Annotated in this window: 56 protein-coding genes and 1 other RNA gene (2 of these 57 running past the window's edge); 32 read left to right on the forward strand and 25 right to left on the reverse strand. The window is 62.6% G+C overall.

The annotated features are described in order from the left end of the window. Positions 1-127: the start of a protein-disulfide reductase DsbD domain-containing protein gene (locus AC1RLZ_RS07535; protein WP_493188135.1), read on the reverse strand. Its footprint begins 701 nt before the window's first position; the window shows 127 of its 828 coding nt (coding positions 1-127); its start codon is at positions 125-127; the stop codon falls past the left edge of the window. 152 nt (positions 128-279) lie between these two features. On the opposite strand from AC1RLZ_RS07535, the gene AC1RLZ_RS07540 reads away from it, so the two are divergent. After that, the gene (locus tag AC1RLZ_RS07540) at positions 280-918 is read left to right on the forward strand and encodes a YqgE/AlgH family protein (RefSeq protein ID WP_371424333.1); all 639 of its coding nucleotides are present in this window, start codon (positions 280-282) and stop codon (positions 916-918) included. A 131-nt stretch (positions 919-1,049) separates the two neighbouring features. On the opposite strand, the gene AC1RLZ_RS07545 is transcribed toward AC1RLZ_RS07540, so the two are convergent. Next, positions 1,050-3,926, reverse strand: a complete 2,877-nt coding sequence (locus tag AC1RLZ_RS07545; protein ID WP_371424332.1) for an EAL domain-containing protein — start codon at positions 3,924-3,926, stop codon at positions 1,050-1,052. A 123-nt stretch (positions 3,927-4,049) separates the two neighbouring features. Further along, complete coding sequence (locus tag AC1RLZ_RS07550) at positions 4,050-5,045, reverse strand: NAD(P)H-quinone oxidoreductase (protein WP_493188136.1); 996 nt, start codon at positions 5,043-5,045, stop codon at positions 4,050-4,052. A gap of 108 nt (positions 5,046-5,153) precedes the next feature. Between AC1RLZ_RS07550 and AC1RLZ_RS07555 the strand changes: the two genes are divergently transcribed. From AC1RLZ_RS07555 to AC1RLZ_RS07565, 3 genes are all read left to right on the forward strand, one after another. After that, positions 5,154-5,348 (forward strand): DUF1192 domain-containing protein, encoded by a 195-nt coding sequence (locus tag AC1RLZ_RS07555; protein ID WP_493188137.1) that lies wholly within the window; start codon positions 5,154-5,156, stop codon positions 5,346-5,348. Between the two features lie 570 nt (positions 5,349-5,918). After that, positions 5,919-6,431, forward strand: a complete 513-nt coding sequence (gene rcdA / locus AC1RLZ_RS07560; protein WP_371424329.1) for a protease adaptor protein RcdA — start codon at positions 5,919-5,921, stop codon at positions 6,429-6,431. Positions 6,432-6,517: 86 nt separating this feature from the next. Next, a complete protein-coding gene (locus AC1RLZ_RS07565) occupies positions 6,518-7,603 on the forward strand; it encodes an acyltransferase family protein (protein ID WP_493188139.1) in 1,086 nt (361 codons plus the stop codon). Positions 7,604-7,834: 231 nt separating this feature from the next. Here AC1RLZ_RS07565 and rpmE read toward each other — a convergent pair whose 3' ends face one another. After that, positions 7,835-8,065, reverse strand: a complete 231-nt coding sequence (gene rpmE, locus AC1RLZ_RS07570) for a 50S ribosomal protein L31 (protein ID WP_089265403.1) — start codon at positions 8,063-8,065, stop codon at positions 7,835-7,837. Positions 8,066-8,277: 212 nt separating this feature from the next. On the opposite strand from rpmE, the gene AC1RLZ_RS07575 reads away from it, so the two are divergent. Then, positions 8,278-10,140 carry an ABC transporter ATP-binding protein/permease gene (locus tag AC1RLZ_RS07575; RefSeq protein WP_493188141.1) on the forward strand — a complete coding sequence of 621 codons (1,863 nt, stop codon included), beginning with the start codon at positions 8,278-8,280 and terminating at the stop codon, positions 10,138-10,140. Positions 10,141-10,159: 19 nt separating this feature from the next. On the opposite strand, the gene AC1RLZ_RS07580 is transcribed toward AC1RLZ_RS07575, so the two are convergent. From AC1RLZ_RS07580 to AC1RLZ_RS07590, 3 genes are read right to left on the reverse strand one after another with little or no spacing between them, the layout of a single operon-like run. Next, positions 10,160-10,609 (reverse strand): GNAT family N-acetyltransferase, encoded by a 450-nt coding sequence (locus AC1RLZ_RS07580; protein ID WP_493188142.1) that lies wholly within the window; start codon positions 10,607-10,609, stop codon positions 10,160-10,162. Positions 10,610-10,613: 4 nt separating this feature from the next. After that, positions 10,614-11,645, reverse strand: a complete 1,032-nt coding sequence (locus AC1RLZ_RS07585; protein WP_493188143.1) for a peptidoglycan -binding protein — start codon at positions 11,643-11,645, stop codon at positions 10,614-10,616. 3 nt (positions 11,646-11,648) lie between these two features. Continuing rightward, a complete protein-coding gene (locus AC1RLZ_RS07590; protein ID WP_493188144.1) occupies positions 11,649-12,659 on the reverse strand; it encodes a flagellar motor protein MotA in 1,011 nt (336 codons plus the stop codon). Between the two features lie 345 nt (positions 12,660-13,004). Between AC1RLZ_RS07590 and AC1RLZ_RS07595 the strand changes: the two genes are divergently transcribed. The 3 genes from AC1RLZ_RS07595 to AC1RLZ_RS07605 all read left to right on the forward strand — a co-directional run bounded on the left by AC1RLZ_RS07595 (position 13,005) and on the right by AC1RLZ_RS07605 (position 18,168). After that, positions 13,005-13,295 carry an SAM-dependent methyltransferase gene (locus AC1RLZ_RS07595; protein ID WP_493188145.1) on the forward strand — a complete coding sequence of 97 codons (291 nt, stop codon included), beginning with the start codon at positions 13,005-13,007 and terminating at the stop codon, positions 13,293-13,295. 489 nt (positions 13,296-13,784) lie between these two features. Next, positions 13,785-14,999, forward strand: a complete 1,215-nt coding sequence (locus AC1RLZ_RS07600) for an efflux RND transporter periplasmic adaptor subunit (RefSeq protein ID WP_493188146.1) — start codon at positions 13,785-13,787, stop codon at positions 14,997-14,999. A 10-nt stretch (positions 15,000-15,009) separates the two neighbouring features. Continuing rightward, entirely contained in the window at positions 15,010-18,168 is a 3,159-nt protein-coding gene (locus tag AC1RLZ_RS07605) for a multidrug efflux RND transporter permease subunit (RefSeq protein WP_493188147.1), read from the forward strand. Between the two features lie 66 nt (positions 18,169-18,234). Here the strand turns inward: AC1RLZ_RS07605 and AC1RLZ_RS07610 are convergent, their stop codons facing one another. From AC1RLZ_RS07610 to tkt, 9 genes are all read right to left on the reverse strand, one after another. Beyond that, positions 18,235-19,026, reverse strand: a complete 792-nt coding sequence (locus AC1RLZ_RS07610; RefSeq protein ID WP_371424320.1) for an inositol monophosphatase family protein — start codon at positions 19,024-19,026, stop codon at positions 18,235-18,237. A 102-nt stretch (positions 19,027-19,128) separates the two neighbouring features. Next, positions 19,129-20,199, reverse strand: coding sequence for a tetratricopeptide repeat protein (locus tag AC1RLZ_RS07615; RefSeq protein WP_493188148.1), 1,071 nt, complete (start codon positions 20,197-20,199; stop codon positions 19,129-19,131). 7 nt (positions 20,200-20,206) lie between these two features. Further along, positions 20,207-20,890: a thiamine phosphate synthase gene (locus tag AC1RLZ_RS07620; RefSeq protein ID WP_493188149.1), complete on the reverse strand. Its 684-nt coding sequence runs from the start codon at positions 20,888-20,890 to the stop codon at positions 20,207-20,209. 2 nt (positions 20,891-20,892) lie between these two features. Further along, positions 20,893-21,918, reverse strand: coding sequence for a class I fructose-bisphosphate aldolase (locus AC1RLZ_RS07625; protein ID WP_371424317.1), 1,026 nt, complete (start codon positions 21,916-21,918; stop codon positions 20,893-20,895). A 167-nt stretch (positions 21,919-22,085) separates the two neighbouring features. Then, on the reverse strand, positions 22,086-23,153 hold the full coding sequence (gene fba / locus AC1RLZ_RS07630; protein WP_371424316.1) for a class II fructose-bisphosphate aldolase: 1,068 nt from the start codon (positions 23,151-23,153) through the stop codon (positions 22,086-22,088). 163 nt (positions 23,154-23,316) lie between these two features. Continuing rightward, positions 23,317-23,664: a hypothetical protein gene (locus AC1RLZ_RS07635; RefSeq protein WP_493188150.1), complete on the reverse strand. Its 348-nt coding sequence runs from the start codon at positions 23,662-23,664 to the stop codon at positions 23,317-23,319. Further along, positions 23,616-24,809: a phosphoglycerate kinase gene (locus AC1RLZ_RS07640; protein WP_493188151.1), complete on the reverse strand. Its 1,194-nt coding sequence runs from the start codon at positions 24,807-24,809 to the stop codon at positions 23,616-23,618. The genes AC1RLZ_RS07635 and AC1RLZ_RS07640 overlap by 49 nt, the downstream gene beginning before the upstream one ends. Positions 24,810-24,961: 152 nt before the next feature. Further along, positions 24,962-25,972 (reverse strand): type I glyceraldehyde-3-phosphate dehydrogenase, encoded by a 1,011-nt coding sequence (gene gap, locus AC1RLZ_RS07645; RefSeq protein WP_371424313.1) that lies wholly within the window; start codon positions 25,970-25,972, stop codon positions 24,962-24,964. A gap of 129 nt (positions 25,973-26,101) precedes the next feature. Then, positions 26,102-28,087 carry a transketolase gene (gene tkt / locus AC1RLZ_RS07650; RefSeq protein WP_493188152.1) on the reverse strand — a complete coding sequence of 662 codons (1,986 nt, stop codon included), beginning with the start codon at positions 28,085-28,087 and terminating at the stop codon, positions 26,102-26,104. A 308-nt stretch (positions 28,088-28,395) separates the two neighbouring features. Here tkt and AC1RLZ_RS07655 point away from each other — a divergent pair, with 308 nt between their 5' ends. From AC1RLZ_RS07655 to AC1RLZ_RS07675, 5 genes are all read left to right on the forward strand, one after another. After that, positions 28,396-28,725 (forward strand): DUF4164 domain-containing protein, encoded by a 330-nt coding sequence (locus AC1RLZ_RS07655; protein WP_371424311.1) that lies wholly within the window; start codon positions 28,396-28,398, stop codon positions 28,723-28,725. Positions 28,726-28,731: 6 nt separating this feature from the next. Next, the gene (locus AC1RLZ_RS07660) at positions 28,732-29,115 is read left to right on the forward strand and encodes a cell division protein ZapA (RefSeq protein WP_115030146.1); all 384 of its coding nucleotides are present in this window, start codon (positions 28,732-28,734) and stop codon (positions 29,113-29,115) included. A 61-nt stretch (positions 29,116-29,176) separates the two neighbouring features. Further along, positions 29,177-29,336, forward strand: a non-coding RNA gene (ssrS, locus tag AC1RLZ_RS07665) — 6S RNA. 127 nt (positions 29,337-29,463) lie between these two features. Next, positions 29,464-30,051, forward strand: a complete 588-nt coding sequence (locus AC1RLZ_RS07670) for a 5-formyltetrahydrofolate cyclo-ligase (protein ID WP_493188153.1) — start codon at positions 29,464-29,466, stop codon at positions 30,049-30,051. Position 30,052: 1 nt separating this feature from the next. Further along, positions 30,053-30,877, forward strand: coding sequence for a TIGR00282 family metallophosphoesterase (locus tag AC1RLZ_RS07675; protein ID WP_493188154.1), 825 nt, complete (start codon positions 30,053-30,055; stop codon positions 30,875-30,877). A gap of 6 nt (positions 30,878-30,883) precedes the next feature. On the opposite strand, the gene AC1RLZ_RS07680 is transcribed toward AC1RLZ_RS07675, so the two are convergent. From AC1RLZ_RS07680 to AC1RLZ_RS07700, 5 genes are all read right to left on the reverse strand, one after another. Next, a complete protein-coding gene (locus tag AC1RLZ_RS07680; protein WP_493188155.1) occupies positions 30,884-32,230 on the reverse strand; it encodes a c-type cytochrome in 1,347 nt (448 codons plus the stop codon). After that, positions 32,227-34,404, reverse strand: a complete 2,178-nt coding sequence (locus tag AC1RLZ_RS07685) for a xanthine dehydrogenase family protein molybdopterin-binding subunit (RefSeq protein ID WP_493188156.1) — start codon at positions 34,402-34,404, stop codon at positions 32,227-32,229. Before AC1RLZ_RS07685 ends, AC1RLZ_RS07680 begins: the two co-directional genes overlap by 4 nt. A 9-nt stretch (positions 34,405-34,413) precedes the next feature. After that, positions 34,414-34,878, reverse strand: a complete 465-nt coding sequence (locus AC1RLZ_RS07690) for a (2Fe-2S)-binding protein (protein ID WP_493188157.1) — start codon at positions 34,876-34,878, stop codon at positions 34,414-34,416. Positions 34,879-35,192: 314 nt separating this feature from the next. Further along, a complete protein-coding gene (ppk2, locus tag AC1RLZ_RS07695) occupies positions 35,193-36,119 on the reverse strand; it encodes a polyphosphate kinase 2 (protein WP_493188158.1) in 927 nt (308 codons plus the stop codon). Positions 36,120-36,736: 617 nt separating this feature from the next. Continuing rightward, a complete protein-coding gene (locus AC1RLZ_RS07700; protein WP_493188159.1) occupies positions 36,737-38,488 on the reverse strand; it encodes a methyl-accepting chemotaxis protein in 1,752 nt (583 codons plus the stop codon). Between the two features lie 188 nt (positions 38,489-38,676). Between AC1RLZ_RS07700 and AC1RLZ_RS07705 the strand changes: the two genes are divergently transcribed. From AC1RLZ_RS07705 to AC1RLZ_RS07740, 8 genes are all read left to right on the forward strand, one after another. Then, the gene (locus tag AC1RLZ_RS07705; RefSeq protein WP_371424304.1) at positions 38,677-39,423 is read left to right on the forward strand and encodes a YebC/PmpR family DNA-binding transcriptional regulator; all 747 of its coding nucleotides are present in this window, start codon (positions 38,677-38,679) and stop codon (positions 39,421-39,423) included. Between the two features lie 85 nt (positions 39,424-39,508). After that, complete coding sequence (gene ruvC, locus AC1RLZ_RS07710) at positions 39,509-40,036, forward strand: crossover junction endodeoxyribonuclease RuvC (protein ID WP_371424303.1); 528 nt, start codon at positions 39,509-39,511, stop codon at positions 40,034-40,036. Next, positions 40,033-40,650: a Holliday junction branch migration protein RuvA gene (gene ruvA, locus AC1RLZ_RS07715; RefSeq protein ID WP_493188160.1), complete on the forward strand. Its 618-nt coding sequence runs from the start codon at positions 40,033-40,035 to the stop codon at positions 40,648-40,650. The genes ruvC and ruvA overlap by 4 nt, the downstream gene beginning before the upstream one ends. Then, positions 40,647-41,147, forward strand: coding sequence for a hypothetical protein (locus AC1RLZ_RS07720; protein ID WP_493188161.1), 501 nt, complete (start codon positions 40,647-40,649; stop codon positions 41,145-41,147). The genes ruvA and AC1RLZ_RS07720 overlap by 4 nt, the downstream gene beginning before the upstream one ends. After that, complete coding sequence (gene ruvB / locus AC1RLZ_RS07725; RefSeq protein ID WP_493188162.1) at positions 41,144-42,193, forward strand: Holliday junction branch migration DNA helicase RuvB; 1,050 nt, start codon at positions 41,144-41,146, stop codon at positions 42,191-42,193. Before AC1RLZ_RS07720 ends, ruvB begins: the two co-directional genes overlap by 4 nt. Positions 42,194-42,199: 6 nt before the next feature. Continuing rightward, positions 42,200-42,610 (forward strand): NUDIX hydrolase, encoded by a 411-nt coding sequence (locus AC1RLZ_RS07730; protein WP_493188163.1) that lies wholly within the window; start codon positions 42,200-42,202, stop codon positions 42,608-42,610. After that, positions 42,607-43,065, forward strand: coding sequence for a tol-pal system-associated acyl-CoA thioesterase (gene ybgC, locus AC1RLZ_RS07735; RefSeq protein WP_493188164.1), 459 nt, complete (start codon positions 42,607-42,609; stop codon positions 43,063-43,065). Before AC1RLZ_RS07730 ends, ybgC begins: the two co-directional genes overlap by 4 nt. Positions 43,066-43,146: 81 nt before the next feature. Then, positions 43,147-43,614: a nuclear transport factor 2 family protein gene (locus AC1RLZ_RS07740; protein ID WP_493188165.1), complete on the forward strand. Its 468-nt coding sequence runs from the start codon at positions 43,147-43,149 to the stop codon at positions 43,612-43,614. Positions 43,615-43,629: 15 nt separating this feature from the next. Here the strand turns inward: AC1RLZ_RS07740 and phnF are convergent, their stop codons facing one another. Continuing rightward, complete coding sequence (gene phnF / locus AC1RLZ_RS07745; RefSeq protein ID WP_371424296.1) at positions 43,630-44,364, reverse strand: phosphonate metabolism transcriptional regulator PhnF; 735 nt, start codon at positions 44,362-44,364, stop codon at positions 43,630-43,632. A 129-nt stretch (positions 44,365-44,493) separates the two neighbouring features. Between phnF and phnG the strand changes: the two genes are divergently transcribed. The 10 genes from phnG to AC1RLZ_RS07795 all read left to right on the forward strand — a co-directional run bounded on the left by phnG (position 44,494) and on the right by AC1RLZ_RS07795 (position 52,018). Then, on the forward strand, positions 44,494-44,955 hold the full coding sequence (phnG, locus tag AC1RLZ_RS07750; protein WP_493188166.1) for a phosphonate C-P lyase system protein PhnG: 462 nt from the start codon (positions 44,494-44,496) through the stop codon (positions 44,953-44,955). A 2-nt stretch (positions 44,956-44,957) separates the two neighbouring features. After that, positions 44,958-45,566: a phosphonate C-P lyase system protein PhnH gene (phnH, locus tag AC1RLZ_RS07755; protein WP_493188167.1), complete on the forward strand. Its 609-nt coding sequence runs from the start codon at positions 44,958-44,960 to the stop codon at positions 45,564-45,566. Between the two features lie 2 nt (positions 45,567-45,568). Beyond that, entirely contained in the window at positions 45,569-46,675 is a 1,107-nt protein-coding gene (locus AC1RLZ_RS07760; protein ID WP_493188168.1) for a carbon-phosphorus lyase complex subunit, read from the forward strand. Next, complete coding sequence (locus tag AC1RLZ_RS07765) at positions 46,672-47,556, forward strand: alpha-D-ribose 1-methylphosphonate 5-phosphate C-P-lyase PhnJ (protein ID WP_493188169.1); 885 nt, start codon at positions 46,672-46,674, stop codon at positions 47,554-47,556. Before AC1RLZ_RS07760 ends, AC1RLZ_RS07765 begins: the two co-directional genes overlap by 4 nt. After that, the gene (gene phnK / locus AC1RLZ_RS07770; protein ID WP_493188170.1) at positions 47,549-48,373 is read left to right on the forward strand and encodes a phosphonate C-P lyase system protein PhnK; all 825 of its coding nucleotides are present in this window, start codon (positions 47,549-47,551) and stop codon (positions 48,371-48,373) included. The genes AC1RLZ_RS07765 and phnK overlap by 8 nt, the downstream gene beginning before the upstream one ends. 7 nt (positions 48,374-48,380) lie before the next feature. After that, positions 48,381-49,082, forward strand: a complete 702-nt coding sequence (phnL, locus tag AC1RLZ_RS07775; RefSeq protein ID WP_493188171.1) for a phosphonate C-P lyase system protein PhnL — start codon at positions 48,381-48,383, stop codon at positions 49,080-49,082. An 11-nt stretch (positions 49,083-49,093) separates the two neighbouring features. Then, a complete protein-coding gene (locus AC1RLZ_RS07780) occupies positions 49,094-50,248 on the forward strand; it encodes an alpha-D-ribose 1-methylphosphonate 5-triphosphate diphosphatase (protein ID WP_493188172.1) in 1,155 nt (384 codons plus the stop codon). Continuing rightward, on the forward strand, positions 50,245-50,823 hold the full coding sequence (gene phnN, locus AC1RLZ_RS07785; protein ID WP_493188173.1) for a phosphonate metabolism protein/1,5-bisphosphokinase (PRPP-forming) PhnN: 579 nt from the start codon (positions 50,245-50,247) through the stop codon (positions 50,821-50,823). The genes AC1RLZ_RS07780 and phnN overlap by 4 nt, the downstream gene beginning before the upstream one ends. Before the next feature lie 22 nt (positions 50,824-50,845). Beyond that, positions 50,846-51,466 (forward strand): pyridoxamine 5'-phosphate oxidase family protein, encoded by a 621-nt coding sequence (locus AC1RLZ_RS07790; RefSeq protein WP_493188174.1) that lies wholly within the window; start codon positions 50,846-50,848, stop codon positions 51,464-51,466. A 252-nt stretch (positions 51,467-51,718) separates the two neighbouring features. Beyond that, positions 51,719-52,018 carry an HU family DNA-binding protein gene (locus AC1RLZ_RS07795; protein WP_068735221.1) on the forward strand — a complete coding sequence of 100 codons (300 nt, stop codon included), beginning with the start codon at positions 51,719-51,721 and terminating at the stop codon, positions 52,016-52,018. Positions 52,019-52,293: 275 nt separating this feature from the next. On the opposite strand, the gene AC1RLZ_RS07800 is transcribed toward AC1RLZ_RS07795, so the two are convergent. From AC1RLZ_RS07800 to AC1RLZ_RS07810, 3 genes are all read right to left on the reverse strand, one after another. Continuing rightward, positions 52,294-52,641, reverse strand: a complete 348-nt coding sequence (locus AC1RLZ_RS07800) for a 5-carboxymethyl-2-hydroxymuconate Delta-isomerase (RefSeq protein WP_493188175.1) — start codon at positions 52,639-52,641, stop codon at positions 52,294-52,296. A gap of 88 nt (positions 52,642-52,729) precedes the next feature. Then, on the reverse strand, positions 52,730-53,515 hold the full coding sequence (locus AC1RLZ_RS07805) for an IclR family transcriptional regulator domain-containing protein (RefSeq protein WP_371424286.1): 786 nt from the start codon (positions 53,513-53,515) through the stop codon (positions 52,730-52,732). Between the two features lie 16 nt (positions 53,516-53,531). Continuing rightward, positions 53,532-54,752 carry an NAD(P)/FAD-dependent oxidoreductase gene (locus AC1RLZ_RS07810; protein WP_493188176.1) on the reverse strand — a complete coding sequence of 407 codons (1,221 nt, stop codon included), beginning with the start codon at positions 54,750-54,752 and terminating at the stop codon, positions 53,532-53,534. A gap of 243 nt (positions 54,753-54,995) precedes the next feature. Between AC1RLZ_RS07810 and AC1RLZ_RS07815 the strand changes: the two genes are divergently transcribed. Next, positions 54,996-55,953, forward strand: partial view of an amidohydrolase gene (locus AC1RLZ_RS07815; RefSeq protein ID WP_493188177.1) — the 5' portion only. Its footprint extends 743 nt past the window's final position; only the first 958 of its 1,701 coding nucleotides appear in the window; its start codon is at positions 54,996-54,998; the stop codon falls past the right edge of the window.

Raw genomic sequence — 55,953 nt, forward strand, 5'->3', positions numbered from 1 at the left:
CCACAAGCCTGATCTGCGAATGACTGTCTTGCTGCCAAGGTGAGGTGTCCTGCGCCTGCGCGCTGCATGTCAGGAGCAGGCCCGCGGCGCAGACAGCGACAATGTGATGCGGAACAGATGTGGTCATCGGGCGTCCTTACAGGGTGAGCCTGTCATAAAGCCAAACCTGTCTTAAGCTACTGAACTGCTTGTGATCCGGTTTTCGTGAGTTGCGGAAGGTTGATTGACAGAACCCACACCCAATATCAGGATGAGGAATGAAATGAGAGCGGTTTGCTAATGGAACCCACTCGCAAGCGACCGCGGAAAAGCCGCGCGAAATCCAGCGTCGGCGACACCGGCAACTACCTCGACGGGCAGCTGCTGATCGCGATGCCTGTGATGGAAGACGAGCGCTTCGCCCGTTCAGTGATTTATGTCTGTGCCCATTCGTCGGAAGGTGCCATGGGCATCATCGTCAACCGGCCTGCAGGGAGCATCGATTTCCCGGAATTGCTGGTTCAATTGGATATCATCGAAAAGTCCGACGACATCAGGCTCCCGGAAAGCGCCGAAAGCATGAAAGTGCTCAAGGGTGGTCCGGTCGAGACCGGCCGCGGTTTCGTGCTGCATTCCAGCGATTTCTTCATCAAGGATGCGACACTGCCGATCGACGATGGCGTCTGCCTCACGGCGACCGTGGATATCTTGCGCGCCATCGCCAGTGGTGATGGACCCAAGCACGCGATCCTCGCGCTGGGCTATGCCGGCTGGGCGCCGGGTCAGTTGGAAGACGAAATCCAGGGCAATGGCTGGCTGCATTGCGCGGCTGATGAGGATCTCATCTTCGGCGGCGATGTCGAGGAGAAGTACATCCGGGCTCTGCAGAAAATCGGGATAGCGCCGGGCATGCTGTCGGCCGAGGCCGGGCATGCCTGACGCCACCAGCACAGCGGTCATGGCTTGCTGCAGGGTGGGCAAAGACGCGCAGCGTCGCGCTCACTAGTTCTTCTGCGACATCGAAAAGCGTGGGCGGGCTTCGCTGTGCCCAATTACGAGAAACTAGATCGTCAGCTTGCAGCTTCCAGCCGCTCTTCTGTCAGCATCCGCATCGCCGCATCCGCATCCATGGGTTCGCCAAAGGCGAAACCCTGGGCGTATTCGCAGCCGAGCTGATACATCTCCACCGCATCCGAATCCGTCTCTACGCCCTCGGCGACGACGTCCATGCCGAGGTCGTGGGCCATGGCGATGATCGACTTCAGGATCACCGGGCGGGTGCCCCGCGAGGTGGTGCGGACGAAGGACTGGTCGATCTTCAGCGTGTCGAACGGGAAGCGCTGCAGGTAGGACAGTGACGAATGGCCGGTGCCGAAGTCGTCGAGCGAAAGACCTGTGCCGAGTTCGCGGATCCGGTGCAGCATCTGGGCCGCATGTTCCGGATTTTCCATCACCAGCGATTCCGTAAGTTCGAGCTTCAGCGTGCCGCGGGCCACGGATGAGCGTGACAGCACGGTACGGATGTCATGCAGGAGGTCGTGGCGCAGCAGCTGCCGCGAGGAGACGTTGACGCTGGCAAAAATGGGTTCGCGCGAGCGCATCGCGCGCTGCCAGATGGCGAGCTGCCGTGCGGTCTGGTCCATCACGAACATGCCGAGATCGATGATCAGGCCGATCTCCTCGGCGATGGCGATGAATTCCGAGGGCGACATGCGGCCGAGCTTGGGATGATCCCAGCGTGCCAGCGCCTCGAAACCGGCGATGGAGCGATCTTCCAGCCGTACGATCGGCTGATAGAGAATGGTGATTTCCTGGCGCTCGATGGCGCGGCGCAGTTCGGATTCGAGCGTCAGGCGATCCGTTTTGCGGGCGCGCATCGCCGGCTTGTAGACGTCGATACGGTCGCCACCGATCCGCTTCGAATGATACATCGCAAGCTCGGCGTCCTTGATCAACTCGTCGGTGAGCGGCGCGGCGGGATCGCTCAGGGCGAGACCGATCGAGGCGGTCAGGAAGATCTCGCGGTCGTTGAAGGCGATCGGCGCGCGGATGGTCTTGCGGATGGTTTCGGCAAAGGCGGTGATCTTCGCCGGGTCCTGCTCGGACATCAGGATCAGGCCGAACTGGTCGCCGGCGAGGCGGGCCAGTGTGTCCTGCGGCTTGAGGATACGGGTGAGGCGGCGGGCCAGCGTCAGCAGGATCGAATCGCCGACGGCGATGCCGACGGAATCGTTGACCTGTTTGAAGCGGTCGAGGTCGATCACCATGATGGTCGGCCGCATGGTCGGCACGGTCTTGGAGAAATTCGCGACGGCGTTGAGGCGGTCGATGAACAGCTTGCGGTTCGGCAGGCCGGTCAGATTGTCATGCACCGAATCGTGCAGCATGCGCTCTTCGGCATTCTTCATCTCGGTGACGTCGGTGAGTGTGCCGACCACGCGGGACACTTCGCCGTCGGAGCCGACCACCGGGCGCGCTTTCAGCGCAAACCACATGAAGTGACCATCGGGGGTGCGCAGGCGGAAATCCTGCACGAGACGGCCGCGGCGCTGGTCGAGTACGCTGTCGAGTGCCGCCCGGAAGCGATCCTGATCGAGCGGATGCAGCACTTCCAGCCAGCTCGCCGCAGGGCCTTCCAGCGTGCCGCGCTTGAGGCCGAGCAGCGCTTCGGTCTCGGGACTGGTGAACACCTTGTCGGCCGAGACGTCCCAGTCCCAGATCAGGTCGCCGGAGCCGGTCAGTGCCAGCGCGCGGCGCTCGACGTCCGAGACGATGCCATTGGTGGCGCCGCCACCGGCGAAGGCGTGCTGCATGACAGTGAAGCCGATGAGCATCACGATCAGTACGAGGCCACCCAGCAGCGCCGGGCCGACGATGTCATTGGTGACGCTGCCGGCGACGGTCATGCCCGCGGCGACGACCCATACCACCAGGAGGAACCAGGTGGGGATCAGCAACACCGCGCGGTCGAAGCCATGGGTCGAGAGATAGACGATCAGCCCAAAGCCGGCGAAGGCGATCAGCACCAGCGAAATGCGCGCGATGCCGGAGGCTACCGCAGGATCGAACAACGCCAAGCCGACAAGCGAGCCGAGAAAGGCCAGCCAGCCAAGCGTGATGTGCGAGTAGCGCACGTGCCATCGACTGAGATTGAGATAGGCGAACAGAAATACCAGCAGCGTCGCCGCGAGTATCGCTTCGCCCGAGGCGCGCCAGACGCGTTCTGCGCCCGACGACATGTCCAGAACCTTGCCCCAGAAGCCGAAATCGACACCGATATAGACCAGCACAGCCCAGGCCAGTGCTGCGGCGGCGGGGAACATGATGCTGCCCTTCACCACGAACAGGATCGTCAGCACCAGTGCCAGCAGGCCGGAGATGCCGATGACGATGCCCTGATAGAGCGTGAAGGAGTTGACCTTGTCCTTGTAGGCTTCCGGCTCCCACAGATAGAGCTGCGGCAGCTTGTTGGTGCGCAGTTCGGCGACGAAGGTGATGACGGCGCCGGGATCGAGCGTGACGCGGAAGATGTCGGCGGTGGCGCTGTCCTGACGCTCCGGACGGTCGCCGGTGGACGGCGTGATGGTCGCGATGCGCGACAGGCCGAGATCGGGCCAGAGCAGGCCGGACGACACGATGCGATAATGCGGCGCGACGATCAGGCGATCGAGCTGGTCATCGGTATTGTTGGCGAGCGCGAACACCACCCAGTTCTGGCCGGCTTCGCGGCCGCGCACTTCGATGCGGCGAACGATGCCGTCGGTGCCGGGGGCGGTGGAGACCTGGATGCGGTCGGTGTCGCTGTGCTGATATTCGAGGATTGCTGTGAGGTCGATTGCAGGCGCGTCACCGCGGACGCTGACGGCGTCAACAGCCCGTGCCGGTGCTGCGGCAACAGCAATCATGAGGCCGAGCGCGAGGGGCGCGAGCCACCTGATCAAACGCAATGTCATTCTCCGCGATCAACAAAACATCGACCCTGCGTCACGCAGAAGCAGGGTCATTTCCCGACGCGCGATAAATGACATGAAAGCGAGATAAATCAAAGGGTTTCCGGCTGTTCTCCAGCCCTAAACGACCAACACAATTTTGCCAATATGTGCGCTGGTTTCCATGCGTTTGTGCGCGTCTGCAGCATTTTCCAGCGGGAAAGTGCTGTCCATCAGGGGTTTGACCTTGCCGGCCTTGAGCAACGGCAGGACATTGGCCTCGATCGCTTTGACCATGGCGGCCTTGTCGGCATTGGTGCGCGGACGCAGGGTCGAGCCGGTATAGTGCAGCCGCTTCACCATGATCTTGGCGGCATTGATGGTGGCTTTCGGGCCGTTCAGCACGGCGATCTGCACGATGCGGCCATCGACGGCGGCGGCGTCGAAGTTTTTCTCCACATAGTCCGCGCCCACCATGTCGAGGATCAACTCGACGCCGGTCTTGGTGATCTCCTTGACGCGCTCGACGAAATCCTCGGTCTTGTAGTTGATGGCGTGATCGGCGCCGAGCTTGAGACAGGCGTCGACCTTGTCCTGCGAGCCGACGGTGACGATCACCTTGGAGCCGAGCGCCTTGGCGAGCTGGATCGCCATGGTGCCGATGCCGGAAGAGCCGCCGTGGATCAGCACGGTCTCGCCGGGCTGCAATCCGCCGCGTTCGAACACATTGTGCCAGACGGTCATCAGGGTTTCGGCGGTGGCGCCGGCTTCTGTCATCGAGAAGCCTTCGGGGACCGTCATCGCCTGGGCGTCCTGGGCGATGCAATATTGCGCGTAGCCGCCGCCGGCGACCAGCGACATCACCTTGTCACCGAGCTTGTGTTTGGTGGCGCCCTCGCCGAGGGCAACAACTTCACCGGAGATCTCGAGGCCTGGCAGATCGCTGGCGCCGGGCGGTGGCGGATAGGAGCCGGAGCGTTGCGCGACGTCCGGGCGGTTCACGCCAGCGGCTGCGACCTTGACCAGGATTTCGCCGGGACCGGGCTTCGGAACGGTGCGTGTTTCGGGGATCAGCACCTCGGGGCCGCCCGGTTTGCTGATACCAACGACGGTCATTTGCGTGGGCAGCTTTTCCATGATTTGTCCTTGCGGCGTGCGAGATGTCGACTGGCGATCTGATTAAACAGCCGGATCAACGCTGGCAACATCGGTATATCTTTGAACTTGAGACGGGGAGGGCCCCAAATGGCGATCGACGACGACGACAACAAACCGAAAAAGAAGGTCAGTCACGAGATCGGGCAGGATCTTTCACTGCTATCGGTCGAAGAACTCGCCGAGCGGATCGCGCTGCTCAATGCCGAGATCTCGCGGCTGCAATCGAGCATGACCCTGAAGCGCGCGACGCGCGATGCGGCGGATCGCTTTTTCAAGTCGTGACGGGCTATTGAACGGCGCTCCTGCCTCTCTGCCGTCATTGCAGGTCAGGGAAGCTGCCCTGCAGCTTTCCTCTTGGCGAAGCGACGCGGCAATTCAGAAGCGATATGCGAAGAAAGACTGGATTGCCTCGCTCCGCTGGCAATGACCGACCGGAGATCTGCGGAATACCACTGATGCTTCCTTCAATCACGATTCCGACATCGTCTCATTCCGGGACAGGTTGCGATGCTTCGCATGGCAAACGGATCGTGAAGAAAGCCCTCGCATTTACGCGCAATTAAGCTTTCTCGCATATTACTTAAATTGTCCTTGTTTGGACACCGAGTGGCTCCTGTCCACTCTGTTTGACGCCTCCCTGTTATCAACTTTAAAGCCGCCGGAAACGGCGGCTCTTTTTTGGTACGCATGTCCTCTTTTGGGGCGGTCGCGATCATTAAATCGCGTTAGAAACCATAAATACTTCTTTAATTTTACGCCGCTGGACTCTCACGCACGCACGCGTAATGATTTGTTCATCATAAGCCCGCCGCTCAGAGCTGGCTGCGAAACCATTTGCGTGAGGCGTTAACTATGTCGGATCGTTTGCACAGCGAACCCGCTCTCGTTCAGTTCAGCGAGCGGCTGACCAATTCTGCCGCCTTCGGCGCCTTGTTTCGCGAGGGGATGGATCTGGTCGAGGAGACCGCGGCCTATCTCGACGGCGTCGGCCGTAACGAGGCCAAGGCGCTGGATCGCTCCGTCAGCCTGACTTACGCCACCGAAAGCATGCGCCTCACCACGCGCCTGATGCAGCTTGCTTCATGGCTCTTGCTGCACCGTGCGGTGAAGGAAGGCGAGATGACGCTGACCCAGGCCAATCGTGAAAAGACCAAGGTGAAGCTCAGCGCCGCCGATCCGAGCCCGGAAGAGATGCTGCTCAAACTGCCCGAGCAGCTGCAGATCCTGATCGCGCGTTCGATGGTGCTGCAGACCAAGGTTCGACGTCTCGACCTCTCGATCCATGCCGCGACCACCACGCATGCCCCGATCGGCAATCCGCTGGTGCCGCAGCTCAATCGCCTGAAGGCTGCGTTCGAGCGCTGATCGCGCGTCCCCGACATTCCTGAACGCTGTTCCTCGCTCGCCGCTCATGCGCTAGACATGAGCCAAGCGAAGCGGGGGCATTGGCCATGGCGGACGATATCAGGGCGTTGACAGGGGTACGCGGCGTCGCAGCCGTTGTCATCGCCGTGTATCATTTCGGTGACGTGCAGCTCGCAACGGGCGGCACCGGTTCATTTTTCCGCATCGCCTACGGTTATCTGCTGGTCGACCTGTTCTTCATGCTGTCAGGCTACGTGATGGCGCTGACCTATCGCGACGCGTTCCTGCATCTCACCGGCAAGGCGTTCGCCCACTTCATGTTGAAACGGGTCGCGCGGCTGTATCCGGCCTATTTCATCATCGGGCTGTTCTATGTCGCCAAGATCGCGGCCGGTCTGTCTGGTGAGACGCTGGAGATGTATTCAGCCTGGGACTGGACCGGCAATCTGCTGATGATGTCCGGCTGGGGGCTCTATATTTTTCCGATCATCGGCGTCGCCTGGGCGGCGAGCGCGGAGATGGGCTCCTATCTGCTGCTGCCGATCCTGATGGCTCTTACCCAGCGCTGGAGCAAATGGATTGCAGGACTTGCGGTGATCGCGGCGCTGCTCGGCATCTATGCGGTGAGTGTCAGTGGCCGCGGGTCGGGCGGACCGCTCGATGTGGTCAACGGCAATTCGCTCTATCCGATGCTGCGCGCAGTGGCGGGATTCACGCTGGGCCTTGCGATCTTCCGCTTTGGTGGCCTCGTCGATCGCCTGTCGGCAACCGTGCAGGATGGTCTGGTCATCGCGCTTCCGCTTGCCATCATCGCCGTTGGCCTGGCCGATGCCAGCGATCGCCTGATGTATCTGCTGTACATCCCGCTGGTCGCGGTCCTGTCGCGCGACGGGCGGATGGCACAGCTGCTGTTTGGCAATGCGCTGGTTTATCGACTCGGCATCATCTCCTATTCGATCTACCTGATCCATCCACTGTTCGTGAGCTTCGCGATCAAGACCTGGCGGCATTTCGGCCAGGCCGATAGTGTCTATATCGCTGCGTCGCTGGTCTGTTTCGCCATCATCTGGGCGCTGGCGGAAGTGAGCTATCGTTTCATCGAGATGCCCGGGCGCAACTGGATCACGCAGCGGTTCATCCCGCGGAGAAGCGACGTTCCAGCGAAGGCATAAGCCCGCCGGAGACGCGGCGAGCGGCGCGATGCCGCAGACCCTGGTCCATTCGTTCGGATATCGCCGCCAAACAGTCCGCAAATGTGAACGATGCCACTGGCTGGCGCACTTTATTGGGCGGGCAACGGAGGCGGTTTTGAAGTACCGGCGTCGCCAAGGTCGGCCGACAACGAAAAACGCCCCTGCGGGCTGCAGGGGCGTTTTGAAAGCAGTCAGAAGATCCGGAAAGGATCAGTCTTCCTTCTTGAGGAAGCCCGAGAACTTCTTCTGGAAGCGCGACACGCGGCCACCGCGGTCGAGAAGCTGGGTGGTGCCGCCGGTCCATGCCGGATGCGACCGCGGATCGATGTCGAGGTTCAGCTTGTCGCCTTCCTTGCCCCAGGTGGAGCGGGTCTGATACTCGGTACCATCGGTCATAACGACCGTAATGTTATGATAATCCGGGTGAATTTCGGCTTTCATGACGGTTCCTTCGGCGCGCCGGCGCCTGAATCTCTGTGATTTCGATGGCGGATTTGGCCGCTCTATATCGCAGGAACGTGCAGGAGACAAGGACTCCCGTCGTGGATCATTGCCCCCGGGCAATTTGCCCTTTGGAAGTTGACCTAGGTCATTTGCCTCAGGGCCCGCTCCGGCCTATCTCAGGGCAACGACAAGAACGGTTATAAACAATCATGAGTGCAGTCGAACGGCTTGAGACCCTCCGCGCGGCCAAGCCGCCGCTTCCGCAGCTGGATTCCGTGCTTCCGGAGCCGTCGCTGGCGGACACCGTCGTGAAGACCCCGGTACAACCCAGCCGGGCCAAATTGCGCCCGCTGCTGGCGCTGGCGCCCTATGTGGCGCGGTATCGCGGACGCGCGCTTCTGGCGCTGGTGTCGCTGACCATTGCGGCTGTGACCACGCTCGTCGTGCCTGTGGCGGCAAGGCGGATGATCGACTTCGGCTTCAGCCCCGAAGGCATCGCCATGATCAACAACTATTTCAGCGTCATGATCGCTGTGGTGGTCGTGCTCGCGCTGGCCAGTGCGGCCCGCTACTATCTTGTCATGACCATCGGCGAGCGCATCGTCGCCGATCTGCGTCGTGACGTGTTCCAGCATCTCACCGCCCTGTCGCCGTCCTTCTTCGATACATCGCGATCCGGCGAACTGGTGTCGCGGCTCACGGCCGATACCACGCAGATCAAGTCGGCGGTCGGCGCGTCCGTATCCATCGCCTTGCGCAACCTCGTGCTGTTTCTCGGCGCCGCCGCCATGATGGTGGTCTCGAGCCCCAAGCTTTCCGGCTTCGTGTTGGCCGCGATCCCGCTGATCGTGATCCCGCTGGTGGCCTTCGGTCGCTGGGTGCGGCGTCTGTCGCGCAATGCGCAGGATACGCTGGCGGAAGCCTCGGCCTATGCTGGCGAACTCGTCGGCTCGATCCGCACCGTGCAGGCCTATACCAACGAGCAGCTGGCGAACGCGCGCTTCGGCAAGGAGGTCGAGCAGGCCTATGAGGCCGCACGCGGCTCCACCCGCGCGCGCGCCGTGCTGACGGCGATCATCATCTTCATCGTGTTCTCCAGCGTGGTCGGCATTCTGTGGGTCGGCTCGCACGATGTTCTGACGGGGTCGTTGACACCCGGCCGGCTCGGCCAGTTCGTGCTCTATGCGGCGTTTGCAGCCTCCAGCCTCGGCCAGCTCAGCGAAGTCTGGGGCGAGATTTCGGCTGCGTCGGGCGCAGCCGAGCGCCTGTTCGAAATTCTGAATGTCAAATCCGCCGTGGTCGCTCCGGCGTCGCCGCGGTCATTGCCGCAGCCTGCGCGCGGCGATGTCGTGTTCGACAATGTCTCCTTTGCCTATCCGACCCGGCCGGAAATCCTGTCGGCGGCTGGTGTATCGCTGTCGGTGAAGGCCGGCGAGAAGGTCGCTATCGTCGGCCCGTCGGGCGCCGGCAAGAGCACGCTGTTTCATCTGCTGCTGCGCTTCTACGACCCCAAGGGAGGTGCCATCTCCGTCGATGGCGTGCCGATCCGCGAGGCCGATCCGTGCGAGCTACGCAAGCGCATCGCATTGGTGCCGCAAGATTCCGTGGTTTTCGCCGCAACGGCCCGCGAGAATATCCGCTTCGGCCGTCCTGATGCGACAGATGCTGAAGTCGAGCACGCGGCATCGCTGGCGCATGCCACCGAATTCATCCGCCGCCTGCCGGATGGTTTTGACGCACAGCTCGGTGAACGCGGCGTAACGCTGTCAGGCGGCCAGCGCCAGCGTATTGCGATTGCCCGCGCCATCCTGCGCGACGCACCGCTGCTGCTGCTCGATGAAGCAACCTCTGCTTTGGACGCGGAATCCGAGACGCTGGTGCAGACTGCTCTGGAAGAGTTGATGAAGCACCGCACCACGCTGGTGATCGCCCATCGCCTCGCCACCGTACTGTCCTGCGACCGTATCCTCGTCATGGATCATGGCCGCATCGTCGAGCAGGGCACGCATGCGTCGCTGGTCGCGGCGAACGGGCTTTATGCACGATTGGCGAGGTTGCAGTTCGGGGTGTGAGCCGGAGCAACCGCTCCGGCTACGGCTTCCATTCCATCAGGTCGACGGCACGGCCTGACGTGTTCACCTCGTCGCCCGTTTTGACGAAGCCGTTGCGTGCATAGAACTTGATCGCGCGAGCATTGTCGGCATTGACCTTGAGCGTCACGCCGCCGGGCGACAGCCGTTTGGCGTCATCGACCAGCAGGCGAGCAACATTCGTTCCCCATTTGGCCGGGCTCACCACCAGTTGGTCGAGATAGCCTGATGCGTCGATGGTGACAAAGCCGACCATCGCGCCGTCCTGTTGTTCCGCCACCACGATCTGCGCTGTGGGTACCAGTTCGGTGCGCCATCGGTTGCGCCACCAGTCGACGCGGGCGTCGAAATTGATCGAGGGATAGGCCTGCCGCCATGTCTCCAGCCACAAGGTGATGGAAGCGTCTTCATCGATCTCGCGATAGGGGCGTAACTCGAATGCCTCAGACATGCCCTCAGCGCTCGGTGAGCTTGAGTTCGATGCGGCGGTTGCGCTTGTACGCTTCTTCGGTCTGCGCCGTATCCAGCGGCTGGTTTTCGGCGAAGCCGGCGGCGACGAGGCGCTGCGCGGGCACGCCAAGCGAGATCAGATACTGCACGACCGAGATCGCACGCGCGGAGGACAATTCCCAGTTCGACTTGAACAGCGGACTGTTGAGGATCGGCCGCGAGTCGGTGTGGCCGTCGACGCGCATGACCCAGGCGATTTCCGACGGGATCTGCTTGTCGAGTTCAATGAGCGCGCTGGCGACCTTGTCGAGTTCGGCGCGGCCTTCCGGCAGCAATAATGCCTGGCCGGCGTCGAAAAAGACTTCCGACTGGAATACGAAGCGGTCGCCGACGACGCGAATGTCAGGGCGATTGCCGAGAATGGCGCGCAGGCGTCCGAAGAATTCTGAGCGATAGCGCGACAGCTCCTGAACGCGCTGTGCGAGCGCGACGTTGAGGCGCTGGCCGAGATCGACGATGCGGCCCTGCGATTCCCTGTCCCGTTTCTCGGACGCTTCCAGTGCTTCTTCGAGTGCCGCAAGCTGACGGCGCAGTGCGGAGATCTGCTGGTTCAGCACCTCGACCTGCGCCAGTGCGCGAGCCGAGAGTTGCTTTTCGGAATCCAGTGCCTTGTTGAGCTCGGTGTTACGGCCTGCGGCATCGGAGCCGGCACCGGCGAGGCCGTCATACAGGCCCTTGATCCGGTCGCGCTCCGATTCCGCGGCGGACAGCCCGGCGCGCATCTGCGAGAGCTGTTCGTCGAGATTGAGCTTGCCGAGCTTCTCCAGCGACAGCAGATCGTTCAACTGAGCCAGCTTGGCGGTAAGCTGCTCCAGCGCCTTGTCCTTGCCGGTGACTTCCTGCGACAGATAGAACTGCACGACGAGGAAGATCGACAGCAGGAAGACGATCGCGAGCACCAGCGTCGACAGTGCATCGACGAAGCCCGGCCAGTAGTTGAATTCGGAAGAGCCGCGGCGATTGCGTGCCAATGCCATGGATCAGTTCTTCTCAGGTTGGCGAGCGATGTGTTCCAGCAGCTTCTTGATCTCGCGGCTCTGTTCGCCTTGGCCATCGGCCCATTCGCGGATCATTTCCTGCTCGCTGCGCATATGCGCAACGAGGCTCTGGATCGCGTCGGCGAGATTGGCCATGGCGGTGGTCGTGCCACGGTTGTTGTTGCCGTCCTCGATGGAGCGACGCAGGCGCTCGATGGCATCCTGCAACTCGGCCGGCGTGCCAGATGAGGTAACGGGGGTTGTCTCGCCGGAATATTCCTTCACGGTGGAAGCGAGCCAGTCTTCCAGATCCGTATAGAAGCGGTTCTGCGCCTGGCTGGATTGCAGATCGAGGAAGCCGAGGATCAGTGATCCGGCGAGACCGAACAGCGAGGACGAGAACGAGATGCCCATGCCGGCGAGCGGCGCGGCGAGGCCTTCCTTCAGCGTGTCGAACAGCGAACCTGCATCGCCGCCGACCTTGAGGCCCTCGATCACCTTGCCGACGGAGCCAACGGTCTCGATCAGGCCCCAGAAGGTGCCGAGCAGTCCGAGAAACACCAGCAGGCCGGTCATGTAGCGTGAGATGTCGCGGGATTCGTCCAGGCGCGTCGCGATGGAGTCGAGCAGATGCCGCATGGTCTGCTGCGAGATGGTCATGCGGCCGGTGCGCTCGCCGCCGAGGATCGCGGCCATCGGCGCCAACAGGGTCGGGCGACGGTCCAGCGCGAGGCCCGGATCGGAAATGCGGAAACTGTTGACCCAGGAGACTTCCGGATAGAGCCGGATCACCTGCCTGAACGACAGGATAATGCCGATCAGAAGCACGGCACCGATCAGCGCGTTGAGCCCCGGATTGGCGAAAAAGGCGAGCACGATCTGCTTGTAGAGCACGGTCATGATCAGACCGCACAGAACCAGAAACACCAGCATCCGAACCAGGAATATCCGGGGCGATGACAGCTTGGTCAGTTCGATCTCCATCGCGGAGCGGGACGAGGGGCCTGGCGCCATGTGCGGATCATCTGCATGCGAGAAAAGGTTCGGCGGGCAATATGGCACAGCCCCGCGACAAAAAAAGATCGGATACTGCCGGAATCCACGATGTCACCGGGAACTTCCGGTTGAAACACGGCCTGATCTGTCACGTTTTTGCAAAAGACCTTCTTGCTGAGCCGTTTACGGGACCCCGCATGATGTTGCGATACTTGCAGGTGCTGCCGGCCATTGCGGTTTCGCTCTCAGTCTGATGTCGCTTGCCCGGGGTGGAGCGGCAACGCACCGCAATTCCCGCTGGGTCGATACGATCTGGATCGTCTCGCCTGGCGTCGTCGGCGCGGGTGCTGGCTCCAGCCGTGGATGGCACCGCAATTTCCCAAGTCCCGTATCGCCGCTGCATCGAATTCCACCTCGGTGTGCGGCTATGTCGAAGGCGAGGCCGTGTCACGAGGTCTTTCCAATCGGCGCGTCATCACGCAGGACATGAATGTCGTTCAGCCGGAGCAGACATTCGATCGCATCGTCTCGGTCGAGATGTTCGGGCATATGATGAACTGGCGCGAGCTGATGACCGCCGTGCGTTCATGGCTGGCGCCAGACGGCCGCTTGTTCATGCACATCTTCACGCATCGCTATCTCATCCGGCAATAGGCAGGCATACTCGCTGTCGAGATAGAGTGGTGCTGGTGCGGCACGTATCGCAGCTTCGGCGAATGATCGGCTCGACAACTTTGATCGCTCTCGCGACGAAATCGAACGCATCCTGCCTCGGGCCTATGGACGCGACGCCGCATTGCGGATGCGGCGCCGGCGCTGGTTCTTCCTCGCGACCGCAGCCTTGTTTGACTATGCCGATGGAAGCGAGTGGGGTGTGAGTCACTACCGAATGACCGCCGTTAACTGAGTTATCGCCGGTTCCGCCCGATTCACGTTCGCGTGAGACTTGAAAGCTGTTGCGAGTTCAATGCGATAGGCCGTGTGGCAATGCGCCGCCTCGATATGTATTGCGCCGCAGCACTGCGGTTTTTATTCTGAGCTATCAAACAGGTTCGATGAATCCGGCTACGCGCGCGATGACCTCACAGGTCCGGCGTATCCGTCGATGTATGTCCGAATAGGCAACTTAGGGTACCAAATTAAATGACGACCTTGAACGCACGCTCTGCAGGCTTCGTGCTTCTGCTGGCGGGACTCGCACCCGTGCTCGCGGGATGCAACGAACCGAAGGATGCCGTGGCGTCGATATCTGCACAAGCTCCCGAGCCCGAAGTCAGCGTGATTTCCGTGAAGCCACAGTTGCGCGCGATCATTCGCGAATTGCCCGGCCGTATTGCGCCCACCCGCGTCGCAGACGTGCGAGCCCGTGTGTCGGGGATCGTTATCGAGCGTACATTCCATCAAGGTACCGAGGTGAAGGCCGGCGATACGCTTTATCGAATCGATCCGAAACCGTTCGAAGTGGAACTGCAGTCCAATCAGGCTGCGCTCGCGAAGGCGCAAGCGGCGTTCGAACAGGCATTGCAGCAATCCAGGCGTATCGCTACCCTTGCTCAGCAGAAGGCTGTGTCGGAAGCCGAGAACGAAAAGGCTTTCGGTGCGATGCGTCAGGCCGAAGCCGAGATCGCGGCCAAGAAAGCCGACGTCGCGCGCGCGCGTTTGAATCTGGACTACGCGACCGTTCGCGCGCCGATCGACGGTATTGTGGGTGCCGCGCTGGTGACTGAAGGCGCGCTGGTGGTGCAGAACGACAATACTAACCTGGCGACCATCCAGCAGCTCGATCCGATCTATGCCGACTTCACTCAGTCGGTGTCAGAGCTCAACAATCTGCGCCGCGCATTTGAGACGGGCGATCTCGAGCGGATTGCGCCGGACACCGCCAAGGTGCGCCTCGTATTGGACGACGGTACGATCTATTCGCATCCCGGCAGACTGCTGTTCTCGGAAGCCAAGGTCGATACCTTCACGGGTCAGGTGACGCTGCGCGGCGAATTCCCGAATCCGAAGCGCGAGCTATTGCCCGGCATGTATGTCCGCGTGCAGATCGAGCAGGGTATCGACATCGATGCCATCGCGGTTCCGCAGCAGGCAGTCCAGCGCAATGGTGGTGGCGGCGCAGAAGTGTTCGTCGTCAAGGATGACGGTCGTGTCGCCGTTCAGATGGTGCGCACCGGCGCAGTGCAGGACGGCCAGTGGTTCGTGACCGAAGGTCTCAAAGGCGGTGAGCGCGTCGTGGTCGAGGGGTTCCAGAAGTTCGCTGCCGGCGACAAGGTGAAGCCGATGGCGTGGACTGACGCGACTGCTGCTGCGGGCCCTCCGCCCGAGGGGCAGAAAACGACTCAAGCCCGTCCCTGAGTAAATCGAAATGGCTAATTTTTTCATCGACAGGCCGATTTTCGCCTGGGTCGTCGCGCTTTTCATTTGTCTTTTCGGCGCGATCGCGATTCCGCAGCTGCCCATTGCGCAGTATCCGATCATCGCGCCGCCATCGATTTCGATCTCGACCAGCTATCCCGGTGCGTCGCCGGAGAACCTCTACAACAGCGTTACGCGGCTGATCGAAGAGGAACTCAATGGCGCTGCTGGCATCCTGAACTTCGAATCGACCAGCGACTCGCTCGGCGCCGTCGAAATCATCGCGAACTTCCAGCCCGGCACCGATACCAGCCAGGCCTCGGTCGAAGTGCAGAACCGCCTGAAGCGCGTGGAAGCGCGTCTGCCGCGTGCCGTGATCCAGCAGGGCATCCTGGTCGAGGAAGCGTCTGCCGCGGTGCTGAACATCATCACGCTACGCTCCACTGATAACAGTCTCGACGAAGTCGGCCTCGGCGACTTCATGATCCGCAACATCCTTGGTGAAATTCGTCGCATTCCCGGCGTCGGCCGTGCCTCGCTGTATTCCACCGAGCGCTCGCTGCGCGTCTGGGTCGATCCCGCCAAACTCGTTGGCTATAACCTGACCTCCGACGACGTGAACAAGGCGATCACTGCGCAAAACGCCCAGGTCGCCTCCGGCAGTGTGGGCGCCGAGCCGTCGACCGCGACCACCAAGACCTCGTCGCTGGTGCTCGTCAAAGGCCAGCTCTCCACCCCGGAAGAATTCGGCGCCATCGTGCTACGCGCCAACGCCGACGGGTCAACCGTGCGGCTGCGCGACGTCGCCCGTATCGAGATCGGCGGCCTCAGCTACCAGTTCACCACCCGCCTGAATGGTCAGCCGACGGCCGGCCTGTCGGTGCTGATGTCTCCGACGGGCAACGCGCTGGCGACGGCGTCGGCCATCGAAGCCAAGATGAAGGAGTTGTCGAACTTCTTCCCGGCCAACATTGCCTATGACATTCCGTACAACGTCACGCCGGTGGTCGAAGCGTCGATCATGAAGGTGGTGATGACGCTGATCGAGGCGGTCGTCCTCGTTTTCATCGTGATGTTCCTCTTCCTGCAGAACTTCCGCTACACGCTGATCCCGACCATCGTCGTGCCCATCGCGCTGCTCGGCACCTGCACGATGTTGTTGCTGGCCGGCTATTCCATCAACATGCTGACCATGTTCGGCATGGTGCTGGCCGTCGGCATCCTCGTCGACGACGCCATCGTCGTGGTCGAGAACGTCGAGCGCATCATGAGCGAGGAGGGCCTTCCGCCGAAGGAAGCCACCAGGAAGGCGATGGGCCAGATCTCCGGCGCCATCATCGGTGTCACGCTGGTCATGATCGGCGTGTTCGTGCCGATGGCGTTCTTCCCGGGCTCGGTCGGCATCATCTACCGCCAGTTCTCCGTCACCATGGTCGCCTCGATTGCATTCTCCGCATTGCTGGCGCTCTCGCTGACGCCGGCGCTGTGCGCGACCTTCCTGAAGCCTGTCAAGGAAGGGCACGGCCATGCCAGGAAGGGCCTGTTCGGCTGGTTTAACCGCAAGCTCGATGCCACCCGCGACGGCTATTCGAAGACGGTGGGCTGGTCGATCAAGCGCACCGGACGTTTGCTGATCGTCTATGTCGCGCTGCTGGTGGGATTGACCTGGGGCTTCATGCGGATGCCCGGCGGCTTTTTGCCGATCGACGATCAGGGCTTCATCACCACTGACGTGCAGACGCCGTCGGATTCCTCGTTCGCCCGCACAGAAAGTGCCATCGAGAAGGTCGAGGACTATCTGAAGAAGCGTTCCGGCATCGAGAGCGTCGTGTTCCTTACCGGCTTCAGCTTCCTCGGCCAGGGCATGAACACCGCGCAGGCCTTTATCACCCTGAAGGACTGGTCGGAGCGTCCGCCGAAGGACTCCGCGGCGGCACTCGTCGATGATATCAACAAGAGCCTGTCGTCGATCCGAGATGCCAAGATCTCTGCCTTGCAGCCGCCGCCGATCGACAACCTCGGCAATTCGTCGGGTTTCAGCTTCCGCCTGCAGGACCGTGGCCAGAAGGGCTTCATCGCGCTCAATGCGGCGTCCGACAAGCTGGTCGCGGACGCCAATGCCAGCCCGGTGCTGCAGAAGGTGTTTGTCGAAGGCCTCCCGCCGGCGCCATTGGTCAACCTGATGATCGACCGCGAAAAGGCCGGCGCCTTCGGCGTCACTTTCGAGGACATCAACAGCACGATCTCGACCAATCTCGGCTCGAACTACATCAACGACTTCCCGAATCGCGGCCGCATGCAGCGCGTCGTGGTCCAGTCGGAGGCCGCCAACCGGATGAACGCCACCGACATCCTGAACTACAACGTCAAGAACAGCCGCGGACAGCTGGTGCCGTTCTCGTCCTTCGCCACCGTGGAATGGGCAAAGGGGCCGACCCAGATCACCGGCTTCAACTTCTATCCGGCGGTGCGAATCTCCGGCGAGGCGCGGCCCGGCTTCACCTCGGGCGATGCCATCAAGGAGATGGAGCGTCTGGCTGGCCTGCTGCCGCGCGGTTTCGGCTTCGAGTGGACCGGCCAATCCCTGCAGGAAAAACTGTCCGGCTCGCAGGCGCCGTTCCTGCTCGCGCTGTCGGCTCTTGTCGTGTTTCTGGTGCTGGCAGCGCTTTACGAGAGCTGGACGATCCCGGTGGCCGTGCTGATGACGGTGCCGCTCGGCATCGTCGGCGCCGTGCTGGCGGCGAATTTGCGCGGCCTGCCGAACGACGTCTACTTCACAGTGGGTCTGATTACGATCATCGGTCTCGCGGCCAAGAATGCGATTCTGATTATCGAATTCGCCAAGGACCTGCGCGCACACGGCAAGTCGCTGGTGGATGCCACGATGGAAGCCTGCTTCCTGCGCTTCCGCCCGATCGTGATGACCGGTCTCGCCTTTATCTGCGGTGTGTTGCCTATGGTCGTCGCATCCGGGGCCGGCGGTGCCAGCCAGCAGGCGCTTGGCACGTCGGTGACCGGCGGCATGATCGCGGTCGTGATCCTGGCGCTGCTCATGGTGCCGGTGTTCTTCGTGTCGGTGCAGCGGCTGTTCTCGCCCGACAAGGCGCCGAAGACGGAAGAGGCAAAGCAGGACGAGCCGGCCGCATCGCCGTCCGTGTTGCACAGCTAAGGCAATCAAACAAAAAGCCCGGATGGCGCAACGCTATCCGGGCTTTTTCTATTCGAGCGATCAATCTTACTTCGACAGCGGCCGCAGAATCTTCGTCAGCGCGCCGTGCACGAATTCATTGCCGGCAACGACGTTGCCGGTCGTCAGCACATCACCGCCATTGATATCGCCAACGGTGCCGCCGGCTTCCTTGATCAGGATCAGGCCCGCAGCGACGTCCCAGGGCTGCAGGTTGCGCTCCCAATAGCCATCGAGGCGGCCCGCTGCGACGAAGGCCAGATCGAGCGAAGCTGCACCGAAGCGGCGCAGGCCGGCGACCTTGGGCTGCAATGCGCTCATTTCCATGCGCGAGAGCTCATGGTCGCCGCGGCCGATATGCGGCAGGCCGCAGGCGATGACGCATTCGTTGAGTTGCTTGCGGCCGGCGACGCGCAGGCGGGTGTCGTTGAGGAACGCGCCCGAGCCCTTTTCGGCCATGTAGAGTTCGTCATTGGCCGGATTGTAGATCAGGCCGGCGATGACCTGACCTTCGCGCGCCAGACCGATGGAGACCGCGAATTGCGGGATGCCGTGCAGGAAGTTGGTGGTGCCATCGAGCGGATCGACGATCCAGGTGTGGCTCTTGTCAGTGCCGTCGCGGCTGCCACCTTCCTCGCCGAGGAAGCCATAGCCCGGGCGGGCCTTGTTGAGGTCGGTATAGAGCATTTCCTCGGCCCGCTTGTCGGCGAGGCTGACGAAATTCGCCGGACCCTTCATCGAGACCTGCAGGTTCTCGATCTCGCCGAGGTCGCGCTTCAGGCTGCGGCCGGCGCGGCGTGCGGCTTTCACCATCACGTTCATAAGGGCTGAATTGATCATGCGTTCGTCTCACGACGACCTGACGGCAGGTCTGATTGGGGGTTGCTGGGGCGATGGGTGCCCTGCGGGCGGCATCCCGTCAAGGCAAGATCGCTACAGGGGTCATTTCTGGGTCGTGCCCAGCCACTTCTTGGCGGCTTCCTGGGCCTTGGTCTTTTCCTCGGGGGTGGCCTGGGCCAGAAGCTCGTCGAGCATCAGGTCGCCCTTTCCGGCGGTTTTGGCCACGATGTGCCATTTCAGGCCTTCCAGTCGGTCGTCGGTATTGGTGCGGAGCGCCAGCACCCGGGCGAGGCGATTCTGGGCAATCGGGCTGTTCTGTTTGGAGGCCTTGCGAAGCAGGGCGATGGCCGCAGCCTCGTTCTTGGGGGTTCCGGTGCCGTTATAGAGCGCAATGGCATATTCGACCTCGGCATCGACATTGTCGGCCAGCGCCGCCGCCTGGAGCAGGCGGACCGCCTTGTCCATGCTCTTCTCGACGCCGGTGCCTTCCTTGTAGAAGGTCGCCAGTGCGTATTGCGCTTCGGGGTTGCCGGCATCGGCGGCGACGCGGAGCAACTCGGCCGAACGCTTGACGTCCTGCGGTAGCGTCTGTCCGTCGAGATAGAGCAGCGCCAGATTGTAGGCGGCCTTGGGATTGCCAAGCTTGGCCGAGGACGCCAGCAGTTTCACGGCTTCGTCGCGTTTGCCGACATTGCCGCGATCCGACAGCCGCAGCATCGCCAGCGCGAACATGGCCTCGCGGTCGCCGCGCTCCGACGCGCGTTGATACCATTCAGCAGCCTTGGCGTAATCGCGTTTGACGCCGAGTGCGTTGGCGTAGAGTTCGCCGAGCATGGTCATCGCCTTCGGATCGTTGTTCTCCTGCGCGCGCTTGCTCGCGAGTTCGAAAGCGGTCTTGTACTGACCGCGCTGATAGGCGCCATAGACGAGATCGGCATTGGGGTCGGTTGGTGCAGCTTCTGCGGGCTGCGCGGACTTGTCAGCAGGCGGCGCAGGAGCTTTCTTCGCTGCTGTCGGTGCTTTCGCCGGTGCCGGCGCTTTCTTTGGCGCGGGCTTGCTTGCAGCCGGTGGCGGCGTCTGCACGCCCGGCGGCGTCAGCGAGATCTGCGCGGACGCGCAGGCCGCCCAGGCAACGCAGCCGGCAATCACAGTGAGGGAACGCAGAAGTTTCATTCCCGCGTTATTCCTGTTCGACTCTGGGCTGCCCCGAGACGAGCGCCGCGTATCCCTGCTGGATCGCCTTCTCTGCGTCCATCAAGGCCGCAGCAGCACCGCGTGCGTCGTTCCAGATGACGTCGCCGACCAGCACGAAGTCGGCGCCGGCGGCTGCGAATTCCCTGGCTTCGTCGAGTGTCGTAGCGAAGCCCACGCAAGGCGGTTCGAACAATTCCGCCCACCACTGCAGACGCTCGACAATGGCGTCAGTCGATGGGCGCTGGCCCTTCGGGTCGGGCTCGCCGAACAGCACGTAGTCGGCACCGGCTTCGCCCGCAGCCATCGCGTTGTGGCGTGTCGATAGTCCACCGCAGCCGGCGATGCGATCCGGTTTCAGCGAGGGGAGTGCGTCCTGCAGGGGGGCGAGACCGGGCAGATGGGCCCCATCGGCACCGCCGCGCGCGACGAGTTCGACATTGCCTTCGACCAGCATCGCCGCGCCCGCGTTCTGGATGACCGGCGCCAGCGCCTTGATGCGCGTGATCATGGTGCGCTGGTCCGTGGTGGCCAGTCGCACCAGTACGGCGGCGACATCTGCCTTGCCTAAGAGAGCGGGAAGGCTGGCCGCGAGCGTTGACGGATCTTCGACGACAGGCGTCGCGAGATAGAGGCGCGGCATCGGCGGCGGCGGAACGGGTTTGGAAGCCAAAACTATAGCGCCTTCTGTTCTTGATCGGGTGTCCACTCGCCCTTGCTGGCGAGTGAATTCATGTGTGCACGATGGGTGAAGGCCTGCTGACCAACGGGCACATTGTCGGATTTACCGGACCAGGCCTTTTGCGGCGCGGCCTGAAGCGCACGACCATAGGAGAAAGTGAGCGCCCAGGGCAGGCCGCCGATCCTGTTCATGGCGTCGAGATGTGCGGTGGCGTCTTTGTCTGACTGGCCGCCGGAGAGGAACGCAATGCCGGGCACGGAGGCAGGCACGCAGTTTTTGAGCATGCGCACGGTCTTCTCCGCGACCTCGGCCACGCCCGCCTGGGTCTTCGATTTCTTGCCCGAGACTGCCATGTTGGGCTTCAGGATCATGCCTTCCAGTGCGACGCGCTGGAGCCGCAATTCCTGAAACGTCTTGTTGAGCACGCGCTGCGTGACCTCGACGCAGCGGTCGATATCGTGATCGCCGTCCATCAGCACTTCCGGCTCGACGATCGGCACGATCTGCGCAGCCTGGCACAGTGCGGCATAGCGGGCGAGGGCATGTGCGTTCACGGAGATGGCTGTCATCGAGGGAATGCCGGCACCGATATCGATCACCGCACGCCATTTCGCGAAGCGTGCGCCGCGGTCGTAATATTTGGCGAGTCGCTCGGCGAGCTTGTCGAGACCGGCTGTGATCAACTCACCGGGGCAGTTCGGCAATGCCTGTGTGCCTTCATCGACCTTGATGCCAGGAATGGCGCCGGCTTCCTCGATCAGCCGCACCAGCGGCGTGCCGTCCTTGGCGTTTTGCCAGATGGTCTCGTCGTAGAGGATCACGCCGGAAATGTAGCTGCTCATGGCCTCGCGCGAGCGAAACAGCATCTCGCGATAGTCGCGGCGGCTGTCCTCGGTGGACTCGACCCCGATCGCATCGAAGCGCTTCTTGATCGTGCCGCCGGATTCATCTGCGGCAAGCAGGCCCTTGCCCGGCGCGGTCATGGCGCGGGCGATCTTGTTGAGTTCGGCGAGGTTCATGGGCGTGTCCTGAGCGGGCTAGTCCTGCAGGCCAATCTAGACGGTTCTCGGGCAAAATCCGAGCATCTGGCAGCCTAATGGGCTCATTCGCATCCGATTTCGGCAAAAAAATCAGCCTGCCATATGCTGTATGGCAGGCTGACCGGCAGTCAATTGGCAGTTTGGGCTCAGGCGATCTTCGCGTTCAGCTCGCCCGAGGCGTAACGCTTGGCCATTTCGGCTGTGGTCAGCACCTTCTTGAACTTGCTGGCCTGGCCGGCGGTATTGAATTCCTGCAGGCGCTGCTTGCAGAGCTTCACCATCGCTTCCATCGCCGGCTTCAGATACTTGCGCGGGTCGAATTCGCTGGGGTTTTCGCTCAGCACCTTGCGGATCTGGCCGGTCATGGCCATGCGGTTGTCGGTGTCGATGTTGATCTTGCGCACGCCGTGCTTGATGCCGCGCTGGATTTCCGACACCGGCACGCCCCAGGTCGGCTTCATCTGGCCGCCGAATTTGTTGATGATATCCTGCAGCTCCTGCGGCACCGAGGACGAGCCGTGCATCACCAGATGCGTGTTCGGCAGCTTGCGGTGGATTTCCTCGATCACGTTCATGGCGAGGATGTCGCCATCGGGCTTGCGGGTGAACTTGTAGGCGCCGTGCGAGGTGCCCATGGCGATCGCCAGCGCGTCGACCTGGGTCTCCTTGACGAACTTCACGGCCTCATCGGGATTGGTCAGCAACTGGTCATGGCTGAGTTGGCCTTCGGCGCCGTGGCCGTCTTCAGCTTCGCCCATGCCGCTCTCCAGCGAGCCGAGCACGCCGAGTTCGCCTTCCACCGAGATGCCGCCGAGATGGGCCATGTCGGTGACGGTCTTGGTCACGCCGACATTGTAGTCCCAGTCCGCCGCCGTCTTGCCGTCTGCCTTCAGGGAGCCATCCATCATCACCGAGGTGAAACCGGCCTGGATCGCGGTCATGCAGGTGGCGGCTTCGTTGCCGTGGTCGAGATGCACGCAAACGGGAATGTGCGGATAGATTTCAGTAACCGCATCCATCATGTGCTTGAGCATGATGTCGTTGGCGTAGGAGCGCGCACCGCGGGAGGCCTGGATAATCACCGGCGCATCGACACCGGATGCAGCCTCCATGATCGCCAGCGCCTGTTCCATATTGTTGATGTTGAAGGCCGGCACTCCGTAATCGTGTTCTGCTGCGTGATCGAGCAGTTGACGCAACGTAATACGGGCCATGCGGGGAGCTCCTTGTAAAATGGGACAGGCGCAAACGCCGCGCCGAGGGATATATGGCTCTTAGCGCGAGGAGACGGCGAATCCAAGACGCCATCAGTCGCACATACAGCCAGCGTTAATCGCCGTGGTGGCCCAGCGTTCCAGCCAATGGAATTTCCGGTAACTAATGTTCGCGAGCTTCGAGTGCCGCGACGTGCTTTTCCACTTCGGTCACGCGCTCGTCGAAATCGCCAGCAGTCGCACGCATCATCACGAGCATGCCGGTAGCGTCCCGACGCTGCTTACGGCTTATTTCTTCCAGCCGATCAAGACGCTGTTCAACCGAGCTACGAAACGACGAAATATCATCGGGGATCGCGATGAGGATGTCCGTCGTGATGTTGGTCGGTTCGTCTGCTGTGACAGGAACATACCGTAAACATCGCGACGCCCACAAGTCTTGCGGGCAAAAATGTACCGCTGCTACTTCTTCAATACTTCCACACCCGGCAGCGGCTTGCCTTCCATCCATTCGAGGAAGGCACCGCCCGCGGTCGAGATGTAGGAGAAGTCATCGGCGACGCCGGCGTGATTGAGCGCAGCCACCGTGTCGCCGCCGCCGGCGACTGAAATCAGCTTCTTCGCCTTGGTACGCGCCGCGGCGTGTTTGGCGCCGGCAACCGTGCCGCGGTCGAACGGTGTCATTTCAAATGCGCCGACCGGGCCGTTCCAGACCAGCGTGGCGGCATCGTCGATCGCTGCGTTGATGCGTTCGATCGACTGCGGACCGACATCGAGGATCATGCCCTCATCGGGGATCGCATCGAGGCCGTAAGCGTGTGCCGGGGTATTGGCGGCGAAGTGGAATGCGACGATGGCGTCCACCGGCAGGATGATGGCGCAGCCGGAAGCTTCGGCCTTGTCGATGATCCGCAGCGCAGTGGCGGCGAGATCTTTCTCGCACAGCGACTTGCCGACCTTGACACCCTGCGCATGCAGGAAGGTGTTGGCCATGCCGCCGCCGATGACAAGTGCATCGACCTTGGTGACGAGGTTTTCAAGCAGGTCGATCTTCGAGGACACCTTGGCGCCGCCGACGATGGCGATCACCGGCTTGGTCGGCGCGTCCAGCGCCTTGCCGAGCGCATCGAGTTCGGCCTGCATGGTGCGGCCGGCATAAGCGGGCAGCTTGTGGCCGAGCCCCTCGGTGGAGGCGTGAGCGCGATGCGCCGCCGAGAATGCGTCATTAACCCAGATATCGCCGAGCTTGGCGAGTTCGGCGACGAAAGCCGGATCGTTCTTCTCTTCAGCGGAATGGAAACGCGTGTTCTCAAGGCAGAGAACGTCGCCGTCCTTCATCGTGCCAACGGCCCTGGCAGCGACGTCACCGACGCAGTCGTCGGCAAAGGCGACCGGCTTCTTGATAACAAGCGCGAGTGCTTCAGCAACCGGCTTCAAGGAGTCCTTGGCATCGCGGCCCTTGGGGCGACCGAAATGCGCGAGCAGTATGACCTTGCCGCCCTTGTCGGAGATTTCGGTGACGGTCGGCGCGATGCGCTCGAGCCTCGTCGCGTCCGTAACCTTTCCGTTGTCCATGGGCACGTTGAGATCGACGCGCACGAGAACGCGTTTGCCCTTCACATCGACGTTGTCGAGGGTGCGGAAAGAATTGGTCATGGCTGGCTCGGTCAGTTGGCGGTCATCCTTCGAGGCGCCGCGCCAAAGCGCGGCTCCTCAGGAGGAGGCGGAGTTCCGCGATTAAACTAAATACCTCATGGCGAGGAGCGCGCCAGAAGGCGCGCGCCTCGAACCATGAGCAGTCGCTCTGCTTACAGCAGCTTGCCCATCGCAACGGCCGTGTCGGCCATGCGGTTGGAGAAGCCCCATTCGTTGTCGTACCAGGAGAGCACGCGCACCAGCGTGCCGTTCTGCACCTTGGTCTGGTCGAAGGCGAAGGTCGACGAATGCGGATCGTGGTTGAAGTCGATCGAGACGTTCGGATGGCTGGTGGTGCCAAGGACACCCTTCAGTTCGCCAGCAGCAGCCTTCTTGATGGCTTCGTTGATCTCTTCCTTGGTGGTCGACTTCTTGGCGATGATCTTGAGATCGACCACCGAAACGTTCGGGGTCGGCACCCGGATCGAAACGCCGTCGAGCTTGCCGGCAAGTTCGGGCATCACGAGGCCGATGGCCTTCGCGGCGCCGGTCGAGGTCGGGATCATCGACATCGCAGCGGCACGGCCGCGATAGAGATCGCTGTGCAGCGTGTCCAGCGTCGGCTGGTCGCCGGTGTAAGCGTGGATCGTGGTCATGAAGCCGGTCTCGATGCCGACAGTTTCGTTCAGCACCTTGGCGACCGGCGCGAGGCAGTTCGTCGTGCACGAGCCGTTGGAGACGACCAGATGCTCCTTGGTGAGTGTCTTGTGGTTGACGCCGTAGACGATCGTTGCGTCAGCACCGTCCGACGGTGCCGAGACCAGCACGCGCTTGGCGCCAGCGGTCAGATGCGAGGAGGCCTTCGCCTTGGCGCTGAAGATGCCCGTGCATTCGAGCGCGATGTCGATACCGAGATCCTTCCACGGCAGCGTGTTCGGATCGCGCACTGCAGTGACCTTGATCTTGTTGCCGTTGCCGAGCTGGATGCTGTCGCCGTCCACGGTGACTTCGCCGGGGAAGCGGCCGTGCACGCTGTCGAAGCGCAGCAGATGGGCGTTGGTTTCAACCGGGCCGAGATCGTTGATGGCGACGACTTCGATGTCGGTGCGCTTGGACTCGTAGATCGCCCGCAGGACGTTGCGGCCGATGCGGCCAAAACCGTTGATCGAAACCCGGACTGCCATTCAACTTCTCCCTTTGTATTAGGCTCAAACCTCGCGTGAGGGCCTTCATATAGTGACGTGTGACGGGCGTTTCATGCCCTGAATGGAACGCTGGTGCAATGTGTCAAATTTACCAGCATTCCAATAGAGTTAAGCCGCGTTGTGCTTGCGGGTGGCGGCCTCCACGACGGCTTCGGCGGTGATACCGAACAGCTTGTACAATTCTTTCGCCGGCGCGCTCGAGCCGAAGCCCTTCATGCCGATGAAGGTGCCGTCGTGGCCGATCACGGCATCCCAGCCGAACCGGACCGCGGCCTCGACGGCGATCTTGATCGGCGCGTCGCCGATGATCGCCTTCTGGCGCTCTTCAGGCTGCTCCAGCAGCAGTTCGAGCGAAGGCACCGAGACCACCCGCGTCGCGATGCCCTTGTCGGCAAGCTGCTTCTGGGCGGCGACGGCGATCTCGACTTCCGAGCCGGAAGCGAAAATCGACACGGCGGCCTTACCCTTGGCCGCGATCAGCTCATAGCCGCCGGTGGCGCAGAGATTGTCGTCATGATGCGTGGTGCGCACCGGCGTCAGGTTCTGACGCGACAGCGCCAGCATGGTGGGGCCGTTGGTCTTCTCCATGGCGAGCTGCCAGCATTCGGCGGTCTCGACCGTATCCGCCGGGCGGAACACCCGCATGTTCGGCATCGCGCGCATCGCGGCCAAATGCTCCACCGGCTGATGGGTCGGGCCGTCTTCGCCGAGACCGATCGAGTCATGGGTCATGATGTAGATGACCGGGATCTGCGCCAGCGCCGAGATGCGCATCGCCGGTCGCGCATAGTCGGTAAAGCACATGAAGGTCGCGCCGGCAGGAATGAAGCCGCCATGCAGTGCGATGCCGTTCATGGCTGCGGCCATGCCCATTTCGCGGATGCCGTAATGGATGTAGCGGCCCTTGAAGTCGCCGGGCTTCACCTCAATGGCGTGCTTGGTGCGGGTGTTGTTCGACGGCGTGAGATCGGCGGAGCCGATCACCATTTCCGGCACGACCTGGACCAGTGCTTCCAGCGCGAGTTCGCTGGCCTTGCGGGTCGCAACGGTCTGCGGCTCGGCGATCAGCTTCTTCTTCAGCGCGCGGATCGCATCGGCCATGGCTGCCGGTCGAACGTGATCGTTGCGGCGGATGAATTCGCTGCGCTGGTCGTCCGGAAGCGCATCGAAGCGCTTCTGCCAGTCCGCATGCGCCGACGCGCCCTGCTTACCGACATTGCGCCACGCCTGCAGGATGTCATCGGGCACTTCGAACGGGCCGTAGTTCCAGTCCAGTGCCTTCTTGGCGCCTGCGAGTTCCTCTGCGCCGAGCGGTTCGCCGTGGGCCTTCGAGGTGCCGGCCCGGGTCGGCGCACCAAAGCCGATGGTGGTCTTGCAGGCGATCATCGACGGACGGTCGGATGCCTGCGCCTGCTTGATGGCGGCAGCGATGGCGACCTGGTCGTGGCCATCGACATGCACGGCATTCCAGCCGTGGGCCTTGAAGCGCGCGACCTGATCGACACTGTCGGCGAGCGACAGCGGGCCGTCGATGGAGATGCCGTTGTCGTCATACAGGAAGATCAGCTTCGACAGCTTGAGATGACCGGCGAGGGCCATTGCTTCGTGGCTAATGCCTTCCATCAGGTCGCCGTCGGAGCAGAGCACGTAAGTGTAGTGATCGACCACATCGCCATATTCGGCGGCGAGCATGCGCTCCGCGAGCGCGAAACCGACTGCAGTCGCGACGCCCTGCCCGAGTGGACCGGTGGTGGTCTCGACGCCGGAAGTGTGGAAATTCTCGGGATGGCCGGGGGTCTTCGAATGCAGCTGGCGGAAGTTCTTCAGCTGATCGAGCGTCATCTCCTTGTTGCCCGTCAGATAGAGCAGGGCATAGAGCAGCATCGAGCCGTGACCGGCCGAGAGAATGAAGCGATCGCGATCCGGCCACTGCGGATCGGCGGCGTCGAATTTGAGGAACTGTGTGAACAGCACGGTGGCGACATCGGCGGCGCCCATCGGTAGCCCAGGGTGACCGGATTTGGCCTTTTCCACGCCGTCCATGGCGAGGGCACGAATCGCGTTGGCCATTTTCGAGTGATCAACCTGCGCCATGTCGGTTTCCGTCTAAATTGAAGGGAATGGAATATTTTGCGTCCGCAAGAGGGGCGGTCTGCAGCGAGATGTTGGGATCGCTTAGGAGAAACTGGTGGATAGCATCTGGGTTCCTGGGAGTCCAAGGTCTCCCGAACAGTTCTGGTCTGTGGATATATACCGGCGGTTTTTGTCGGCTTTGCGGTGCATAGCTTTTAAGCTTTGTTGCGTCCGGCTCGCTTGCAACCTAAGTTTCAGGGCCTAAAGGCTTGCGGAGCCGTGGTTTTTGAGCTCCGGTCGCATCACATCCAAGGTCCGCGTAACCCAGTATGGTCGAACGTCCCGCCCATCTCTCTGCCTCCGATCCCGCCAGTAATGGCGCGGCCGAGATCGACGCCGCCACGCGGCGGTTGATGGCGGCGCTGGATGCTCTGGAAAGCGCCGTGGAGCGCCGCCATGAAGCGGATCGCGACGAGGATGAACTGGCCACCCGCATTCAGGCGCTGGGCGCCGACCGGTCTCGCCTGGCGGATGAGCTCGATGGCACGCTGGTGAAATCGCGGCGGCTGGAGCGCGCCAATCGCGACATCGCCGACAAGCTCGATACCGCCATCGGCACCATCCGCGCAGTGCTGGCTGCGGACAATGCGCATGAGTGAAGCGAGATGAGCCACGTCAATGTCACCATCAATGGCCGGCAATACCGCATGGCCTGCGAGGAGGGTCAGGAAACCCGGCTGCTGCGATTGGCGGAGAGTCTTGAATCCCGTGTGGAAAACCTGCGCGGCAAGTTCGGCGAGATCGGCGACGCGCGGTTGACGGTGATGGCGGCGCTGACTATTGCCGACGAACTGGTCGATGCCAATCAGCAGATCCGGGCCTTGCAGGAAGAGCTCACAGCGTTGCGCGATGTCCGGGTTGTCGCTGCGGACCGCGCACGGGCGACGCAGACGGCAGTTGCCGCGGCCCTGAATGCAGCAGCCGAGCGGATCGAGAAGACCACCCAGGTGCTCAACCGCACCATCGGCGGCGGCGTTGCTATTGGATAACGCAGGCTTCGGTGCCAAGCGGGCACTGGCGCATCCGCTCGATAACCCCTACATTGTTCAGGCGAGGCTGCGTCGCGCGTCAGGAGCCATATATCCCCGGGGCCTTATCGATCCTTCAGGGAACTGTCCCTGACCAGGTCCGTGGATCTGGTCACATGGTGCCCACCTACTTTCGTAGGTGCTCCGGGATCGAGTGCTTCAACGGCCATCGTGGCTTCGCGCTTTTACTTTTTTGACGGCTCTGGCCGTTTGCGTGGCTTTTGCCGCGCCTGTTAACCTCTCGACGAAGATGCTGGTGAAAACCGGTCCTGCGCTTTCGCAGGCTCTGCGGACAGCATATCCTGCGGCATGTCCGACACGCCGCCCACTCCGACAAAGATTGAGCTCCGCATCGCCGCGCTGGCACGCCGCACGGCGCTGAGCGAGGCTGAAAGGTCGGCTGCAGCGCAGGCCATCGCAGCGCGGGGTCTGCCTTTCCCGGTCAGGGACGGCGGCATCGTCGCCGGCTATTCCCCCATCCGCAGCGAGATCGATCCGATCCCGCTGATGCAGCGTCTCGCCGCCCAGGGTGCGCGGCTGGCGCTCCCGGCGATCGTCGCCCGTGATGAGCCGTTGATGTTCCGGCTCTGGAGCCCGAGCGACGCGCTGGTGCGCGGCTCGCTTGGCATTCCGGAACCGGCACCGGAGGCGCCACGACTGATCCCCGATATCCTGCTGGTGCCACTCGCGGCCTTCGACCGCGCCGGCCACCGCATTGGCTATGGCGCGGGGCATTACGACCGCACCTTCGCGCAACTGCACGCCATCAAGCCATTCATCTCCGTGGGCGTGGCCTTCGACACCCAGGAAATCGAGGCCATTCCGATGCAGCCGCACGACGTGGCGCTGGATTATGTGGTAACCGAGACCCGGACGATCGATTTTCGGAGCATCTGACTTGCGTATTCTTTTCATTGGCGACGTCGTCGGCAAAACCGGCCGCGTGGTGATCCTCGACAGACTGCCGGGCCTGATCCGTGACTGGAAGCTCGATCTCGTCGTCATCAACGGCGAAAACGCGGCCGGCGGCTTCGGGATCACCGAGACGATCTACAACGACCTCATAGATGCCGGCGCCGATGCGGTGACGCTCGGCAATCACGCCTGGAATCAAAAGGAAGCGCTGGTGTTCATCGAGCGTGCGCCGCGCCTGATCCGTCCGCTGAATTTCCCGCGCCATACGCCAGGCCGCGGCGCCGCGCTGATCGACGCCAAGAACGGCGCGCGCGCGCTGGTGATCAACGCCATGGGCCGCGTCTTCATGGAGCCGCTCAACGATCCCTTCAGCGCTGTCGGCAAGGAGATCGATGCCTGTCCGCTGGTCGAGGCTGCCGATGCCATTGTGGTGGACTTCCACGGCGAAGCCTCGAGCGAGAAGCAAGGCATGGGCTATTTCTGCGACGGCCGCGTCAGCCTCGTGGTCGGCACGCATACGCATGTGCCGACGGCAGATCACCAAATCCTGGCAGGCGGCACGGCCTATATGACCGATGCCGGCATGACCGGTGACTATGATTCTGTGATCGGCATGCAGAAGGAAGAGCCGGTACGTCGTTTCACCACAGGCATTCCTTCCGGCCGCTTCGAACCGGCCTTCGGTCCGGCGACGCTCAGTGGCGTCGCCGTCGAGACTGATGACAAGACAGGGCTTGCCTCTCGCATTGCACCGGTGCGGCTGGGCGGCCGGCTCTCGCAGGCCATGCCCGAGTTCTGGATGGCCTAGCTCGGCCTATTGCTCCGTCTGCTTGCGCAGATCCGCGACATCGCTCGCCGTGATCTGCGATCCCTTGCTGCCGAAGCGCGCTGTCACGTAATTCGCGACAGCGGCGATCTCCGTATCTGAATGGCTCTTGCCGAAAGCTGGCATCGACAGCGCGCCTTGCGGTGTATGCCGCTTGGTGCCGGAGATTACGATCTGCGCCACATTCGTCGCGCCGGGATCGTTGACGGCCCATGCCCCAGTCAGCGTAGCCATGGGCGAGAGCGTGCTCTCGCCGGTCCAGCCATGGCAGCTCACGCAGGCGCCCTGGAACACCGTCTTGCCAAGTGCATTCGCGGTGACGCCTTCCTTGTGCGAAGGCGGTGCTGGTGGGGCCAATGTTGCAGGCAGGTCGGGCGAGGGCATCGCCGGCACGGTGCGCAGGAATGCGACCATCGCCTTGATATCCGTCGGCGCCATCTTGCTGAAGCTGTGATCGACGGCTTCGCCCATCGGCCCCGAGGCTGTGCCGTGACCCTTGGCATGACCGATCGACAGATAGGAGACGATGTCGTCATCGCTCCAGCGGCCGAGGCCGGTCGTTTTATCAGAGGTGATGTTGAAGGCGCGCCATCCGGCGGTCAGGGCGCCGGCAAACTTCTTGCGGTTGTCGAGCGCGAAACCGAGATTGCGCGGGGTGTGGCATTCGCCGCAATGCGCCAGCGCCTCGACCAGATAAGCGCCCCTGTTCCATTCCGGGCTTTGTGACGTATCGGGTTCGAAGCGCGTATCGGGATTGAACAATGCCGACCAGAACGTCATTGCCCAGCGCTGATTGAACGGGAAGGCCAGCGTATTTTCGGGCCGTGTTGCGCGCACCGGCGCGAGGCTGAACAGATAAGCCTTGACGGCGAGCGTGTCGGCATCGGTCATGTAGGTGTAGGACGTGTAGGGCATCGCCGGATAGAGCCGCGCGCCGTCGTGGCGTTTGCCGCTACGAACGGCGTCGAGAAACTGCTGATCGGTGTAGTTGCCGATGCCGGTCTCTTTGTCGGGCGTGATGTTGGTCGAGTACAGCGTGCCGAACGGCAGTTTGAACGCGAAGCCGCCGGCATATTCCTTGCCGCCGGGTGCAGTGTGACAGACCATGCAATCCGCTGCCCGCGCGAGATATTCGCCGCGCTCGATCGGACTGGCGTTGGTCATGTTGGCGGGAACGCCGGTCGGATTGGGCCCCTTGTAGTCGGCCAGCGCGACTTTCGGCCCGCCCGAGAAAGCCATCGGTCCGGGGCCGCGCACATAGAGCGCAGCGCCGGCGGCACCGACAACACCGATCAGGATGACGCTACCGAGAATGCGACGTGCGGCGGGCGTCATGACTTCTTCCTCTCGGCGATTGCATCACGGTCGATCGGCATCCTCCGCAGCGCAACGCCAGTCGCGGCATAGATCGCATTGCGCAGTGCCGGCGGGCCGCCGATCACGCCGCATTCGCCAATGCCGCCCGGCAGCTCGCCGCTCTTGATGAGGTGGACATTGATCTTCGGCATCTGGTCGATCCGCAGCATGCGATAGTCGTGGAAATTGGACTGCTGCACGCGTCCCTTCTCGATGGTGATATCGCCATAGAGCGCGGCAGTGAGGCCGAATACGATGCCGCCTTCGATCTGCGCCACGATGGTGTCAGGATTGACGGCGATGCCGGTGTCGACCGCCACATTGACCTGACGCAGACGAATTTCACCCTGTGTATCGATCTCCGCTTCGACCACAGTCGCGATCGAGGTATCGAAGGTGGGCTGGATGCTCACGCCGCGTCCGACGCGCGCCGGCAGCGGCTGACCCCAGCTGGCCTTCTCCGCCGCGAGATTAAGGGCCGCCAGCATCCGCGGCGCCTTGCCGAGCAATTCACGCCGGAACACGACGGGATCCTTGCCGGCCTTGCGGGCGAGCTCATCCATGAAGCTCTCGATTGCGAACACGTTGTTGTTCGGGCCGACGCCGCGCCAGAAGCCGGTCGGCACCGCCGGCGGTTCGACGCGGACGTACTCACACTGGAAATGCGGGAAGTCGTAGGGCTGGTCCGCGGCACTATCGACGGCGTCGATGTCGATGCCCTTCTGGAACGCGGGCGGCAGCCAGCGTGCGATTACGGCCGAGCCTGCGATCTTGTACTTGAAGCCGACCACTTTGCCGTTCGATAGCGTCGCCGAGATGTTGTCGCGATAGACCGGGCGATAAATGTCGTGCTGGATGTCTTCCTCGCGGGTCCACATCACCTTGACCGGTCCATTGACCTGTTTGGCAATGCGCACCGCCGCCACGACCATGTCAGGCTCAAGCCTGCGGCCGAAGCCGCCGCCGATTATGTGCTGGTTGACCGTCACCTTGTCGACCGGCAAGCCAGCGGCCTTGCCAGCCTCGGACTGCACCCGCGACATGATCTGGGTGCCCGTCCAGACCTCGCAGGAATCTCCCTTGAAGTGCACCGTACAGTTCAAGGGCTCCATGGTCGCGTGCGCCAGGAACGGCATTTCGTAGGAGGCATCGATCCGTTCGCCGGTGGCGAGACCCTTGGCGATGTCGCCGACGGATTTGGCGATCACGCCGTCCGTCTCGCTGGCCGCGCGCAAATGGGCCCAGATGTCCTTCGAACTGATCTTCGCGTTGGGGCCTTCGTCCCAGGTGATATCGAGTGCTTCAAGCCCGGACTTGGCGGCCCACATGTGATCGCCTACCACGGCCACGAGGTCGTCGAGCACCACGATCTGCCGCACGCCCGGAATCTTTTTCGCCGCGCGGTCATCGACCTTGGCAACCTTGCCGCCGAATACCGGGCACTGCGCCAGCGTTGCGAATGTCATGCCCGGCAACATCGCGTCGATGCCATAGATCGTCTTGCCGTTGACCTTGTCCGGCGTGTCGAAGCGCTTCAGCGGCTTGCCGATCACCGAGAAGTCTTTCGGGTCCTTGAGCGCGACGTCCTTCGGCGGCGCGAGTTTGCCGGCAGCGTCGCACAACTCGCCATAGGACATTTTGCGTCCGCTGGCCGCATGCATCACTTGCCCGTTCGACGCCGTGCAGCTCGCAGGTTCGACCTGCCATTGTTCGGCTGCGGCTTGCACCAGCATCGCACGTGCAGTTGCGCCCGCATTGCGCAGCGGCTTCCAGAACGCACGAACCGAGGTCGATCCGCCGGTGGCCTGAATAATAAAGATCGGATTACCGTAGAGCTTGTCGCTCGGTGGCGCGTGCTGCAGCGTGATCTGCGAATAATCCGCGTCGAGTTCTTCGGCGAGGATCATGGCGATGGACGTGTAGATGCCTTGCCCCATTTCGACTTGCGGCATCACCAGCGTGGTCTTGCCGGTGGTGTCGATCCGGATGAACGCGTTGGGCGCAAACTTGCCGTCCGTCGTATCGGGCGGCTGTGTCGGCTCGTTGGCCGCGCGGACCGGCATATGGAAGGCGAACATAAAGCCGCCGGCCAGGGCGCCAGCGAGGACGTTACGCCGCGAAAGGCCGTTCGGGGTCTTTTGTGCAACGGTCATGGCGCTCTCCTACGATTGCCGTTCGGAGGCAGCGTTCTTGATCGCCTCCCGAACGCGCACATAGGTGCCGCAGCGACAGATATTGCCGGCCATGGCAGCATCGATATCGGCATCGTCCGGTCGCGGCGTGGCCGCAAGCAGCGCTGCTGCCGACATGATCTGTCCAGATTGGCAGTAGCCGCATTGAATGACTTCGAGATCGAGCCAGGCCTTTTGCACCTTGGCGCCAACCGGCGTCGCGCCGACGCCTTCGATGGTGGTGATAGCCTTGCCGCTGACTGCGCTCACGGGCAGCAGACAGGAGCGAACGGCCTTGCCGTCCACATGCACTGTACATGCGCCGCATAGTGCGACGCCGCAGCCGAATTTTGTGCCGGTCATGCCGAGAATGTCGCGCAGCACCCAGAGCAAAGGCATGTCGTCGGGTGCGTCGAACGTTTTCTGTTCGCCATTGATAGTGAGATTTGTCGCCATGGTGCCCCCATCGGCCAACACCCACTGCGACGGAACGTCCACAACGCCCGTCAGAAGGTCGTTTGGAATGAGTATAAGCTTGTAACCGTCATTTCAAGAAAGGGAATATCGCGACTTTGTGATGCGAGGCGGCGGGATGCGGACGTCGTGACGCGGTATGCGACGGCGATTGCGGGTAACGGCGCGACGATCGCGCGGGTTCGACGCTTCGCGGGCAGGCGTTTTACTTAAAACTGAGATGTTTTGGTTCAAAGATACAGCGTCATACCGTCGGCAGGCCGTCCGTCCAAAGACCGCCTGCCGCCGATGTGTTCTCAATATTTCTCAGGCACGTACATCTCGGCCGGTACCGGCGTGCGGTGATAATCGGGATTGCGGATGCGGGCCGGCAGGGTCACCGGCGGGTGCTCGACCTCCTGATATGGGATCTGCTCGAGCAGATGCGCGATGCAATTCAGGCGCGCCTTCTTCTTGTCGACAGCCTGCACCACATGCCACGGCGCTTCCGGAATATGCGTGTGCTCGAGCATCGCTTCCTTGGCCTTGGTGTAGTGCTCCCAGCGAGTGCGCGCCTCGACATCCATCGGGCTGAGCTTCCACTGCTTCAGCGGATCGGCGATGCGCATCGAGAAGCGCAGATGCTGAGCTTCGTCGGTGATCGAGAACCAGTATTTGATCAGGATAATGCCCGAGCGCACCAGCATGCGTTCGAATTCCGGCACCGAGCGGAAGAATTCCTCCACGTCCTCCTCGGTGCAGAATCCCATCACGCGCTCGACGCCTGCGCGATTGTACCAGCTACGATCGAACAGCACGATCTCGCCGCCGGCGGGGAGGTGCGAGACGTAACGCTGGAAGTACCACTGCGTGCGTTCGCGCTCGCTCGGCGCGGGAAGCGCAGCGACGCGGCAGACGCGCGGATTGAGCCGCTGGGTAATGCGTTTGATGACGCCTCCCTTGCCTGCGGAGTCGCGGCCCTCGAAGATCACCACGACCTTGAGCTTGTTCTGCTGCACCCAGCTTTGCAGCTTCACCAGCTCACCCTGCAAACGGAACAGCTCCTTGAAATAGAGGCGCCGCTCGATGGTCTCCGCCGGACTGTGGCCGGACATTTCGTTGGTCAGGGCGTCGAGACGATCGTCGTCGATCTCGAGCTCGAGTTCTTCGTCGAAGCCGTCCAGCATTTCTGCGCGAATGCGGTCGTGGATTGCTTGCGCGTCGTCGAAGGAATGTTCTGTCATGGCAGCTCCGCTGGTATCGAATGGGTCCACGGTTATGGACCGACTCAATTGTCAGCGGTGTGACACTGCCTTCCAGGCCCGCGGCGAACGGGAATGGCCCAAGTGGGTCTCGCCGCCGTTGTCCATGCAGGGGGGCACCGCAAGCCGAAATTCAACTACGCGTGATTGGCGCTACCTTGAGGGCCAAGCATGCGCATCTGAGGTCGCGGGGCTCATTGACGAGGGAAGAATGCGATGAATAAATTCATTCTGTTGGGCGCCGCTTTACTGATCGCCGGCACTGCGAGCTGGACCGCGCAGGCCAAAGACGGGCATAGCGCTGCCAGCAAGCATCGACGGATCATGTCCTCTCACGCGCGGTATGAGGGAAGCGATCCGGGAATGGTCTATCGCGGATTCGGTACCGGCCCCGGTTCATATGGATATCGCGCGCCATATGGATACAGCGCGCCATACGGATATGGCGGCGGTTCATACGGCGGAGATGACAATGCGGAAGGCCGAACCAGCGGCGGCTAGGAGGTCTTGGCGGGTTCGGCTGTAAACCTACGCACAGACGGAACATGCGGCGCTGCGCCAGGTCTCAGATAGCAACCAGCGGTGTGTCCAAACCCAAATCATAATTTGTACGCCGTGCGGAATCCGCCCCAATGCCGGCCCTGTACGCGCACCGGCACGTCGATCTCGCGCATCATCACGGTCTGGCCGTTGCCCATGTCGCGGGCATAGCTCTGGATCAGGTAGGAGCGGGTATTGCGGCCGGCGGCCAGCCCGGCCGGATCGTTGAAGATGCGACGATTGCGGCTGTTGGCCGTGTTCCAGACGACATCGCCCGGGCGCTGTGGCTTTGAATAGATGCTGTTATGCACCGGCAGGTAGCCGTTGCGGTCGATTGCCGCGCAGAACGCCATGCGGCTGTCCTTGGCCAGAAATGCATCCTGGAATTCCGGCAGCACGCGGTCGGCCCAGCCGAGAATCTTTGTGCGATACTGCACAGGATTGGAGCCGGGAATTTCGACATAGGTCTCGTCGAACATGTCGTCGATGCTGATGACGCCCGACGCGATACCGTCGGCGAAGATCTTGTTGAGCACGGCGCCGGCATCGATGGCGCGGGTGACGAATTCGGTGTTTTCGTCATGGATCGCCCATAGCCGGTCTTCTATGCGGCTGACGAGGTGGCCGTCGGGCGCCACGAACCACGCCTGCGTGCCGGCGGGAGAATGCTCGGCGATGCGCAGGCGGCACGGTCCGACCTCGCTGAGTTCGGCGGTAACGATATCGTGGAGCGGAAGCCGGTTTGCGTCAGGCCCGCCGATCAGGATTCCGTCCATCGAGATTTCATAAACCGGGGCGCTGAATTGGCCGCCGCGCGCCTGAAGATGGACGTTCAGGTGACATGGCAGCTTTTCGCGTCGGCGCTCGTCTTCGCGCTCGCTCTGTTTGAGCAGCACCGCACAGCGCGACTTCAGCCGCGAGGCAAACATCGTCACGGCCTGGCCGGCTTGTGCAACATGCTCGCCATGGGCCGCCGCTTCCCTGGCAGCGCTATCGATTTCCGCGGCGCTGTTGCCGACCGAAACGATGAATTGTGAGGCGGTGGTGGCATTGTGCGACATCTCGCTGGTGGTCGCGTTCTGCTCGGCCACTGCGCCGTTGACGTTGGCGAAGACCGGGCGGATCGCGTCGATGGCGCCGGAAATGCGGTGCACGGCATCGACCGAACTCGCTGCGTCGCGCTGCAGTGTGTCGATCTTCTTCCGGATCTCTTCGGTGGCATTCTGCGTCTGCACCGCCAGCGCCTTGACCTCGGTGGCGACGACCGAGAAGCCGCGGCCGGCGGAACCTGCGCGGGCCGCCTCAATCGTTGCGTTCAGCGCCAGCATGGTCGTCTGCCGGGCAATCTGCGCGATCAGCTCGAGCACATTGCTGATGGCAGCGGAGGAATCCCGCAGCCGGTCCACATTGGCGCTGGCTTCATGGGCGGCAGCGCTGGCCTCATCCGCTAGCCGGCTGGCATCGCGCACCTGGGCGCCAATGCCCTCGGCCGAATGGGTGAATTTGTCGGCGGCCTGCGCGAAAGTGGTGGCGGTGGATTGCGCGGCGCTGCTGCGGTCGGCCAGTACATCGGTACGGGTTCGGATGGCGGAGAGAGTCGCCGCGGTCGATTCGGCGCCGCCGGCCACCGAGGTGGCCGCCCGCTCCAACTGCCGGATCAGGGCCCCCAGCTCGAGTTCCAGCAGCTCCAGGATGTCGCGGGCGGAATCGTTGTCGGAAGCAGCGGGCGCCTCGATTGGCGCAGCTTTGTCGGGGGCGAGTACCGGCACAGCCAGATCGGGCTGCTTCCTGCGGAACAGTCCAAATGCCATATTCAAATCTCGCGGATTGCAATCTATGCGGGTATTCTTGCACCCGAATGTGAAGTGAGGGTTAAGGATCGCAGTGGCGGCGATTTTGGCCTGCGAGATTTCGACGCATATTTTTGATTTTGCCGATCTCGCGGCCTATAACCCCGCGCCGCAGCCCTAAAGACACCAGACGATTCAAGAGAGACCGCATGGCCGGACATTCCCAATTCAAGAACATCATGCACCGCAAGGGCCGGCAGGATGCCCAGAAGTCCAAGCTGTTCAGCAAGCTGGCGCGCGAAATCACCGTCGCTGCCAAAATGGGGACGCCGGACCCGTCGATGAACGCCCGGCTGCGCTCTGCCGTGATCGCTGCCCGTCAGGAGAATATGCCGCGCGACAATATCGAGCGCGCGATCAAGAAGGCGATCGGCAGCGAAGGCGAGAACTATGACGAGATCCGCTACGAAGGCTACGGCCCCGGTGGCGTCGCCGTCATCGTCGAGGCGCTGACCGACAATCGCAATCGCGCTGCCTCCGACATCCGTTCTTACTTCACCAAATCCGGCGGTAATCTCGGTGAAACCGGCTCGGTGTCCTTCATGTTCGACCATGTCGGCGTAATCGAATATGACGCCGACAAGGCCTCTGCCGACGACATGCTCGAAGCTGCCATCGAGGCCGGCGCGGATGACGTGGTGTCGGGCGAGGGCGGCCATGAGGTCTATGCCTCGCAGGAGACGTTCCGCGATGTCGCCAAGGCGCTCGAAGCCAAATTCGGCGAAGCCCGCAAGGCCGCGGTGATCTGGAAACCGCAGAACACGCTCTCGGTCGATGACGAGACGGGCGAAAAGCTGATCAAGCTGATGGACCTCCTGAACGAGCATGACGACGTGCAGAACGTCTATGCGAACTTCGAGGTGTCCGACGCGCTGATGGCCAAGATGGGCGGCTGAGCAGGGGTTCAGCTTCCCTCTCTTTCCCTTGGGACGGCCGCGCGTTTCTATTTCGTTCCGTTCCGACCGGCGTTATTCCTGTGGGATGACACACCCTCCGATTCGCCCCCCTGTCCGCATCATCGGCATTGATCCGGGCCTGCGCCGCACCGGCTGGGGCGTGATCGAGATCGACGGCAACCGGCTGACCTATATCGGCTGCGGTTCGGTGGAGCCGCCGGACAGTTTGCCACTGGCGAGCCGGTTGCTTGGCATCCATGAGGGGCTCGCCAAGATCCTTGGCGATTTCCAGCCGGCCGAAGCTGCGGTGGAGCAGACCTTCGTCAACAAGGATGGCGTCGCGACGCTGAAGCTCGGCCAGGCGCGCGGCATCGCCATGATGACGCCGGCAATGTTCGGCATTGCCGTCGCGGAATACGCGCCTAATCAAGTGAAGAAGACTGTGGTCGGTGCGGGCCACGCCGACAAGAACCAGATCCAGGTGATGCTGAAGATTCTGCTGCCGAAGGCCGAGCCGAAATCGGCCGATGCCGCCGACGCGCTGGCCATCGCCATCACCCATGCGCATCACCGCCAGAGCATGGCACTGCGCCTCAAGGTCGTCGGCGCGTGATCGGCAAGCTCAAAGGCCTGATCGACAGCTATGGCGAGGACTACGTGATCCTCGATGTGCAGGGCGTCGGCTATCAGGTGCATTGTTCCGCACGCACGCTGCAGGCATTGCCGCAGGCGGGCGAAGCTGCGGTGCTCTCCATCGAAACCTATGTCCGCGAAGACCAGATCAAGCTGTTTGGCTTCCGCAGCGATATGGAGCGCGAATGGTTTCGGTTGCTGCAGACTGTGCAGGGCGTCGGCGCCAAGGTTGCGCTGGCCGTGCTCAGTACGCTGCCCCCGTCGGACCTCGCTAATGCCATTGCGCTGCGCGACAAGGCGGCCGTGGCGCGCACGCCGGGCGTCGGTCCTAAAGTGGCCGAGCGCATCGTCAGCGAGTTGAAGGACAAGGCTCCGGCCTTTGCGTCAGTAGATCCGGTGGTCGCGCAACTCGCCGGCGCGATGGACGACAACCGTGCGCCTGGCGCCGTCAGGGATGCGATCTCCGCGCTGGTCAATCTCGGCTATGGCCAGCCGCAGGCGGCGGCGGCCGTTGCTGCAGCATCGCGCAGCGCAGGCGAGGGCGCGGAAACAGCACAATTGATCAAACTCGGGCTGAAGGAACTGGCCAAGTGAGCCTTGCCAGGATCGCCCGTGTGATTGGCATTGTCGCGATCTTCGGTGTTGTCGGTTCGCTATCCGTGGCTGCGCTCGTGTCGTTACTGGTGGTCGGCCTCGGTGCGTCGATCCTTCAACTGATTTTCTCTGTCGCCGATCTCGATGGTTTCAGATCGCTTGTCTCGATTGCACTGTGGCTGCTGGCATTCGTCGCTGCATTGGCGGCGCTGCTGCCCTCGCTTGGTGCCGGCGTCGTCTTTGCGCTGTCTGCCGTCTATGCCGGGCAAAACACGATCTGGATGGCGTGGCTCGCCGCGGCTGTCGGCATTGCCGGATTCGTCGGTCTTGGAATGTTCATTCACCCCTCGAAATCCTCGGCAATAATCTTGCCCGGCGTTCGATCGCTCACGCAGGCGCTGTCGCTGTCGGTATTGCTCGCGAGCATTGCCGTGATTCCAGCCAGCCTGTGCTGGTGGTTCGCGCGACCGTTGCACCGTGGTAACGTCGCATCATGAACATCCCAACTGATCGCGTCATCACGCCCGAGCGCCGTTCCGATGATGTCGGCGACACGGCGTTGCGTCCCCAGTCGCTGTCCGACTTCGTCGGCCAGGCGCAGGCACGCGCCAACCTGCAGATATTCATCGATGCTGCGCGCAAGCGCGGCGAAGCGCTGGATCACACGCTGTTCGTCGGCCCGCCCGGCCTCGGCAAGACCACGCTCGCGCAGATCGTCGCGCGCGAACTCGGCGTTGGCTTTCGCGCCACATCGGGGCCGGTGATCGCCAAGGCGGGCGATCTCGCGGCGCTTCTCACCAATCTCGAGGAGCGCGATGTTCTCTTCATCGACGAGATTCATCGTCTCAGCCCTGCCGTGGAAGAAGTGCTCTATCCGGCGATGGAGGATTTTCAGCTCGACCTCATCATTGGCGAAGGCCCGGCCGCACGTTCGGTGAAGATCGAGCTGTCGAAATTCACACTCGTCGGTGCGACGACGCGCGCAGGCCTGCTGACAAATCCGCTGCGTGATCGCTTCGGCATTCCATTGCGGCTGAATTTCTACACCATCGACGAACTGGAAAAGATCGTCACCCGCGGCGCACGCGTGTTGCAGATCGGCATGACGCCGGAAGGGGCCAACGAGATCGCCCGCCGTGCCCGCGGCACGCCGCGTATCGCCGGGCGGCTGTTGCGCCGTGTGCGCGATTTCGCCTCCGCTGCGGACGCTGCCGCAATCGATCGCAAGATCGCGGATCATGCCCTGAGCGCGCTCGAAGTGGACAGTGCCGGCCTCGACGCCATGGATCGCCGCTATCTCACCACCATTGCCATGAATTACGGCGGCGGCCCGGTCGGCGTCGAGACCATGGCGGCTGCGCTCTCCGAGCCGCGGGATGCCATCGAAGACATCATCGAGCCCTATCTGATCCAGTGCGGCTATCTGCAGCGCACCCCGCGCGGGCGATTGCTCACCTCGCATGCATTCAAGCATCTCGGATTGAGTGAGCCAACGCGCGATGCGAGCCAGATCGGACTGTTTGGATCCAGCGACGAGGAGTGATCTGCGATGACTGACAAGATCATCGGCGTGGTAGCCGCGCTGATCCGTGACGATGTTGGACGCATGCTGGTGGTACGCAAACGTGGCACTGAGGCGTTCATGCAGCCGGGTGGCAAGCGCGATGCCGGCGAAGACGATCTAGCCGCGTTGGAGCGCGAGATCAGCGAAGAGCTGGGATGCCGAATGGTGCCGGGTTCTGCCCAAGCGCTCGGGCAGTTCAACAGCGTTGCCGCCAATGAGCCGGGCTGGCAGGTGCAGGCCAGCGTTTACGCGGTGAAGGTGGATGGCGCGATCGCGCCCCAGGCCGAGATCGCCGAAACGCTCTGGATTGATCCGGCCGCGCCTGAGGCGGTTATCCTTGCGCCATTGACGCGCGATCACCTCTTGCCACTCGCCTCTCACGGTTTCCCGCAATGACGGTTTCGGCGACCTCCCATCTCGACGGCACTATTGCCGACGGCATTCACCGCATGCAGGTGCGTGTCTATTACGAAGACACCGATTTCTCCGGCATCGTCTATCATGCCAATTATCTGCGTTTCATGGAGCGCGGGCGGACCAATTATCTGCGATTGCTCGGCGCCGACCAGCATGCGCTGTTCGCCGAAGCTGAGAGTGAGGCGCCGGGCTTCGCTTTCGTGGTGCGGGCGATGCAGCTCGATTTTCTCAAGCCGTCGCGCATGGACGATCTGCTCGACGTGCTGACCCGGCCGCTGGATGTGAAAGGCGCCTCGATCACGCTGCATCAGGAAGTCCGCCGCGGCGATGAGTTGCTGTTGGAAGCCAAGGTGAAGGTGGCCTTCGTGTCCGGTGGCCGCGCCAAACCGATTCCCAGGGCGTTGCGCATCGCCATGAAGGCCGATCAGATTTAGCAATCGCCCGATAGGCGAAACGGCGTCGACTCTGCGCAAGGTCCGGCTACACTCCCGGCACATCGCAAAGCCGAGGGTCCCATGTCGCGTCCACCGTTTCCGCCCTTCACCCGAGAGACCGCCGCCCAGAAGGCCCGCATGGCCGAAGACGCCTGGAATTCGCGCGATCCGGTGAAAGTGTCGCTCGCCTATACCGAGGATAGCGTCTGGCGCAATCGCGGCGAGTTCTTTCAGGGACGCCCGGCGATTGTCGAATTCCTCACCCGTAAATGGGCGAAAGAGCACGAATACCGGCTGATCAAGGATTTGTGGGCGTTCGACGGCAATCACATTGCCGTGCGCTTCCAGTATGAATGGCACGACGACGCCGGCAACTGGCATCGCTCCTATGGCAACGAGCAATGGGAGTTCGACGAGGCCGGTCTGATGCGTCGCCGCGAGGCGAGCATCAACGATGTGGCCATTGCCGAGAAGGATCGCCGCTTCCTGTGGCCGGCGCCGGGGCCGCGCCCCGCGGATGTGCCGGGTCTCGGCACCGACCCGTTCTGATCTCGTTCGGCAGGATTAGAGCGAGCCGCTATCGACCACGAATTCGACGCGCTCGGCGACGAAGCGTGAATGCGTGGCGCTCAGCGGCGTGCCGTCCGCATCCACGTCGATGGAATCGACGATCAGAATCGGACGCCCCAGCGCGACGCCAAGCCGTGTCGCATCAGTCGCATCGATGATTCCCGCGGTGACTTTCGTTGAGGCTCGGCGATAGTCCTTGATACCGTAATGCGCCAGCGCCTTGGTCATCGAGCGCACGCGCTCATAGATCTTGCCGAAATCCGGGAAGCGCTCGGCAGACAGCCAGTTGGTACCGATACAGATCGGTGTCTTGTCGGCGAGGCGTAGCGCCTCGATGCGGATCAACCGTGCACCGGTCTTGAGGCCAAGCTGCCGCGCCAGTTCACGTGTCGCGACGTCATCCCAGGCTCCGATCAGTTGCGCCTGTGGCTCGCGGCCGCCGGCGCCAGCGATTTCCGAGAAGCGCGTACGCGAGCGTAAGGGGTAGGCGAGTTTCGGCGCTTCCACATAAGTGCCGCTGCCGCGCTCGGCGCGCACGAGGCCGCGCTCGGCCAGCGTCGCCAGCGCGCGACGTACTGTATGTCGATTGACGCGGTAAAGCTCCGCCAGCTCCGTCTCGCCGGGCAATTTGTCGCCGGCCGGATAACGCCCGTCGGCGATGCCGCGCTCGATGCCGTCGGCAACGTGCCGCCAAAGTGCGACGCCTGTGGGCTTTTCCTGAATGGTCACAAAAGTCGGTCCCGGAATGATGTCGACCACGCATTAGCGAAAAATCGTGCCGCTGTCACGAAACGGTCATTGCCCCGGCCTATAAAGTTGTCTAGTAAATCATACAACTCGTTGCGGATCGCGGTGACCATGAGCACAGTTCCCTCGAATGACCAGCAGGCCCGGCGCCGTGAGGCGATGGGGGTGCTGGGGCACTCGCAGACGGCGGATATTGCCGGATATCTCGATGCGCTGGCCGTTCCGGCCCATGAACAATTGCGCCAGCCCGAAAATGGCCTGGTGATGCTGCGCGGCCGGATTGGCGGCGATGGCGCGCCGTTCAATCTCGGCGAGGCGACCGTGTCGCGCGCCGCCGTGCGGCTATCCAGCGGCGAGGTCGGTTTCGGCTACACGCTGGGCCGGGATAGCACGAAGGCACACCTGATCGCGCTGTGCGATGCGCTGATCCAGACCAGTGAATTTTCAGAAGCTGTCGAGACCAGGGTGCTGACGCCGCTGCGTGCGCGCGTCGTCGCCGCCGTCAGGCGCAAGGCCGCGGAGACGGCGGCAACCAAAGTCGATTTCTACACGCTCGTGCGCGGGGAGGGCTAATCATGACGACAGTTGCGGAAATGCCGGCCGGTTTCGCGGACAAGGTCCTTGCAGCGCAATCGACCTTCCGTTCGGTGATGGACGCGATGGCGCGTCCCGGCACCGTGCAGCGGATCCAGGCTGTTTCCGGCGTGCCTGCGCCAATGATGCGCGGGGCTGCGGCCATCGCGCTGACGCTGTTCGATCAGGATGCGCCGGTCTGGCTCGATGCCAAGCTGGCGGCGACGACGGATGTCGCCAAGTGGATCAAGTTTCACACCAGCGCGCCGGTCATCGCCGATCCCGCGGTGTGTGTCTTCGCCGTGGTGGCTGATGCTGCCGCGCTGCCGTCCTTCGAGCACTTTGCATTCGGCTCCGGCGAATATCCGGATCGCTCCACCACCATCATTCTGCAGGTCGCGAGCCTGACCGAAGGCCCGGCCTATGAGCTGCGTGGTCCCGGCATCGACGGTGCCATCATCCTGCACGCCGCGATCGGCGTGCCGGACCTGCTGGATCGTCTTGCGCTGAATGCCTCGCTGTTTCCCCGCGGCATCGATCTAGTGCTGGTGTCCGGCGAATCCATCGTCGCGCTGCCGCGCACTACGCGCCTTGTCGCGAAAGAGGGCTGAGCATGTATGTCGCCGTCAAGGGTGGTGAACGCGCCATCGAGAATGCGCATCGTCTGCTGGCCCACGAGCGCCGGGGTGATCGCGATGTACCGGAAGTATCGCTGGCACAGATTTCCAATCAGCTCGGTCTCGCTGTCGATCGCGTCATGACCGAAGGATCGCTGTATGACCGCGAGCTCGCGGCGCTGGCCATCAAGCAGGCGCGCGGCGACATGATCGAGGCGATCTTCCTGCTGCGCGCCTTCCGCGCGACGTTGCCGCGGTTCGGCTCGAGTGAGCCCGTCGATACCTCGCAGATGCAGGTGCGCCGCCGCGTCTCCTCGACCTTCAAGGACATGCCGGGCGGCCAGGTGCTCGGTCCGACCTTCGACTATACGCATCGTCTGCTCGATCCGGTGTTGACCGGAGAATCCTCGCCCGACCAGCCGGCTATGGCCGATGCAGAGCCGGGCGTGATGCCGCGCGTCACCGATATTCTTGGCCGCGATGGTCTGATCGAAGCGTCGCCGGCGGAAGACCCCGAGAAGCCGGTCGGCGACCTCACGCGCGACGCGCTGAGCTTCCCGGCAGAGCGCGATCTGCGCCTGCAGAATCTCGCGCGGGCCGATGAAGGGTTTCTTCTGTCTCTTGGCTATTCCTCGCAGCGCGGCTATGGCCGCAACCATCCTTTCGCCGGCGAAATCCGCCTCGGCGAGGTCGAGGTTGAATTCTTGGCCGAGGATGTCGGCTTCGCGGTGCCGCTCGGGTCGATCACGCTGACCGAGTGTCAGATGGTCAACCAGTTCAAGGGCTCGGATACCGAGGCGCCCTGCTTCACCCGCGGCTATGGCCTCGCTTTCGGTCAGAGCGAGCGCAAGGTGATGTCGATGGCACTGGTCGACCGCACGTTGCGCGCGCGCGAACTCGGCGAGGACATCAAGGCGCCGGCGCAGGACGAGGAATTCGTCATGTCGCATTCCGACAATGTGCAGGCGACCGGTTTCGTCGAGCATCTGAAGCTGCCGCATTATGTCGACTTCCAATCCGAACTCGGCCTGCTCCGCAAGCTGCGCAAGGAATTCGCCGACGCCAACGAGACGCCAGTTGCTCTTCAGGAGGCCGCGGAATGAACGCGCCGACATATAACTTCGCCTATCTGGACGAGCAGACCAAGCGGATGATCCGCCGCGCCATTCTCAAGGCCATCGCGATCCCCGGCTATCAGGTACCGTTCGCCAGCCGCGAAATGCCGATGCCTTATGGCTGGGGCACCGGCGGCGTGCAGGTGACGGCGGCGATCCTCGGCCCCGTCGACAAGCTGAAGGTGATCGACCAGGGCTCGGATGATACGACCAACGCGATCTCGATCCGCAAGTTCTTCGAAAAGACCGCAGGCGTTGCGGTGACCACGAGCACGAGCGATGCCACGGTGATCCAGACCCGGCATCGCATTCCCGAAGCGACACTGCAGGCGCATCAGGTGCTGGTCTATCAGGTGCCGATCCCGGAGCCGCTGCGCTTCCTCGAGCCGCGCGAGACCGAAACGCGCCGCATGCATGCGCTCGGTGAATATGGGCTGATCCATGTGAAGCTCTATGAAGACATTGCGCGCTTCGGCCACATCGCAACGGCCTATGCCTATCCGGTCAAGGTCAATGCGCGCTACGTGATGGACCCGTCGCCGACGCCGAAATTCGACAATCCGAAGATGGACAACTGCGCTGCACTCCAGCTGTTCGGCGCCGGCCGCGAGAAGCGGATCTATGCGATCCCGCCTTATACGTCGGTGGTGTCGCTGGATTTCGAAGACCATCCATTCGAGCCTTACAAGCACAAGGCGTGCTGCGCGCTATGCAACGCCGAGGACAGCTATCTCGACGAGATCGTCACCGACAACATGGGCAGCCGGATGTTCGTGTGCTCCGACACCGACTACTGCGAAACGCGGCAATCACAGGGACACCGCGGCAGCGAGAATGCTGCGCCCTATGCGGAGAGCGCAAATGCTTGATGTGACGGCGAATTCAACTCACCGCGCCGCGCCCGTGCCTGCCAGCGACGAGCCGTTGCTTGTTGCGGCAAACCTGGGGAAATCTTATGGCCGTCTTGCGGCATGTCGCGACGTGTCGTTCGAACTCTATTCCGGCGAAGTGCTGGCCATTGTCGGCGAGTCCGGCTCCGGAAAATCGACGCTGCTGCAGATTCTCTCCGGCCAGTTGGCGTCGACCACCGGCAGCGTCTCTTACCGAATGCGCGATGGCGTGACCCGAGACCTCGCTACCATGGGCGAGGCCGAGCGGCGCTTCCTGTTCCGTACCGACTGGGGCTTCGTGCATCAGGATCCCGCGATGGGTCTGCGCATGGCGGTCTCGGCCGGCGCCAATGTCGGCGAGCGGTTGATGGCTGTCGGTCATAACCACTATGGCAAGATTCGTGACACCGCGATGTCCTGGCTCGAGCGCGTCGAGATTTCGCCTGAGCGTATCGACGATGCGCCGCGGACCTATTCCGGCGGCATGCGGCAGCGGCTGCAGATTGCGCGCAATCTCGTCACTGAACCGCGGCTCGTCTTCATGGACGAACCGACTGGTGGCCTGGACGTGTCGGTGCAGGCACGCTTGCTGGATATGATGCGCACGCTGGTCAGCGAGTTAGGTCTCTCGGCCATCGTCGTGACGCATGATCTCGCGGTAGCGCGATTGCTGTCGCATCGTGTGATGGTGATGCAGGGCGGGCGTGTGATCGAGACGGGCCTGACCGATCAGGTGCTCGACGATCCCCGCGAGCCCTATACGCAACTGCTCGTTTCCTCGATCCTGCCGGCGTGAGGTCAATATGATTCCCATGATCGATATCCGCAACGCCGAGAAGACCTTCATCATGCATTTGCAGGACGACATCCGCCTCCCTGTCGTGCGCAACGTCTCGTTTCACGTAGCACCTGGCGAATGTGTGGTGCTGTCTGGCCCATCGGGTGCGGGCAAATCCTCGATCCTGAAGATGATTTTCGGCAATTACCGTTGCGATGGCGGCACCATCGGTGTGCGTCACAACGGCGACATCGTCGATATCGCGACCGCGGAGCCACGGCAGGTGCTGAATGTGCGTCGCGACACAATCGGTTATGTCAGCCAGTTCCTGCGCGCGGTGCCGCGCGTCGCGGCGATCGACGTTGTCGCCGAGCCGTTGCTCGCTGCTGGTGTGACGCGCGAGGAAGCGCAGGCGCGCGCGGGCGTGTTGCTCCGTCGCCTCAATATCCCCGAGCGGCTGTGGAGGCTGCCGCCCTCGACCTTTTCCGGCGGCGAGCAGCAGCGCGTCAATATCGCGCGCGGCTTTATCTCCGATCTACCGATCCTGTTGCTGGATGAACCGACTGCGTCGCTCGATGCCGCCAATCGCGCGGTGGTGGTCGAACTGGTCGCCGAGAAAAAACGGGCCGGTGTTGCCATGGTTGCCATTGTGCATGACGACGAAGTGCGGCACCTGATTGCCGACCGGCTGGTGGACGTCGCATCATTCGCCGCCGCTGCTGCTTGAGAAAGAGAACCATGACTGCATCATCGACCGAAACCGTCATCGGCAACGCCAGGATCGTTCTTGCCGACCGCGTCATCGACAAAGGCTGGATTGCCTTTGTTGACGGTCGCATCGCTGAATTTGGCGAGGGCGATGCGCCGCGCGGCAGCGAGGATATGCGCGGCGATCTGGTCATGCCGGGTCTCGTCGAATTGCACACCGACCATCTCGAAGCGCATTTCATGCCGCGGCCGAAGGTATTCTGGGATCCGATCGCCGCGGTGGTCTCCTATGATGGTCAGCTTGCCACCTCCGGCATTACCACGGTGCTCGACTCGGTGCGGGTCGGATGCGAGGATTCGAGCCAGGGGATCGACAGCTATGCCGGCGTGCTGGTGGATTCCATTGCCTCTGCCGGGGAAGCCAGCCTCTTGCGGGTGGATCATTTCCTGCATCTGCGCTGCGAGATTCCGATGCCGACCGTGGTCGAGGAAGCGAAGGCGCTCCTGGAGAAGCCGAACGTCCGGCTGATGTCGCTGATGGACCACACGCCCGGCCAGCGCCAGTTCCGCGATGAGGAGAAGCTGCGCACCTATTATCGCGGCAAGGGCGGCAAGTCCGATGCCGAGCTCGATGTGATGTTCGCGCAGCGCCTAGCCTGTCAGCAGCAATATGCGGCCGGCAATATGCGCGCGATCGTGGCACTGGCCCACGAGCGAAATATTCCATTGGCGAGCCATGACGACACAACGGAAGACAATGTGACCGAAGCCGTGGGAGACAAGGTCTCGGTGGCGGAATTCCCGACCACGCTGGAGGCTGCACAGGGCCTGCACAGAGCCGGTGTCGGCATCCTGATGGGGGCGCCGAATGTCGTTCGCAATGGTTCACATTCCGGCAATATCGCGGCGATCGATCTCGCACGTGAAGGCATGCTGGATATCCTGTCATCGGACTATGTGCCGTCGAGCCTTCTGATGGGCGCCTTGCAGCTCGCGACGAAAGTGCCATCGATCGATCTCGCCAGTGCAATCCGCACGGTGACCAAACGGCCCGCGGAAGCCGTTGGCCTCATGGACCGCGGCGAGATCGCGGTCGGCAAGCGCGCCGATGTGATCCGCGTTCACGTGGCGCACGATGTGCCGGTGGTGCGCAGCGTCTGGCGCGAAGGACATCGCGTGGCATGACCGACACCGCGGCGATGTCCGGAGCGCAGGCAGGCCGGATCGGCCCTGGCCGATTGGTGCTGGTGGTCGGCCCATCCGGTGCCGGCAAGGATACGCTGATCGGTCTGGCGCAGGCGGCCTGCGCGGATGACGATAATGTGGTGTTCACGCGCCGCGTGGTCACGCGCGAGGCGTCGGAATTCGAGAATAATACGCAGGTCACGCCGGAGGTGTTCCGTCAGGCACAAGCCAGCGGCGCCTTCGCCGTCCACTGGGAAGCGCATGGTCTTTGTTACGCGCTTCCGCGCTCGATCGATGATGCGCTTCGCGCCGGCCGGAATGTCGTTGCCAATATCTCACGGACGGTTATCCCGGCACTACGTGCCGCCTATGAAGATGTCGTCGTTGTGTCGATCACGGCGCCGCCGGAAGTGCGTGCGGCGCGCCTTGCGGCGCGGGGACGCTCAAGCGATGGGCCGATCGGCGATCGGCTCAAGCGCAGCGTCGAGACATCAGGTGCCGACGTCACGATCAACAATATCGGTGTCGCGGAAGATCATGCGGATGACCTGATACGCGTCATCAGGGGTCAATAGATACGGGTGGGGGAGTGTGGCCATGTCGGTGATCGAAACCATCCAGCAGCTCGAAGCGATCTACGGCCGGTTCGATGACATCGGCGAGGCCTCCACTGCCAAGGTTGCGGATCGCGTGACGGCGCAATATCGCCGGCTGATCGAGGTGTCGCCCTTCGTCGCTCTGGCGACATCGGGACCCGAGGGGCTCGACTGTTCGCCGCGCGGCGACCTGCCGGGCTTCGTCCGTATCCATGACGAGAAGACACTCATGATGCCGGATCGCCGCGGCAACAACCGCGTCGATAGCCTGCGCAACATTGTGCGAGACCCGCGGATCGCGCTGCTGTTCCTGATCCCGGGCTCCGGCACGACGCTGCGTATCAACGGCGAGGCCCATCTGTCGGCCGATCCTGCGCTGCTGGCCTCTTTCGCTGTCGCGGAGAAGGCGCCGCGGACAGTCATCGTGATGACGGTCGGGGAGATCTATTTCCAGTGCGCCCGGGCCATTGTCCGTTCGCACCTCTGGGACCCGGACAAGCGCATCGATCCCGGGACCTTGCCGACACCTGGCGAGATCCTGGCCGAGATGAGCGAGCGCCGGGTCGGGGGCATCGACTATGATCGCGCCTGGCCGGAAAGGGCGCGTCAGACCATGTGGTGAGGGCGCCAATCCGGGGGTGATTTCGGCGGTGCGTTTCCGGCGCCTGCGGCGAATCCGTAGGCCCCTTGTTTCAAGTATTTTGCGCTTGCGAGGGTCCCGAAACCCTGCCGTACAAGTCGAATCGGGGTCTGGTGGTCAAAAAACACCATTTTTCCCGGCAAAATCTGTGAAAATTTCATTGAGCACGGGTTTTTTCCCGTGATTCCTCATAGTGTCTGTCTCACCGAATCACGGCAAACCAAAAGGTGCAAAATGGCAGACCAAATGACGAAGTCGCAGCTCATCGAGAAAATCGCTGAGACCACTGAGCTCTCGAAAAAGGACGTCAAGGGCGTTATCGAGACCATGGCGACCCTCGGCTACAAAGAGCTGAAGAAGAGCGGCGTGTTCCTCGTTCCCGGCTTCGCCAAGTTCGTCGTCATCAAGAAGCCCGCCACCAAGGCACGCAAGGGCACCAACCCCTTCACCGGCGAAGCAATGACCTTCAAGGCCAAGCCGGCCCGCAAGATCGTGCGCGCTCGCCCGGTCAAGGCTGCGAAGGACGCGGTCTAAGCGGACCTCCGGCGCGGTCGCCCACGAGGCGACCGCAGCCGACCTGAATTGAGAACGGCGCGGCATTCCCAGGGGATGCCGCGCCGGTTTCGTTTGGAGGAGTGCCTTACCTCTCCCTTGCGGGGAGAGGTCGACTGCAAACGCGCGAAGCGCGTGGAAGTCGGGTGAGGGGGCTCTCCATTCGCTCTGCGCCTGCGGAGGCTCCCCCTCATCCGTCGTCGCTTCGCGGCGCCCACCTTCTCCCCGCAGGCGGGGAGAAGGCAGTCAGCGCGGCTCTACTCGTTCAGCCGCTTCTTGTAGGCGACGGAGTCCATATCCCGGATATCGACGCTGAGGCTCTTCGTCTGCGGCAGCAGCCTGACCATCGCGGCACGTAGCGCTTCGCTCACCGCCACTTTCTGCGCGGATGAGCGACCTTCGAGCATCGACACCGTGAGGTGGCAGAAGCCGTCGCGCTCCCTGGCAAGCAGGTAATCCGCATAGGCCATCGCGCGGACCTTGATGTCCGCCGCCTGCATCACGCCGGTGGCGGCGGCTGCGTCATGCAGGGCCTGCATCAGGCTGGTGGCGTCGAACAGGCCACCATGACCGTCGGTGGAGTATTCGATGACGAGATGAGGCATGAGACGACAATTCCTGGTGCGTGTTCAATCTCGGACGTCATGGTGAGGAGGCGCCAAGTGGCCGCTCCTCTGGATGAGGGGAGAGCATTCAAAGCAGCAGCGGCTTCACGGAGTTGGCGGCATCGCGCAGCAGCGGCAGGAAGCGATCGATCATCTCGCCGGTGGAGACGCGGTCGACATGGGCGCCCATATTGATGGCGGCGACGATGGCGCCATCGTAGCGCCGCACCGGCACTGAGATCGAGCGGAAGCCCGGCTCGGCCTCGCGATCGACCAGCGAATAGCCTTTCTCGCGGTCGGTGATGATGGTGGCCTTCAGCAGTTCCTTGTCGGTTACCGTGAAGGGCGTCATCGCCACGAGGTCCATGGCATCCAGCGCGGCGGTGAGGTCGTCGTTGGAATACTTGCCCAACATCGCGCGGCCCACCGACGAGCAGAAGGCCGGCAGCCGGTAGCCGAGATCGATGCCGGCGGAAAACACCCGCGCCGGGCTGGCGCGGGCGACGAAGATCACCTCATGGCCCTCGAGCACCGCGAGCGACGAAATCTCCTGCGCAGCGCTGGAGATGCTGTCGAGCACGGGCTGCAGGATGGTGACGACCTGATTGGAGGTCATATAGGAGCCGGCCAGCGCCAGGACGCGCGGGGACAGCGCGAACAGCTTGCCGTCGCTGGTCACATAACCCTTGCGCTCCAGCGTGAACAGGATGCGCCGGGCAGTGGCGCGCGGCAGCTCGGCGGCCTTGGCGACATCGCTCAGCGTCATCGGGCGCGAATGTGCGCCGAACAATTCGAACACCCGCAAGCCTCGATCGAGGCTCTCGATGAAGTCGGTATTGCCGCGTTCGTCGTCGGGACGCTTGATCTTGGGCATGAGCCGTGGGTCCGCCCTATTTGCCGGCTTCGAATTTTTTCAGATCGAATGACAGGTCGGCGGCCTGTTCCGGCGTCGGCGACAGCGCCGCGGTGATCAGGCGGCGTGCGATCATCTGGTCGCCCGGCCGGTTGATACTGTCGACGGCGGTGAGCTTGCCTTCGCGATAGTAGAAGACCGAGAACTTGCCGTCGTCCATCGAACCGCGGATCACTGCGCTGTCGGTCGGCGCAGAGAGACCGACGATCTGCAGCTTGGCGTCATATTGATCCGACCAGAAACGCGGCACCGCATCATAGGCTTCCGGCTTGCCGGCGATCATTGCGCCCGCGGCCTTGCCCTGATCGGTGGCGTTCTGCACGGCTTCGAGGCGCACGCGGCGGCCCGCGAATGAGTTGTAGTGATTGCTGACGTCGCCGGCAGCATAGACGTTCGGCGCGCTGCTCAAGCCATGCTCGTCCACATCGATGCCATTGGTACAGACGATGCCCGCCTCGGCTGCCAACTCATCATTGGCGATGCCGCCGATGCCGGCGACAATGAGATCAGCCCGCACCCGCAGCCCGCTGGAGCAGACGACCTCATGCACCGCATTGTTGCCTTCGATGGCGACGACGGATTCGTTGAAGCGGATGTCGAGGCCGTGGGAGCGATGGGCGTCGAGCAGGAATTGCGAAATCAGCGGCGACACCGCGCGCTCCAGGAGGCGCGACTGCGCCTCGATCAGCGTCACCTTCTTGCCGGCCTTGGCGGCGGTCGACGCTACTTCGAGGCCGATGAAGCCGCCGCCGACGATAACGACATCATTGGCCGCTTCGAGTCGCGGCTTCAGGTGCTGTGCGTCATCGAGGGTGCGTAGATAGACGATGCCGTCGCGCTCATGGCCGGGCACGCCGAGGCGCCGTGCGCGCGAGCCGGTGGCGATGACGAGTTGGTCGAAGGGCAGGCTGTCGCCGCCTTCCAGTGCGATCCGGCCGGCGGCGCGGTCGAGCCCGACGGCGCGATGACCCAGCACCAGGTCGATGCCCTGGGTCTTGAAATAGTCTTCGCCGCGGAGGAAAAGGCTGTTATGCGCGACGTCGCCGGAGAGAAACGCCTTCGACAATGGCGGGCGCTGATAGGGCAGATGGATTTCATCGGCGACGATGCGGATCGGCGCCTGATAGCCCTTCTCGCGCGCGCTGATGCCCGCCTGGACGCCTGCATAAGAGGCGCCGACAATCACGAGGCCGCTCACGAGCGCGCTCCCTGGGTTCGATCCGCACACGAATTCAAAGTGTTCGACATCATCAGCTCCTGAATTGCGTCCGTATATTGAACAAGTGTTCGTTCTGCGCAAGGCGATGCTTTGGGCGTGAATTGCTGCACTTGCTCAATAACGCATCAGTTCATGCTGTAAAATTCTGCTTGCCTGGAATTCGTCTAACGATAATATTCGCACATTAGTTCGTCTATTGAACATTGTTGATGGGGCGGCGAGATGCATCTGGGTGGGAAATTTCTGATTGCGGGAGTAATTGCGATTGGTGCCGCCGTCCTGCCGGCTGTGGCGCAGCAATCAGACCCGAACGCGCCCCAGATCGTCCTGACGGGCGGCAAGATCCTCACCCTCGACGGCCAATCGACGATCGTGCAAGCGCTGGCCATCCGCGACGGCAAGATCCTCGCGGTCGGCAGCGACGCCGCGATCAAGCCGCTGGCGGGTCCGCAGACCAGGGTCATCGACCTCGCCGGCAAGTCGGTCGTCCCCGGCCTGATCGACACCCACGCGCATTTCAGAGCGGCGGGGCTCGGCGACTATGTGGTCAATCTCGGCGGCGCCAGGGACGTGGCCGGCGCGCTCGATCTCATTCGGGCGTTTGTTGCGAAGAAGCAGCCCGGCGCGTGGATCACGACCGGCGGCTGGCATCCGCCGTCGCAGCTGGCGGAAAAGCGCTACCTGACCCGCCAGGAGCTCGACAGCGTGTCCCCCAACAATCCGGTCTATCTGCGGACCGTCGGTCACTTTGCGATGGCCAATTCGCTGGCCTTGCAGAAGGCGGGCATCAGCAAGAATACGCCGGATCCAGCCGGCGGCGCGTTCGAGCGGGACGCGAGCGGCGACATCAATGGCGTGCTCGTCGAGACGGCGATCCCGCTGGTCGAGAACATCGTGCCGCCCTTCACCGAAGACGAGGAACTGCGGCAATATCGTCTCGCCGAGGCGGCGCTCAACCGCCTCGGTATCACCAGCGTCGTCGAGGGCGCGACAAGCGCGCGTGACACGCAGATCCTGCAGAAGCTCGCTTTGGCAGGCGATGCGACGGTGCGGGTCGGAACCATGTTTCGACCGGAGCCGCCCGCGGACTCTGCCGGGTGGGACGCCATCATGAGCGGCAACGGCGCGACCTCGGGTTTCGGCGACGATTGGTTGAAGCTCGGCGGCATCAAGATCTTCT

The sequence above is a fragment of the Tardiphaga sp. GW822-FHT04G09 genome, from assembly GCF_058800725.1.

Coding starts and splice junctions, on each gene's coding strand:
- AC1RLZ_RS07730 (WP_493188163.1), top strand. CDS start 42,200: ATGACTGACAAGATCATCGGCGTGGTAGCCGCGCTGATCCGTGACGAT.
- AC1RLZ_RS07780 (WP_493188172.1), top strand. CDS start 49,094: ATGACTGCATCATCGACCGAAACCGTCATCGGCAACGCCAGGATCGTT.
- AC1RLZ_RS07605 (WP_493188147.1), top strand. CDS start 15,010: ATGGCTAATTTTTTCATCGACAGGCCGATTTTCGCCTGGGTCGTCGCG.
- AC1RLZ_RS07540 (WP_371424333.1), top strand. CDS start 280: ATGGAACCCACTCGCAAGCGACCGCGGAAAAGCCGCGCGAAATCCAGC.
- ppk2 (WP_493188158.1), bottom strand. CDS start 36,119: ATGACAGAACATTCCTTCGACGACGCGCAAGCAATCCACGACCGCATT.
- AC1RLZ_RS07680 (WP_493188155.1), bottom strand. CDS start 32,230: ATGACGCCCGCCGCACGTCGCATTCTCGGTAGCGTCATCCTGATCGGT.
- ybgC (WP_493188164.1), top strand. CDS start 42,607: ATGACGGTTTCGGCGACCTCCCATCTCGACGGCACTATTGCCGACGGC.
- rcdA (WP_371424329.1), top strand. CDS start 5,919: ATGTCGGATCGTTTGCACAGCGAACCCGCTCTCGTTCAGTTCAGCGAG.
- gap (WP_371424313.1), bottom strand. CDS start 25,972: ATGGCAGTCCGGGTTTCGATCAACGGTTTTGGCCGCATCGGCCGCAAC.
- AC1RLZ_RS07610 (WP_371424320.1), bottom strand. CDS start 19,026: ATGATCAATTCAGCCCTTATGAACGTGATGGTGAAAGCCGCACGCCGC.
- AC1RLZ_RS07700 (WP_493188159.1), bottom strand. CDS start 38,488: ATGGCATTTGGACTGTTCCGCAGGAAGCAGCCCGATCTGGCTGTGCCG.
- AC1RLZ_RS07765 (WP_493188169.1), top strand. CDS start 46,672: ATGAACGCGCCGACATATAACTTCGCCTATCTGGACGAGCAGACCAAG.
- AC1RLZ_RS07615 (WP_493188148.1), bottom strand. CDS start 20,199: ATGAAACTTCTGCGTTCCCTCACTGTGATTGCCGGCTGCGTTGCCTGG.
- AC1RLZ_RS07800 (WP_493188175.1), bottom strand. CDS start 52,641: ATGCCTCATCTCGTCATCGAATACTCCACCGACGGTCATGGTGGCCTG.
- AC1RLZ_RS07790 (WP_493188174.1), top strand. CDS start 50,846: ATGTCGGTGATCGAAACCATCCAGCAGCTCGAAGCGATCTACGGCCGG.
- ruvB (WP_493188162.1), top strand. CDS start 41,144: ATGAACATCCCAACTGATCGCGTCATCACGCCCGAGCGCCGTTCCGAT.
- AC1RLZ_RS07590 (WP_493188144.1), bottom strand. CDS start 12,659: ATGGCGCCAGGCCCCTCGTCCCGCTCCGCGATGGAGATCGAACTGACC.
- AC1RLZ_RS07555 (WP_493188137.1), top strand. CDS start 5,154: ATGGCGATCGACGACGACGACAACAAACCGAAAAAGAAGGTCAGTCAC.
- AC1RLZ_RS07705 (WP_371424304.1), top strand. CDS start 38,677: ATGGCCGGACATTCCCAATTCAAGAACATCATGCACCGCAAGGGCCGG.
- AC1RLZ_RS07595 (WP_493188145.1), top strand. CDS start 13,005: ATGGCACCGCAATTTCCCAAGTCCCGTATCGCCGCTGCATCGAATTCC.
- AC1RLZ_RS07550 (WP_493188136.1), bottom strand. CDS start 5,045: ATGGAAAAGCTGCCCACGCAAATGACCGTCGTTGGTATCAGCAAACCG.
- phnL (WP_493188171.1), top strand. CDS start 48,381: ATGATTCCCATGATCGATATCCGCAACGCCGAGAAGACCTTCATCATG.
- AC1RLZ_RS07655 (WP_371424311.1), top strand. CDS start 28,396: ATGGTCGAACGTCCCGCCCATCTCTCTGCCTCCGATCCCGCCAGTAAT.
- AC1RLZ_RS07660 (WP_115030146.1), top strand. CDS start 28,732: ATGAGCCACGTCAATGTCACCATCAATGGCCGGCAATACCGCATGGCC.
- AC1RLZ_RS07760 (WP_493188168.1), top strand. CDS start 45,569: ATGTATGTCGCCGTCAAGGGTGGTGAACGCGCCATCGAGAATGCGCAT.
- AC1RLZ_RS07795 (WP_068735221.1), top strand. CDS start 51,719: ATGGCAGACCAAATGACGAAGTCGCAGCTCATCGAGAAAATCGCTGAG.
- rpmE (WP_089265403.1), bottom strand. CDS start 8,065: ATGAAAGCCGAAATTCACCCGGATTATCATAACATTACGGTCGTTATG.
- AC1RLZ_RS07690 (WP_493188157.1), bottom strand. CDS start 34,878: ATGGCGACAAATCTCACTATCAATGGCGAACAGAAAACGTTCGACGCA.
- phnH (WP_493188167.1), top strand. CDS start 44,958: ATGACGACAGTTGCGGAAATGCCGGCCGGTTTCGCGGACAAGGTCCTT.
- AC1RLZ_RS07600 (WP_493188146.1), top strand. CDS start 13,785: ATGACGACCTTGAACGCACGCTCTGCAGGCTTCGTGCTTCTGCTGGCG.
- AC1RLZ_RS07635 (WP_493188150.1), bottom strand. CDS start 23,664: ATGGATGGAAGGCAAGCCGCTGCCGGGTGTGGAAGTATTGAAGAAGTA.
- phnG (WP_493188166.1), top strand. CDS start 44,494: ATGAGCACAGTTCCCTCGAATGACCAGCAGGCCCGGCGCCGTGAGGCG.
- AC1RLZ_RS07805 (WP_371424286.1), bottom strand. CDS start 53,515: ATGCCCAAGATCAAGCGTCCCGACGACGAACGCGGCAATACCGACTTC.
- AC1RLZ_RS07580 (WP_493188142.1), bottom strand. CDS start 10,609: ATGTCTGAGGCATTCGAGTTACGCCCCTATCGCGAGATCGATGAAGAC.
- AC1RLZ_RS07625 (WP_371424317.1), bottom strand. CDS start 21,918: ATGAACCTCGCCGAACTCAACAAGATCGCCCGCGCCATGACCGCGCCG.
- AC1RLZ_RS07565 (WP_493188139.1), top strand. CDS start 6,518: ATGGCGGACGATATCAGGGCGTTGACAGGGGTACGCGGCGTCGCAGCC.
- fba (WP_371424316.1), bottom strand. CDS start 23,153: ATGGCCCGTATTACGTTGCGTCAACTGCTCGATCACGCAGCAGAACAC.
- AC1RLZ_RS07685 (WP_493188156.1), bottom strand. CDS start 34,404: ATGACCGTTGCACAAAAGACCCCGAACGGCCTTTCGCGGCGTAACGTC.
- ruvC (WP_371424303.1), top strand. CDS start 39,509: ATGACACACCCTCCGATTCGCCCCCCTGTCCGCATCATCGGCATTGAT.
- tkt (WP_493188152.1), bottom strand. CDS start 28,087: ATGGCGCAGGTTGATCACTCGAAAATGGCCAACGCGATTCGTGCCCTC.
- AC1RLZ_RS07740 (WP_493188165.1), top strand. CDS start 43,147: ATGTCGCGTCCACCGTTTCCGCCCTTCACCCGAGAGACCGCCGCCCAG.
- AC1RLZ_RS07585 (WP_493188143.1), bottom strand. CDS start 11,645: ATGGCATTGGCACGCAATCGCCGCGGCTCTTCCGAATTCAACTACTGG.
- phnK (WP_493188170.1), top strand. CDS start 47,549: ATGCTTGATGTGACGGCGAATTCAACTCACCGCGCCGCGCCCGTGCCT.
- phnN (WP_493188173.1), top strand. CDS start 50,245: ATGACCGACACCGCGGCGATGTCCGGAGCGCAGGCAGGCCGGATCGGC.
- AC1RLZ_RS07575 (WP_493188141.1), top strand. CDS start 8,278: ATGAGTGCAGTCGAACGGCTTGAGACCCTCCGCGCGGCCAAGCCGCCG.
- AC1RLZ_RS07640 (WP_493188151.1), bottom strand. CDS start 24,809: ATGACCAATTCTTTCCGCACCCTCGACAACGTCGATGTGAAGGGCAAA.
- AC1RLZ_RS07670 (WP_493188153.1), top strand. CDS start 29,464: ATGTCCGACACGCCGCCCACTCCGACAAAGATTGAGCTCCGCATCGCC.